Below are 57,671 nucleotides of genomic sequence, written 5' to 3'. Positions count from 1 at the left end.
TCTATGCCTTTGACGAATTATCGGGTTTTATTCACGCCGCCGCCCTTATTCGCCCCAACCGCTATGAAGGCATGGATGTGAAAAGCGTACTGAAAAAATTAAAAACCCCTTCCTTTGCAGCCCAGGTAAACCGCGATGATGTAACCGATGCTATCGCCCGCATCGATACTTCCCTCGAAGAAATCATTCAGTTCATTATCGATCATCAGAAAGACGTACAATAACCCTTGCCATAATCCAATATTCACTATTTTGCAAATACACACCGATCTATTTGCACTATGAAAAAATGGTTTCTGGTAACGGTGATAGTTATTGCTGCAGCGGTTGCCGGCATTTATATTTTCATTCCCGCCAGGTTGAACATTGTTCAAATAACACCGGTTACGGGTACCGTTCCCGGCGCCTACAGGGTGTTAACCAATGATCAAAAATGGCAGGTGTGGTGGCCGGGAACGAGGGCACATAATAACTCCTTTCTATTTAAGAACACGTCATTTACGGTCACAAAAAAGCTGCGGAATACACTTGAGATCGAAATCGACCTAAACGGTCAACCACTTCATAGCACTTTGCATATTTTCCCGGAAGCGGGCGATACCATCAACCTCAACTGGTTGTGCAGTTTTACCACGGGCATCAACCCAATTACACGTATTCAACGGTACCGGCAGGCACTGGCTTTAAAGAACAATATGGATTCCGTGCTCAGGCATTTTAAAGCCTTTGCCGAAAAAAAAGAAAACATTTACGATATTACTTTTCGGGAAACCATCTTCAGGGATTCATTTCTTCTAAGCTCCAAAACCTACCAGGCCCAATATCCCGGTGTGTCTGCAATTTATTCGCAGCTAAACACCCTAAAGCAATACAGCGCTGCCCACAAGGCCCGGCAAACCGGTAACCCGTTCATGAACATTACGCCGTTGAGCCCTTCCGGTTATCAATTGATGACGGCCATTCCGCTCGACAGGCAAATACCCGCAAATGCACAATTCTTCAACCAGCGTATACCCATGAACCGCTTTCTTGTTACAAGGGTGCAGGGAGGTAACGCTGCCGTGGACCATGCCATGCATCAGTTTCAATTATACATCCAGGATTATCAGCGAACGGTAATGGCGCTTCCTTTTCAACAGCTAGTTACCGACAGAAGTGCAGAACCGGATACTACGCGGTGGATCACAGACATTTATTACCCTTTATTTTGAGAACTGTACTACCATAACGCTGTCGTTATTGCGGGCGAGTATATACGCATTCCTGTTGCCTATATTAATTTGTTGAATTCGCCGCACCTGGCCTTCTGCCTTTATTCCATTGGTTTGTTCAACATCAAAGCGGCCCCGGCCCCTGTTCAATAAAATAGTACCCCAATCGGCATCATAGCGCCCCATTTCAACATTGTTATCGTAAAAATTTCCACCCAGCAACAGATCGGGCAAACTGTCATTATTCGCATTTACAACCATAGCATCGCGATAGCCCGTTAACTGCGCCTGCCAGGGCAATGGCTGTACCTCAAACTGCATGTGGCCATCGTTTATGAGAATGGCATTGTAAAAATAATTGGCCACAAACGCGTCATCCGGATCTACTTTGGCAGAAGCAAACAATTGATTCAGCCGCGCTTTGGCAAAGTCCCCCGCATACAAAAAATCCTTTTTCAACACCGGCATTTTCTTTTCCAGCTCGGCTTTATTGGCAAACGGAATTTCCCTGCCCTGCACATAGTACGTTACTACCTGTTCCTTTTTACCATTCTCGTCAAAATCATTATAATATAAACGCACCGGTTCCTTATCCGATGCTTTCAACCGGCTGTTCGCTCCAAGATTACCCGCTATGAGGTCAATATCGCCGTCATTGTCGACATCACAGGGCGTTACAAAATTCCACCAACCTTTTTTATCAGTAAGCGCCTTGCGGGTAAACCGGCCGTTGTTGTTGATCCACGCATCGATACCGCCCCACTCAAATGAACATACGAGGTCATTATCGCCGTCTTTATCTAGGTCGGTCCAAACCGCTCTTGTAACAAAACCGGCATTACTTAGCTCTTTTGCATGGGCAGCGGTAACATCTTTGAACTTACCGGTACCGTCATTTTGTAACAGGTACGACTTGGGGATTTCTCCATACGCCCAGGGCCTGGCCCTGCCGCCTACAAACAGATCAACATAACCGTCTTTGTTAAAATCAGCCGGCACAATGCACGACACTGTTTCATATATACCCGTGAACGCATTGGGCAAACGTGCAAACAGCCCTTTCCCATTATTCAGGTAAACCCGCGGCAGCAGATGCTCATCATGACCATAAAACTCATTGCCCCCGCTGGCGACTATAAGATCATTGAACCCGTCTTTATTTACATCGGCTATACAGGCGTCCACATCTTCAAACGTACTATCGGCCCCCAATGCAGGCTGGCTGGTTCTGTAAAATGTTCCGCCTGCTTTTTGTAAAAACAACCCGCTATGCTGCCATTTGGAAGAACCGATAAATACATCCTGTAACCCGTCGTTATTCATATCGCCTACTGCCAGGGCAGGCCCTTCGGTTGAAAGCATATGCGGCATCAACGGTTCACGGTCAAACTCGGGGAAGTGATTCTCTATATGCAGGTATTGTAACCGCACACTGTCTGTAATATTGGTGAGGTGTAAAGTGGAATTCTTTGTATAAGAAGTTATTTTATGATAATCAAAGGCCGGCAGTCCTTTTTGCCAGGTCATCTTTATTTGGGAAGAACCGGCCGGAATGTTTATTGGCTGCCAGGTATTATCGGGCCATACCAAAAAAGCGGAATCTATCTTTGTTTTATTCAACCCAATGTGCAGGGGTATTTCCATCGCCGACATAAACCCATGCACCCCTTGCTTTTCATACAGTTTTATGCGGCCATTTGCAAACAACACCGCTTTGGCGCCGATGCCATTGATATTGTTCGGTGGCCCTTTGAGCGTGAGATCGATGTAGGGTTTGTCGTGTTTGTCGTTGCTTTTATTTTCATACACCAGCGCCGGTTCATTGATATTGTTCACCACTACGTCAAGATCGCCATCGTTGTCAAGATCGGCATACACGGCGCCATTTGAGTAAGTTGACTTATTGTCGCCCACCTGTTTTTCTATATCGGCAAAAGCAAGATCACCGTTGTTCTTAAAGAATTTATTGGGAATTTTTATTTGCGGGAATTTGTCGATGAGGGCCATGTCCTTTTCGTTTATTTTATCGGCCCGCAGCTTGTTCTGTATCTCTTCGTTTGAAATGTAGTTGATGTAATCGATGTCGTTCATGCGTTTGGGAATGCCATTCGACACGAACAGGTCTTTCAATCCGTCATTATCAAAATCCATCCATAAGGCGGCCCACGACCAGTCGGTAGCATACACGCCGCTGTATAAACCAACTTCGCTGAAGGAGCCGTTGCGGCCGTTCAGTTGCAGGTTATTCCGCGTGTACTGGTAACTATAACCGTTCTTTAGTTTCAGGTTATAAATATCCCACGCGTCTTCACCCAGCGATCTTTTCAATATATACGGGTCGGCGGGAAGCATATCCATGGTAATGATCTCCGGGAAGCCGTCGTTATTTACATCGGCAATATCAACTCCCATGGTATACTGGCTGGTGTGCATCACGCAACGGCTAAGATCATCCCTGAATGTGCCGTTGCGCTGGTTCAGGTACAGATAATCGTTTTCATGGAAATCGTTACCAATGTAGATATCAGGATAACCATCAAGGTCTATATCACTTACCGCTATGCCCAGCCCGTACCCAATGGCCGAACTGTTTATCTGAGCATCTTTTGTAACATCGGTAAACCGTGGCGAAGCCGCATCTGTGCCCTCATTTCTGAACAACCTGTCTCCCGATAACGGATGGTAGGTTCCCATGAATTCATTGCGCGGTTGAAAGGTACCGTTTTCGTGAACCGAATGATTCAGCAGGTACATATCAAGATCGCCATCCAGGTCGTAATCGAGGAACGCCGCCTGGGTACTGAGGCCCGAAAAACCGAGGCCCAACTCTTTTGCCCTGTCTGTATAATGTGGTAAACCGTTCTTATCGATTCCCGTACAGATCAAAAACTGGTTATGGCCTTTCAACCGTCCGTAATTGCCAACCCGGCATACGTAAATATCCTGCAGCCCGTCATTATTGATATCAACGATAGAAACACCGGTGCTCCACCCATGGTCGTTGGGCAAACCGGCGGCGGCAGACACATCTTTAAAATGCAATTTGCCTTCGTTCAAATACAGTTTATTCCCGGCCTGACTGGAAGCGAAAAAAAGATCTGTCAATCCATCATTATTGAAATCAGCAGCACCCACACCCGCGCCGTTGTAAAAGTACATGTAGTGAAAAATATTGAACGAATCGGTAGGCGTTAAGGTATTGGCAAATTGTAACCCGGTACTGGAGCTGTCCAACACTTCAAACAACGGGGCTTGTTTTTCCTCATTGTTGCATGCAAAATTTATATGTAAGGCCAGCATCATCAAACATAAGCCCGCCCATTGCCTGCTTAAGATCATCATCTGCTATTCGTCTGTTTACTTTTTTAAACGGTATAATACCGGGTAATCGTTATTTCTTGCAAATAATACGTAATTCATGCCTGCTCCGGTAACCAGTGTAATATCCCGTACTTCACCATCCACCTGCACACCCGTTTGCCGTGATGGCAACCAGGTGAACCTGCCCTTTCCGTCATTGATCAATACTTCGCCATAGCTTGCATCGAGTTTGGCAAATTGCGGCGGAAAGCCCGATTTGTTTCCGCCCAATACCAGATCGGTAAACCCGTCTTTGTTAAGATCGGTACAAAGAATGGCATTCATCATTGACAATTGCACCTGGTATGGCAGGGCCTGAACGGTAAAGCTGCCGTTACCATTGTTGATAGCTACACATGATTTTGTATAGTTAAACAGCCTGACGCTGCTTTTATCGAGCAGTTCTTTTTTGAACAGTTCCTGTATCGATCGTTTTGCGTAATCTTTATTCTTCAGGTTCTCCTTTTTTATGGAAGGAATTTCCTCCTGCATCTCCCGCTTTAAAAAAACCGGCACATCGCGTTTTTCCACCGAGCGGGTAAGGATCTTATCTTCAGAGCCGTTGCCATTATAGTCGTTGATCCATAATTTAACCGGGTTTTCCATATCGGGCCGCAGGTAAAAATTATCGCCAACATTCCCCAGCACCAGGTCGGTGCGGCCGTCATTATTTATATCTGTAGCCACAACGGTTTGCCACCAGCCGTACATGTCGTTCAAATTGCTTTTAACTTCAGTGAACCTGTCGCCATTGTACGAAAAGATGCGTGGCGCCATCCATTGGCCGGTAATGACCAGTTCGCTGCCCGCATCCCCGGCCACATTGGCCCATACGGCCCCAGTAACCATTCCAATATGTGCAATATCGGGGTTTTTGGTTTTCGCCATATCGGTAAACTGACCATTGCCGTTATTGACATAAATATAACTGACTGGCGCAACTCCATAATTGCGGGGTGTGCTTCTGCTGCCCACAAACAGATCGAGATCGCCATCGTTATCGAAATCGTTAGCTGCCGCTATGCCCGTGTTCATACCATCGCTGTGAAATGCAGTGGCGTTGAGGGTGAAATTTCCTTTACCATCGTTTTTTAGCAGCCTGCATTGCATTTCGCGGCTGTATGGCGGACTGTTATTGCCTCCCGGGCCAACAAACAGATCGGCATCGCCGTCTTTGTCACAGTCGAAGAACAATACAGCCTCATCTTCAAAATCTTTGAACTGAAGAAATACCGGCACCTGTTTTTTTACAAAGCCGCCGCTTTTTTGTTGCAGGTAGAGTTGTCCCGGATGGCCTTTGGAGCCACCGATGTACATATCCTGTAACCCATCGCCATTTACATCGGCGGTTGCCACCTTTGGTCCTTCGCGGGAAAGTATTTCGGGTATATTCCGTTCGTAATAGAAATCTACATAGTCATCTTCTTCATGCTTTTCCAATGCCTGCTGCACTGCTGTAAACAGCAATGTGTTGTTCTGCAGGCTATCGAACTGCATGTTCTTTACGGCTGTCGATTTCGTAACCACCAGGGTGGTATCGATGGCCGGCTTATTAAATACGGTTACCGTACGATCGGGCCACATCACCACCAGGGAATCAACGCCTGTTGTCTTTCCCAAACCGATAACCTGTTTATAATCCATTGACGATTGAAAGCCCCGGCTGGGCACTACTTCGCGGGTAATGATGGCGCCACCTGCATGTACCATTATTTTGCTTCCTATGGCATACGTGTTCAGGTCATTGCCCTTCAGCAATACGCTGAGATAATGGTTTGTATTCTTTTCGCGGGAATGGTTTTTATAAATAAAGGCCGGCTGATTTATATTGTTCACGACGAGGTCGAGGTCGCCGTCATTGTCAAGATCGCCATAAGCTGCGCCATTTGAGAAAGATGCCTCGGTGAACCCCCATTCATTACAGGCATCGGTAAACTGCAGGTTACCGAGATTTCTGAATGCTTTGTTTACGACCGCCGTTTTGGGAATATGTTCCAGCACCTCATGCACCTTTTCTTTTTTACCCGTTAAAACCATCTTTTGAATAACATCATTGGCGAAGAATTCCATAAAGTCGAGATCGGTAACATCGCGATTGACACCGTTGCAAACATAAATATCGTTCAGTCCATCGTTATCGGCATCGAACAACAGGGCGCCCCAGCTCCAGTCGGTGGCATAAACGCCACTGTAATTGGCTACATCCGAAAAGGTGCCATTGCCATTGTTCACCTGCAAACAGTTTTTCATATACTGGTGATAGAAACCTATTTGCAATTTGTTGCGGTACTGATCGACGTTATCGAACGCCCCCAGGGTTTTTAAGCGGTAGTCGTTATCGGGCAGCATATCGGTGGTGAAAATATCGGCATACCCGTCGTTGTTGATATCGGCAATATCGGCGCCCATGGAGGAAAAGCTGTTCTGCTTCATACATTTCTCCATTTCATCTTTAAAGGTGCCGTTCTGCTGGTTTACGTATAAATAATCACGTTCGTATGAGTCGTTGGCAACATAAATATCAGGATAGCCATCGTTATTTACATCACCCACCGAAACACCCAGCCCAAAACTCATTAACGTTCCGTGGATACCCGCTTCTTTATTCACTTCGGTAAAACGGCCATTATCATTGCGGTACAGGTGATCGCCGCCATCCTTTACAAAATCGGCTACGGGCCATTCCTTTGCAGGCAACTCGCGCCTGTTGGTATACCCCAGCGTATTCACCGGCATGGGACTGTTATCGATCATAAAACAATCGAGGTCGCCGTCGAGATCATAATCAAAAAACGAAACCTGCGTTGTATATGCTGAAAGCGCCAGGCCGTATTGTGCTGCAGATTCGGTAAAAGTGAGGTTATGGTTATTGATATAAAGTTTGTTACGGCGGTTACCCGATTTCATATGGCCCGAATTGCAGATATACAGATCGAGCCAGCCATCGGAATTGATATCGGCCATTACCACACCGGTGCTCCACATGCTATCCTGCCGCATGCCGCTTTTTGCGGTAATATCCTCAAATTTAAAATTGCCCTTGTTCAGGTACAGCTTATTCTCTTCCATGTTGGAAGTCAGCAGCACATCGGCCAGGCCATCGTTGTTGATATCGCCAATGGCCACCCCGCCACCATTATAAAAATTACGGAACAAAAAACTGTTATCATACTCCTGGTCTGTGACGGGATTATTGAATTCGATACCGGTATTTTCAACCAGTTCAAACAAAGCGGAATGAGCATCTTTCCTGTCGCTGCATGAAAAACAAAAAAGACATCCAACAAGTAAACAGCCAGGTAATATTTTTAAATACATCCTGATAGGGATATTATTGATTCTAAAAACTGTACTTACCCTTGAGAAAGGGCAAAGGTCATTATTGTATAATGACCTTTGCTATGTACAATAAATTTAAGCATTAAAAATTATTCAGCGTATCCCGGATTCTGTTTCAAATTAGGATTGGCCAGTAATTCATCGGGCGCAATGGGGAACAACAGGTTCCGTACCGGATCGGGATCTGCTTCCTTCAATGCCCACGCTTTCAGGAACACCCCGAAACGGATAAGGTCCTGCCTTCTCCAGCTTTCCCAATACAACTCGCGGCCTCTTTCGGCCAGTAAGGTATTGGGGTCATACACGTTGCTCGGATTTACCAGGGTTATGGCGCCCAGCGGTGTGGCACCGCGTGAGCTCCTGAGCTGGTTCACCAGTAACAATGCCCCGGCCTCATCGGAAGGCGTTTGTCTTAGTTTGGCTTCAGCCATCATTAAGATCACATCGGCAAAGCGGAATATCTGCAACTGGTTTCTTTGATTACCACTGCTGTAGGCAGAATAATCGGGCGGATATTTTACTATCCGGATACCAGCCACCTCGAGGCGGCTCTTTTCTATTTCAACCAACCGTACATCGGGCGTAAACGACAAATTATTTCCCTGCCGGTCTTTTATGATTTCGCCATTCTGATTTACCTGTTGGCCAACTACCAGCCCTGGTTTTAAACCCGACTCATCGGTAACACCTGGATAAGGCACGCCGCCCAGCCTTTCATCGGTAGAGCCGAACGTATTGTAAAAATCAGCTACGGTTGTAAAGCCATTCCAGCCGGCACTGCCGAAGCTGTTATTTTTATTATAGGAATTGTAATGCAGGGTCATCATCCAGCGGGCGTTTATACCGCCGCTGTTGATACCATCGTTTGTTGCTGCGCCGGTATTGGGCCAGGCAAGGATCATTTCATTTTTATGCGATGCGTTGGTGGGACCGAAATTATCAAAGTAATTGGGGGTAAGGGAATAACCGCCGGACATTATAGCATTGCCTAACGTTACTACCTGCTGCATATCGGCATTTTCAAAAGCAGGTGCCTGCCTGTTCAGGAAGGCGCCCTTGTTCAGCAATACCTTCATCAGTAAAAACCGGGCGGCGTCGGGGCTGGCCTTGTAAGGTTTGTTTGAAGCAGGCAATTGAGGAATGATGGCCGTTAATGTATTCACCAATGTATCTATAGCCTGTTGCGGCGTCATTACGGGTGAAGGATCGAGGCTGTTGTAATCGGCTATGTTCCTGTAAGGCACCTGGCCGTAAAGGTCGAGGAAATAAAACTGGGCAAGCGAGCGTAAGAACAATGCTTCGGCGCGCTGGGTGGGGTTGGGATTGAACGCCAGCACGGTAATAGCCGCGCTTTCCAGAGAGCCGAGGGCATTGTAAACGTTTTTAAACTGAACGTGTATCGTGTTCCAGGTATGCGCATGCAATACCCGCCAAACACCGTTATCGTCCCAGTCGCCACCGCGGGTAGGCACAAGCGCTTCATCGGTAGTTGTTTCCTGCAGGGAGAACATCAGGTCCTGTGCATGCATTAAACCGTTCATGCTGTTGTAAGCCGAGTTCAGCAGGGCGGAAACGTTTGTATTTGACGTTCCGCTTGTAAGGCTATCCTGTAACTCCTGATCCAGTTTCGTACAACCCATCACCGTCACCAGCCCCAATATTGAAATATATTTTAGTTTCATATCGCTTAATTTAATGTAACAGTTATAATTGAAAACTTACACCTAACAAGTAGGTCCTTTGCGTAGGATATCCTATGTAGTCAACACCTAATGACGGTACGCCGTTCAGCGCTTTCTCAACGTTCACTTCCGGATCGAATCCTTTGTATTTTGAAATAACAAAGACATTGTTCACAGAAGCCGATACAGCCAGGTTCTTCAGGTATTTTCCTACACTTCCGAATGAATACCGTAATGAAGCATTGTGTAGTTTCACATAACTGCCTTTTTCGAGGAAGCGGGTAGAAGTTGCGATGTTATTGGCAATATTTTCAGGGGTACTTACCAAACCTGAAGCAATGTTGCGGCCGCCAACGATATTTGAAATGTTCAATACGCTCATGGCCGTATTGTTATACAGTTTGTTTCCGAACTGACCATGTGCGCCAAGGTTCAAATTCCATTTCTTGTAACCGATATCGGTATTGAAACCCATATACGCCTTAGGGTTGGGATCGGCAACATACTCAGGTGATCCGTTATTGGCATAAGTACCTATTCCGTCCTTATCAAAGCCTGTAAACACCGGCAGGTAAAAAACGTTCAGCGGCTGCCCATTGGCAATGGCTTCTGAAAAAGCGCCGCTGGTTCCCTGTCCGTGTAAAGCCCCTGTTAATATAAATGGTACCGTACCTGCTTCAGGATATACAAACCTGTTCTTTAAGAAGGTCACATTACCGTTCGCACTCCAGGTAAAATCTTTCCCTTCAATAATATCTGCGCCAAGGGTAAGTTCCACACCATTGTTTTTTACATGTGCCCCGTCAACGTTCTTATACTGGGTGGCAGAACCCGAAGGTTGCGCAATGGTGAGGAGGATGATAGGATCGGTTGTTTTTTTATTGAAATAATCAACCGAACCGTAAATGCGGCCGTTCAACAACTGAAAATCCACACCGGCATTTACCGATTTTACTGTTTCCCATTTCAGGTCGTCATTACCAAAATGCACGGTCGACAATGTAGCATTATTGGTATACCGGTATACTTCAAGTGCCGCATCTGCCGCAAACTCCTGGTTACCCGTTGAGCCATAACCAATACGAAGTTTCAGCAAATTGAACAGCTTGTTGTTCTTCAGGAAGTCTTCATTGGTGAGGGTCCAGGCAGCAGCTACCGAAGGGAAGTTGGCGTATTTGTTATTGGAACCGAACTTACTTGAACCGTCGCGGCGGAAAGTAGCGGTCAATGCGTATTTGTCGCGGAAGCTCATAATGGCGCGGGCAAAATAACTCTGTATTTCAACCAATGGATCGCGGAATGAAGTGGTATTTAAATTGCCCTGTTTACCGGCCGCCATGTTATCGTAATAGTGAATGTTTATACGATTATCCTGCTGCAGATTATAGGGGAACTCAAATACGGTTGAACCGCCGCCATAATAACTGGTTTTCCAGTATTCAAACCCTGCCAGTGCATTTAAAGAAAAATCATCTGACAGGTCTCTGTTAAAATTGAGGGTATGGGTAAGCGTTTGAGAGAACAAATACCTGTCGAAAACACCTGCAAGGCCCTTGCCGTCGGCGTTTCCACCGGTACCTTTTATCCAGCCCTGGATCTCTGCCTTACGGCTGCCACGCCCATAGTTTACGCCATACAACATCCTGTACTCGAGCCAATCGGTAAACTTATAAGCGGCATTGAAATTTCCCAGCAACGTAGTGATATCTACGATGTCGGTATAAGCGTCAGAAAAAGCTAACGGATTTATCTGTCCGCTGGGGTTTTCCTGGTTATACAACCCATTGCTTCGTCTCAACTGCAGCGTAGGGTTCCAGATCAATGCCAGCGAAATAAGGTTACCGCCGCTGCCTGCATCCTGCGAAATGGGCGAAATACTTTCACCAACATGTGAAGCAGAAACGCCGAAGTCGATGCTCAGTCTTTTATCGAGGAATTTGTATTGACCATTGAAGTTTCCGGTATACTTCTTCAGGTTTGTTTTTAAGATGATCCCGTCCTGGTCGCCCATAAAGAAAGAAGCGCGGTAACGGGCATTTTCAGAACCGCCGCTGAGGGCCACAGAATAGTTCTGCGTGAAGGAGGACCGAAGTATTTCATCAAACGGATCAACGTTGGCGCCCGAATCGGAAAGGGGCGCGCCATATTTCGCCAGCGCCGACCTGTACTCACCCGCATCCAGTACGTCTATCCTGCGCATAACATCACTGAAACCGGCAGAAACGTTCACATCGACACGGGCCGGGCCGGAAGACCCCTTCTTGGTGGTGATAAGCACAACCCCATTAGCGCCGCGTGAACCATAAATGGCCGAAGCGGAGGCGTCTTTCAGTACCTGTACGTCAGAAATTTCGTTGGGATTGATAAATGTTAAAGGATCACTGGCCGGTGTGGTGCCTAAACCGGAAGGTGCAAATTCAGGGCGGGCCGTTCTGCCATCGAGCGGTATTCCATCAACCACATACAGCGGTGTATTGCCCGTACGTATGGAGTTGTTACCCCTGATCTTTACAATGGTAAGCCCACCGGGTTGTCCGCTACTGTTGGTGATCTGTAAGCCAGGCACCTTACCCTGCAGCAATTGTTCGGGCGTATTGATCTGCCCGCGGTTGAAATCCTTTGCAGTGATCGAAGATACGGCGCCGGTAATATCACGCCGTCTTACAGTACCATAACCCACTACTACAACTTCATTCAAACTACTCTGGCTTTCAACCAAAACAATATCAACGGTAGTTGTTGAAGAGATATCTACGTCCTGCGAAGAAAAGCCTACCGCACTAACGGTTAGCGTTTTGGTTGCGTCAGGCACGGTTAGCCTGAAGAACCCATCGGTACCGGTAGTGGTACCACCCTGGGCGTCTTTGATAACAACAGATGCGCCAATAATGCCGGCACCCTTGCTGTCCTTAATGTTGCCGGTAATTTGTCTTGTCTGAGCGTAAACGTTGAGAGAATAGATGACAGTCAATAAAGGCAGTAGTGTTGCCTTTAGCAATCGTTTTGAGGGCATAATAGTAGTCGTTATTGGTTATATAATTGAGAATACCAATTGTGTGACCTGTACACAATTATACTTAATTTATAACACTCCAAAAAATAATTAAGTCGATCCAGCGGGCGTCTACCTGAACATTTTTACTTTATCATGCTAACTTAAACAAAGGAGTCACATGCCGTTATACTGCAGTTATATAGAAGTCATAACCCATGCAACAGCGTTGGTATGATTAGTGTTCCCCTATAAAAAAAGACAGCCTTTCCGGAGAAAAGCTGCTTCATATCATTTTTTTTAAAATTATAAGCTGATGTTACACCGGAATAGGGGTCTTGGTTTTACCGTTAGTAGCGTTGAAGCGGTACAACTTACCGGGTCGGTGAGGAACGTCCTGTTCCAGCTCATTCATATCCTCGAGCCAGTTCATTAGGAAGAATTTCTTTCTGAAGTTGCGGCGATCCATTTTTACGCCCAGTATGGCTTCATACAGGTTTTGTAACTCACGGAGGGAGAACTTCTCGGGCAACAGATTGAATACGATGGGGTGTTCTTCGATCTTTGACTGCAGCCGGCGCAAACAGGTTTCGAGAATGGTTTTGTGATCGAAGGCGAGCGCAGATATTTCATTTACAGGGTGCCAGTGCAGTTCATTATCGCTGTACACGGGCAGGTGGTCTTTGATATTTATCAAAGAATAATACGCCGTGCTGATCACCCGGCCGGCAGGGTGCCGGTTAACTTCGCCAAAAGTGTACACCTGTTCAAGGTATACGTCATCGAGGCCGGTACGGTCTTTCAATACGCGGTAAGAAGCGGTGTCGAGATTTTCATCGGGGCGAACCAGGTCGCCCAATAAAGACCATTGATTATTAAACTCTTCCAGGTCCGATTTGATAAGTAAGACCTTCAGTTCGTTTTTGTCGAATCCAAAAATTACACAATCGACTGAGATGGCGATCTGAAAAAACTCACGGTCTTCAGAACGCAATTGGTGAATGGTTCTCTGTAATGCTGTTCCCATGGCTATTAGCTAGATTGTCAGGGTTAAGAAATCTGATTTATAATTCCAACCTGTTGTTGTAATAACAGACTGGCTTAACTGGTTTCAAGCGTACGGGCCGGGAATCATCATCTCATGTAACCGTGTAATAACTAAGGTCTTAATTGAAGTGAGAGCAATTAAACAAACAAACTGGCGGGAGGGCCCAATGGCACGCGATCAAAAGAAAAACTGCACAATTGATCCGGTATGGGCCTGTTGCCGGTTGTGTTAATACGGTAAAGATATATTGAATACTTCACTCCTGAACGCCCCGTTGTTTTTTTACTACACATTTTGACAACGGACATATTTCAGATACCATACCCTTAGGTATGCACCCATGCAAGTATAACTTATTGCCTTTTAATTAGTTTTACAACAGTTATCCCTGTATGAAAGACGCATTTTTTGAATAAAACAACCTATTTTGCCTTTTTTCAGATTCTCAGTAATTGATATTCGTCAATATCTGCAGCATGCTAACCGTGACTTACATGCTGAGTTTTAAAACAGGGCATTGACCTAACTTTGATTAAACAGCAACAACCATATCATTTTATGTATTCACCCGACCAAACAAAAGATTTACAAAAGGTTACTACCGGTTTAATGGAAAAGAACTCCCAGGGGCATTTAACCGACTCGGATATCGAAACGCTTCGGGATGCGCTCCGTTTCCACGAACACCGGTATTATATTTTGAATGATCCGCTTATTGCCGATTTTGAATACGACCAACTATATAAAGCGCTTGAAAAACTCGAGAAAGAGCACCCGGCGCTACGCACACCCGATTCACCAACCCAGCGGGTGGCCAAAGAACTTACAAAAGACTTTCCAACGGTATCGCACCTGGTGCCCATGTTATCGCTCGATAATTCATACAATGCCGATGACCTGATCGACTTCGACCGCCGTGCCCGTGAACTGGCCAAAGCCGATTCGCTCGAGTACTGCGTTGAGCCCAAATTCGACGGGGCCAGCATTTCGCTCATATACGAAAACAACATGCTGGTACGCGGCGCCACCAGAGGCAACGGGGTACAGGGCGATGACATTACAACCAATATCAAACAGATCAGGAGCATTCCTTTATCGGCAGCTATTTCCAAATACGGGCTCGGGCAGATAGAGATCAGGGGAGAAGTGTTGATGAGCAAACAGAACTTCAAAAAGTATAACGATCAGCTGGCTGAACAGAACCTGCCGCCGTTAGCCAATCCGCGTAATGCGGCAGCCGGCACATTACGCATCAAAGACCCAAAGGAAGTGAGTAAGCGAAACCTGGAAGCTTTCCTTTACCAGGTAAGCCATTATACCCAGTTGCCGGGCACCGATCTTCATAAGGAACTGGATAGCCATAGCGGTTGTTTGACGATGTTATGGGAGCTCGGCTTTCGCAGTCCCATGAAGGAAAAGAAGGTGCTGAAGGGCATCGATGCCGTTATTGAATACTGCCATGAATTTGAAAAGCAGCGCGATGATCTGCCCTATGAGATCGACGGGATGGTAATAAAGATAAACGATATTCACCAGCAGGAACAACTGGGTATGACCACCCATCACCCCCGTTGGGCCATCGCTTATAAGTTCAAGGCCCGCCAGGCTACCAGCAAATTAAAAGCGGTAGAGTTTCAGGTTGGCCGTACCGGTTCGGTTACTCCTGTAGCCAAGATCGATCCCGTGCCTATCGGCGGCGTTACCGTAGGATCCGTTTCATTGTTCAACGAAGAAGTGATAAAGGAAAAAGACCTGATGATAGGAGATACGGTTCTGGTTGAACGGGCCGGCGATGTTATCCCTTACATCGTTAAAAGCCTGCCCGAACTTCGTAACGGAACAGAAAAGAAGATCGACTTTCCTACCAGTTGCCCTGTGTGTGGCGACAAGCTCGAAAAGCCGCAGGAAGAAGCGGTTTGGCGCTGCAGCAACATCAACTGCGAGGCCCAGGTGGTGGAACGCATCATCCATTTCACCAGTAAGGATGCCATGGATATCAGGGGACTTGGCGAAGCCAACATACGTAAGTTCTATACGTTGGGTTTTCTCAAAGATGTACCCGGCATATACCAGTTACCCTTCGACAACATTGGTACGCTGGAAGGGTTTGGTAAGAAAAGCATTACCAACCTGCAGGCAGCTATTGAAGCATCAAAAGCACAACCTATTCACCGGCTCATCTATGCCCTTGGCATCAGGTATGTTGGGGAAACCACTGCAAAAACACTTGCCCATGCGGTTAAGCATCTGTTGGAACTGAAGGACTATTCGCTGGAAGCCCTGCAAAACCTCGAAGATATAGGGCCCAAGGTGGCTGGCAGTGTACATCAGTTTTTCCATAATTGGGACAATATAGCAACCCTTGAAAAGCTTGAAGCGCTGGGCCTGAAGCTGAAAAACGACAAAAAGGACCTTGTAACCGGAGGCAACCTGAGCGGTCAAACGTTTTTATTTACCGGCACCTTGCCCACGCTCAAGAGAAGTGAGGCCGAAGCAATGGTTGAAACTAACGGAGGTAAGATACTCGGCAGTGTGAGCGCAAACTTAAACTATCTGGTAGCGGGAGAAGAGGCAGGAAGCAAGCTGGAAAAGGCTAAAAAGATAACCTCCATCAAGATCATAACCGAAGCCGAATTCCTGTCCCTTATACATCATTGATATGATTCTTATCAATTGTTTGAATTTCACATTTGTTTTTTTGTAACTTTAGCCAAAAGGAAAAGGCGATGATAAAAAAACTCCCCAACGAGGTGTGGAAACCCCTACAGTTTCCAGGCTGGAAACACCTCCGTAAAAAGTATGCGTTGTCCTCCATGGGACGCATAGCCAGCTACACAGATGACGTTGTTGAAGACGGCAAATTGTTACAAGGCTCTTTAACTACCGGTTACAGAACTTTGAACCTGCATCGTCCAGGCAACAACGGTACGCTGTACATTCACCGTGAGATTGCACGTTTATTTCTCAAAAAAGCATCCCTCAAGAACAAGTATGTGATCCACATTAATCACAACAAACTTGATAATGCTGTTAAAAACCTGAAATGGGCAACGCTCGAAGAAATGATCGAACATCAGCAACACAGCCCGGCCAAAATTGCGTACAAAAAAGTACAGGCAAACAGAACCGAAGGCTTGAAGCTGAATGCAAAACAGGTTCAAGGCATTAAGAAGATCCTCAACGACAAGAACCGGAAGATCACCATCAAAAAGTTAGCGGAAAAATTTGGCGTCTCCGAGATGACCATGTACCGTATAAAAAGTGGTGAGAACTGGGGCAGGATCAAATAATGCCCGGTAATTGATGCAAGCAAATAAGTGGTGTGAATGCATAAGGCTAGCTTTCACGCCACTTATTTTTTTGGTCAATGGTCAATGGTGAATTGCTCGCGGATTTTGAGATTAATATACGAACTTGCGCCGCCCGAAATTGATCGCCTTCCGCCTTCCGCCTTCCGCCTTCCGCCTTCCGCCTTCCGCCTTCCGCCTACCGCCTTCCGCCTTCCGCCTTCCGCCTTCCGCCTTCCGCCTTCCGCCTTCCGCCTTCCGCCTTCCGCCTTCCGCCTTCCGCCTTCCGCCTTCCGCCTTCCGCCTTCCGCCTTCCGCCTTCCGCCTTCCGCCTTCCGCCTTCCGCCTTCCGCCTTCCGCCTTCCGCCTTCCGCCTTCCGCCTTCCGCCTTCCGCCTTCCGCCTTCCGCCTTCCGCCTTCCGCCTTCCGCCTTCCGCCTTCCGCCTTCCGCCTTCCGCCTTCCGCCTTCCGCCTTCCGCCTTCCGCCTTCCGCCTTCCGCCTTCCGCCTTCCGCCTTCCGCCTTCCGCCTTCCGCCTTCCGCCTTCCGCCTTCCGCCTTCCGCCTTCCGCCTTCCGCCTTCCGCCTTCCGCCTTCCGCCTTCCGCCTTCCGCCTTCCGCCTTCCGCCTTCTGCTGCCTTTTCTTATCTTTGGCTATGCTGCAATCTTCCACTTTAAAATTCATCAAGGATCTTTCCAAAAACAATAACAAGCCCTGGTTCGATGCCCATCGTAAACAATATGATGCGGCAAAAACTGATTTTACGACCTTTATTCAGGCTGTAATCGACAAACACGGCCTAAAAGATGACTCTATACGCGAACAGGAAGCCAAAAAATGCCTTTTTCGTATCAACCGCGATGTTCGCTTCTCAAAAGACAAATCGCCTTATAAAACAAATATGGGCGCCAGCATTAACCGCGGCGGCCGTAAGTCGGTCTTTGCAGGGTATTATTTTCACCTCGAGCCCGGACAAAGCTTTGTAGGCGGAGGGATCTGGATGCCTATGCCGCCCGAAACAAAAAAAGTTAGACAGGAGATCGATTATTGCTTCGATGAGTTCAAAAAGATAGTACAGTCGAAAAAATTCACCAATATATACGGCGATCTGTACCGGGAAGAAGATATGACCCTTAGCCGCGTGCCGCAGGGGTTCGATAAAAACAATCCGGCCGGCGAATATCTGAAACTTAAAAGCTGGATCGCAATGCAGTCGTTAAAAGACGCCGATCTCACTTCAAAAGACCTCCTCAAAAAAACCGTAACGGCCTTTGAAGCACTGCAGCCCATGGTTATTTTCATTAACCGGGCGCTTGAAAATGTAGAATAACGAACGTAAAATGACGAATGCCGAAGCGTATTTCCTTCGACATTCGTCATTCATTATTCTATGTTCATTATTTCAACAATCCTTTCCCCATTAGGTACTCGGCGATCTGTACCGCGTTGGTAGCAGCGCCTTTACGCAGGTTGTCGCTTACGATCCACATGTTGAGCGTATTGGGTTGCGTTTCATCGCGACGCAATCTTCCTACAAATACCTCATCTTTCTCATGCGCATCCATAGGCATGGGGTATTGCTGGCTGGCAGGATCATCCACCACCACAATGCCGGGTGATTTTTCAAGCAGTTGCTTAACATCATTCAGCTCATAATCTTTTGTGAACTCAACGTTCACGCTTTCACTGTGACCACCCATAACCGGAATACGCACTGTAGTGGAAGTAACGCGGATAGAGTCGTCGCCCATGATCTTTCTGGTTTCATTCACCATTTTCATTTCCTCTTTCGTATACCCATTATCGAGGAATACGTCGATCTGGGGAATTACGTTCAGGTCGATGGGGTATTTATATGCCATCGGGTATTCGTCTTTGGCGTTCTTAACCGCTTTCTGACGCTCGCCCATCATTTGGTCAACCGCTTTTTTACCGGTACCGGTAACGCTTTGGTAGGTTGACACTACAATACGGGTAATGTTATATTTTTTATGCAAAGGCTGCAAAGCCACTACCATCTGAATGGTGGAGCAGTTGGGGTTGGCTATGATCTTATCTGCCGGTGTCAATACATCTGCATTCACTTCAGGGACTACTAACTTTTTTGTGGGGTCCATACGCCATGCAGAAGAGTTATCGATAACAGTTATGCCTGCTTCGGCAAATTTGGGCGCCCATTCCAGTGAAGTGCTGCCGCCGGCTGAAAACAAAGCCACAGCTGGTTTTGCGGCAATAGCGTCGGTCATGCTGACAACCTTGAACTTCTTTCCTTTGTACTCCACGTCTTTTCCAACTGATCGCTCAGAGGCTACGGGAATCAGTTCTGTAACCGGGAAATTCCTTTCGGCCAATACCTGTAACATTTTGGTACCCACTAAACCGGTGGCACCTACAACCGCAACTTTCATGTTTTGCTCCTTTTGTTTTGTTTTTTTGGTTGAACACTGTTTTCAGGCAGTGCATTAAAAATAAAAAGGCCTTCCCGTTCTGTGGGAAGGCCTCTGAATATGTTGGTATACAAAGTAGTCCTCAACCTCCCCCGTGTATGGAGCCTGTCTTGGTAGTCTTTGTATTTTTCTTTATGTTTTGCATTACGAGGGCCAAAATTAATTCGCAAATCCCTTATCCCCAAATTTAATTTTTCCCTGATCCTTTTCCAGCCCGGGCCAGGTATGGCTTTCACCCCACTTAACATTTATCAAGAAATTGATGATGAACAAGTACGGTTTACATTATAATATTAATATACAATACATTTGCCCGCTCTCTGGCATGGCTCTGCTTAGGTAGTATTAAATCTATGAATAATGATGCTACCTGTTTTTCGCCGTTTTATACCGGCCTGCTTTCTCCTGCTGCTGCTGCATTTGGGCGCCATGGCCCAGTTTGCCAGCCGCTTCGATGTGGTCATCGACGAACTGCTTCCCGACCCAACACCACCGGTACAGTTACCCAATGCCGAATTCATTGAACTTAAGAATGTTTCTACTACGGCATTTAATATACGCAACTGGAAACTGAGCGATGGCAGTACCACCGCCACCATAACCACCAACTTCATACTTCAGCCCGACAGCTTTGTAATTATTTGTGCCAACAACTCCGCTGCTTTATATGCTGCCTTTGGTAATGCTATCGGCGTAAGCAATTTCCCATCATTGAATAATGACGCCGATATTATTTCATTGTATTCTTCCGAAGGAAAACTAATTCATGCTGTTGCATATAATAACAGCTGGTATCAGAATGCAGTTAAAAGCGAAGGCGGCTGGTCGCTGGAGATGATTGATACCAAAAACTCCTGCACGGGCATGAACAACTGGAAGGCCAGCCCGAACGACAGCGGCGGTTCGCCCGGGAAGAAAAACGATGCCGACGCTACCAATGCCGATGACCAGCCACCGGCCCTTACAAGAACCGCTACAACCGACAGCATCACTATTTCAGCTTTTTTCGATGAACCGCTCGATAGCGCTTCCGCAGCCACGCCCGGTAATTATACCATAAACAACGGCATGGTGCAGCCTGCTTCAGCCAACATTGTAATGCCCTTTTGCACAGAAGTTGTTTTGAAACTGCCTGCTGCGTTGCAGCATAAAACTGTATACCAATTGAAAGCATCGCAGGTAACGGACTGCTCGGGAAATACGATCAACCAGTTAAACACCGCAAGGGCCGGTGTGCCGGCAATGGCCGACAGCCTTGCGGTAGTTATCAATGAAGTGTTGTTCAATCCCCGCCCCGATGGCTTTGATTATATAGAAATATACAACCGCAGCAACAATATCATTGACCTGAAACAGCTGTACGTTGCCAGCCGAAATGCTACCGGGCAGTTTACCGGCATCACAGCCGTCAGCTCCGTTCCCTGGCTTTTGTTTCCCGGCGATTACCGGGTGCTAACCGAAAACCGGTTGTGGTTACAGCAGCAGTACCTGGTTAAAGATCCTGCTCTTATTACAGAGCTGACGGCCTTACCCTCACTACCCGACGATAAAGGCACTATTGTGTTGCTAAATATGCAGGGCGCAGTTATCGATGAGCTGCGCTACGATCATAGCTGGCATTTCGCACTGGTAAGCGAAAAGGAAGGTGTAGCCCTGGAACGCCATAGTTATAACGAGCCTACCCAGCTGAAATCAAACTGGTCGTCGGCCGCATCTACGGTAAATTACGGCACCCCGGGGTATCCCAATTCCCAACTGATGGCCGATACCCGGTTGCAGGGACAGGTAGCTGTTACCCCGGCCGTTTTTTCACCCGATAATGACGGGTTCAATGACTTTGCCACTATCGGTTACCAGCTTGACGCGCCGGGGTATGTTGCCACCATTCGCATTTTCGATGCCAACGGCCGTATTGTGCGCCACCTGGTAAACAATGCCAGCCTTGCCGCCACCGGCCGCTTTCGATGGGATGGCCTCGATGACGGGTTGAAAAAATTACCAGTTGGTATTTATATAGTGCTTACCGAGGTCTTCAATCTGCAGGGCAAAACCAAAAAATTCAAACAGGTGGTTACGCTGGCGGGGAGGTATTAAAGCAGATGTGCCACACCTTGGAGGTGTGGCACATCTTATAACTTTATATCATTGCAACGTTTATTTTACTTTATTACCGCGACCTTCAAACCAGTTCAATATCAAAATTCACCAGCTCAACGAACTGTTGAATGCGGTTATCTATATCGGCCCGGCTGATCTCTTTCAGGCGTTGGGGACCAAACTTCTCAACACAGAAAGAAGCCATAGCAGAACCTACGATAATACCGGTTTTCATATTATCGAATGAAATGTCTTTTGTACGGGCAATATGTCCCATAAAGCCACCGGCAAAAGTATCTCCGGCGCCGGTTGGGTCAAACACTTCTTCCAGCGGCAATGCAGGCGCAAAGAACACCTGGTCGCCATGGAACAACAGGGCGCCATGTTCCCCTTTCTTAATGATCAGGTATTTGGGACCCATTTTCATGATCTCTTTAGCCGCTTTCACCAGTGAGAACTGGGCGCTCAGCTGACGGGCCTCGCTGTCGTTCAGCATCAGCACATCAACTTCTTTCAGCACTTCTTCGAGGCCGGGCATAGCTACTTCCATCCAGAAGTTCATGGTGTCCATTACGATCAGTTTGGGACGCACCTTCATTTGCTTTATCACGCTCAACTGGATCTTCGGATCGAGGTTGCCCAGCATCAGGAATTCGGCGGTCTGGTATGATTCAGGCACAACCGGATCAAAATCGAGCAATACGTTCAGATCGGTGATCAGCGTATCGCGGCTGTTCATATCCAGGTGGTACTTACCACTCCAGAAAAATGATTTTTTATCGGGCACTACTTTAACGCCATCCAGCTGAACGCCTCTTTCTTCCAGCTCTTTCATTTCCTCCCTGGGGAAATCGAAGCCAACGATCGAGATCTGCTGAATAGGCTGAACGAAATTGCTGGCTGCATAAGCTACATAAGTGGCAGATCCGCCTATTACGCGGTCGGTTTTGGCAAAAGGCGTTTCAATTGCATCAAAGGCCATAGTGCCCACAACGATCAAAGACATAAGCAAATTTTTAACCCATATAGTGCAGCCATAACAGGCGGCCCCGGGTACTATTTAATTTTAATGAAGAAATCGGATGAAAGCTTCGGAATACCCCTGTATCCCGGTGGGAACGGGGCTGAAGCGGCGTGCAAACCTACGCGAAATTTCTTATGTGCTGAAACTACAAAGCAGTTTTGCCATACTATTTATTAACTTGCCGCCATTCTGCACAAACTACATTGATTAACCTGCCCGCTGTTTATACAGCGGCCTGATTATGACCTGGTTTCAGTATTACTGCCCACTTAGTGTTATTGCCGTTTTATTGTTAGTATACTAATTTTATTTTTTTACCTGTATTCTAATATAACCCGCTAACAATTGTTAGCATTTTTATTATCTTTGACCCCCATTATTATGGCTAAAATTAAAAGAAACAGAAACGGTACAAGGAAAGACGTAATCATCGCCAAGGCAGCCAAGCTGTTCCGCGAAAAAGGCTTTAGCGCTACTTCCATGCGCGATCTGGCCGAACATGTAGGGGTGGAAGCAGCCAGCCTGTACAACCACATCAGTTCGAAAGCCGAGATCCTGCAGGAGATCTGTTTTAAAACGGCCAATAATTTCATGTCGCATATTGAGGAAGTGGATGCCACACCCAATAAAACAGCCATTGAAAAGATCCAGGCCATTCTCCGGTTTCACATCAGGCAAATGCTCGATAATTATGAAGAGGTATACGTTAGCGACCGCGAGTGGAAGCACCTTACCGATCCTTACTTATCGAATATGCAAACGCAGCGCAGGGCCTACCGCCAACGCATTGCCTCCGTTATCGAAGACGGTATTCGCAAAGGAGAAATTAAACCCATCGATGCGCCAACAGCCGTATTGATCATGTTGCACGCGGTTAGCGGTATTGAATCATGGCATCGCAGTAAAAAGAAGATCGCCGGCGAAGTACTGGAAGACAATATGGTACAGATACTGGTTGACGGCCTTCGTAAACAAGCATAGTTTCATTAAAAATTTGCCCTTTTGGCTACGCATTTTCATCAACTAACGATTGCTGATATCAGGAAAGAAACGCCCGAGTGCGTATCCATTGCATTCGAGGTGCCCGAAGAATTAAAAACCGCCTACCTGTTCAAACAAGGGCAAAACCTTACACTTCGTACGGTCATCAATAATGAAGAGGTCAGGCGTTCCTATTCCATTTGCAGCAGTCCCACCGATAATGAACTGCGGGTAGCTATCAAAAAAGCGCCATACGGGAGGTTCTCCGTTTGGGCCAATAATATGTTGAAAAAAGGCGATGTGGTGGAAGTAATGCCCCCAACCGGCACCTTCTTTACCGAGCTCGATCCGGTTCATAAAAAAAAGTACCTCGCTTTCGCTGCCGGAAGCGGCATCACACCCCTGATCTCTATTATTAAAACAACGCTTTTAACTGAACCCGACAGCACCTTCACCCTCGTATACGGCAACCAGAACCGGAACAGCATTATCTTCAAAGAACAACTGGAAGCATTAAAGAATAAATACATTAACCGGCTGGCCGTTCATTTTCTGTTAAGCCGCGAACAAACCGATGCAGCCATTTATTCGGGCAGGATCGATGACGAAAAGCTGAACCTGCTGAGCCAAAAGCTGATCGATGTTCATGGCATGGATGAGATCTTCATTTGCGGGCCCGAACAAATGATCTTTACGGTTATGAACTGGCTGCAGCAATATGGCATACCTAAAAAAAAGATCCACTTCGAGCTGTTCACCACCCCCGGGGAGAAGGCTGAAGTAAAAAGCAGAAAACACGAAGCGGGAAAAGAAGAAAGCACCGCCGAAAAAAGTAAGGTTACCGTAAAACTCGATGGCATCGCCTTTGACTTCGATCTGCCTTACGAAGGCCAAACCATTCTCGAAGCCGCCCTGCAGCAGGGAGCCGATCTGCCCTTTTCGTGCAAAGGCGGGGTTTGCAGCACCTGCAAGGCAAAACTGCTTGAAGGCCAGGTTTACATGGATATCAACTACGCCCTGGAGCAGGAAGAAGTGGATGCCGGGTTCATTCTTACCTGCCAAAGCCACCCCCGCACCGAAAAAGTAGTGGTTGATTTTGATGTTAAATAGTGGGGGGATTTCCCTTTCTTCAATTTATCTTCGCGGCCTCAAAAAAAGGTTATGACCGGCATTGACAGCGTACAGTTGCAACAGGTTATCGTGCATAAAGTAGGTAATCCATCCCGCGGTGAAGACTTAAAACTTTCCGTTAATCCGCTTACCCTCAACGATGATATGGTAAAGGCATTACTTACCAAATACTTTCTGGGGCCCTTTAACGAGAATGAATTATACCGTTTTACCCATCTCAGCGATATAGAAATGAACGAGGTATATACCTTCGTTCGCAGCATTTTTGAAGACCGCGAGCGCTTTACCCAACAATCGGCCCTGCTGGCGCAATTCCTTTACAGTAAATCGACCCACGTAAAAGTAAAAGAAGGAGAGTTTTATGTGGTACTGTTCGATGATATTCCCTTTGAAGGCGAATTCATCAGGGCTGTTGGTTTGTTTAAATCAGAAACCAAAGAAACCTTTCTGAAAGTATTTCAGCATGGCCCCAGCTGGGAAGTGATCCAGGAAGAAGGAGTGAACATCAATAAACTCGATAAAGGCTGCCTCATCTTTCACACCAATACAAACGAAGGATATAAAGTTTGTGTGGTTGACGCTACCAACAAACAAAACGATGCCCAGTACTGGGTAACCGATTTTTTACAGGTAGAACCGTATGCCGACAGCTATCACCATACTGATAAATACCTGAGCCTGTGCAAAAGTTTTATCACCAATGAATATGCCGAAAAGTTCGAAGTATCGAAAAGCGATCAGATAGATATGCTGAACCGCTCCATGGAATACTTCAAAACCAAAGAGAACTTCAGCATAGAAGAGTTCACCAATGAGGTTATTCACCACCAGGAAGTGGTTGATACTTTCATGGATTATAAAAAGAACTTCGAAACGGCGCGCAACTTCGAAATACAGGACGAATTCGCCATACACGTATCGGCGGTTAAGCAACAACAGCGCGCATTCAAAACCGTATTAAAGCTCGACAAGAACTTCCACGTATATATTCACGGCCGCCGCGATCTTATTGAAAAAGGCGTTGATGAAATGAGCGGGAAAAAATATTATAAGCTGTACTTCGACGAAGAAAGCTAGAAAACTGTTTGTTGTTTATGGTTTGTAGTTTGTAGTTTGTAGTTGCTGCCGCGCCTTGAGTCTGCCTTCTCAATTTAGGATTGCAGAGAATTCGGGAAGATGAAATGCAAACAGCCTGACCGAATAAAATAACCACAAACCATAAACAACAAACCACAAACTACTTCAATACTTTCGTAAACCGTTCCACCTCCAACACTTCCGCCGGTGTCAGCGTTTCGTTATTGTCGTATTTCGATTTGAGGAAAAGCACCCGCTTGTGCTGGGGATATTTGGCCAGAATGGCCTCCATCATTTGCCCAATACGTTCATCCTTCTCATACATCGGTTTGGGCGGCGGCGGCGTCGATTTATAACGGGTAGGCCGTTTCAGGATCACCGCTTCCAGTGTTGCCAGTTTACCGGTGGGAATTGTTTTTACCTTCAGCGATTTATTATATAATCCTTCCAGCTGTTTCTTACTTAAACCGCCGCGTTCCTGGTACTGCATATACAGGCTTTGCACAAACGTAGAATGTGGCTGCGCCTCGAGCAACGCTTCCAGTATATCTTTAATAACGTCTACATCTACTTTTTTCCGCTGCATAATTATCTGTTTCCTTTTTTCTTTTCACTTATTCATTGCCGCTTTACCGGCGCAACGCAAACGATTGCCTGCCCGGCAAAAATAACACACCGTATGAATTAATTATTAAATGCCTTGTATTGCAGCTTTTTGCGGCTATAAAGTCCCGAAATATCGCAGGCTTTTGCAACAGAGGCTGTAAATTCGGCGATACCTGCAAAATTAACCTACCATGTTAAAAAATCTACTAACTGTTTATGCGACTTGCATGCTATGTGTTGTTGGGTTTGCACAAAATGCGCCCAAACGCGAATTCCGGGGCGCCTGGATTGCCACTTACTCAAATATCGACTGGCCCAACCGCACCCAAACACCAGCACAGCAACGCGCCGCATTACTCACCATTCTCGACCATCACAAAGCTACCGGGCTTACATCACTGTTCATACAGGTTCGCAGCCAGTGCGATGCTATGTACAACAGCAGCATCGAGCCCTGGTCGGCCGACCTTACCGGTACACAGGGTAAAGTGCCCGATCCGTACTGGGACCCTATGCAGTTCGCCATTGAAGAATGCCATAAGCGCGGCATTGAATTTCATGCCTGGCTCAATCCATACCGGGCTGCCGGCAACTCGAACAACATTCCTTCCTTTGCCGCCAGCCACGTTACCAAAACGCATCCCGAGTGGTTGTTAAGTCAGGGTACCCTGCGCATCCTTGACCCCGGTTTGCCTGCGGTTCGTGATTATGTTACGAGTGTTATCACAGATATTGTGCACCGTTATAATGTCGACGGTATTCACTTCGACGATTATTTCTACCCCTCACCGCCGGGCGCCGGGGTAACACCTATCAATGACAGCGCCAGCTATGCCAATGATCCCCGTGGTTTTACCGTAAAGGCCGACTGGCGCCGCGACAATGTGAACCTTTTGATCTCCCGTGTATATGACAGCATCAAAACCATAAAACCCTGGGTAAAGTTCGGGGTATCGCCCTCAGGCATCTATCGCAATAGCACCAATCCCGCCATCGGGTCTGCCACAAGCGGCCTCGAGCATTACACTTCGCTGTATGCCGATACCCGCAAGTGGATCCAGATGGGCTGGGTCGACTACCTATGCCCGCAGGTATACTGGTACATTGGCCAACCGGGCGCCAATTATGCGGTTGTTGTTCCCTGGTGGAATAACAATGCCTTTGGCCGCCATATTTATATTGGCCTGGCAGGTTATAAAGTAAATGATCCCGCACAGGGCGCCAACTGGGCCAACCCATCCATGATCCCGAATGAGGTACGGCTGAACCGCTCACTCAGTAATGTGTATGGCGCCGCCGTATACAATACCAACAGCCTGCGCAGCACTACCAAACTGGGCTTCAGGGATTCGCTCCGGCTGTTCTTTTATAACAAACCCGCCCTGGTGCCCAATATGCCCTGGCGCGATAGCATTGCCCCCGACAAACCATCCAGTTTAACCGCCGTGAAATACGCCCATGACTCTGTAGTATTAAAATGGATCAACCCGGTTACAACCGATGAAATGAACAAGGCCTGGCAATTTGTGATCTATCGTTCAACCAACCCGGTTATTGATACCAGCCTTGCCGAAAACATCCTCCACATTACCGTTAACGATACTACCGGTTATACCGACCGGTCAGGTTCACCCGACAGCACCTATTATTATACCGTTACCACTACCGACCGTTTTCACAATGAGAGCGTGGCCGCCAACATGGTTTCAACCCTGGCGCCTGATATCGTTTGCCAGCCCGATACCCTGCTGGTGTTGAACACTTCCTGCTCGGCTATACTGCCCGACTTTACGCAACTTGCAGCAGTGCAGGCCTCATCGCCGGTTACTATAACACAATTACCCGCTGCCGGCACTATTATAAACGGTCAGCAGGGAATTCCAGTGACCCTGATAGCTACCGATGCGGGCGGCAATGCAGACACCTGCAGCTTCCTGGTAACGACAGTTGACCACGAAACACCTGTTCTCAACGCACCGGTACTTACAGTTGCCAACGGCGGTACTATTATATTGTCAACAGATTCAGCTTCCTGTTCGTTTACAGCCGGCAATCAACTGGATATCACCGCTTCTGATAATTGCGACGACAGCCTGCTGATCAGTTATACACTTACAACCAATGGTGTTATTTCCGCACCTGTTTCATCAAACACATTAAGTGGTGTGATCTTCTCAAAAGGCGCAACGCTGGTTTCATGGACGGTTGCCGATCATGCCGGCAATACTGCAACGTATAGTTATACGGTTGTAGTGAACGATACAGAAAGTCCGCTGATCACCAATGTAACCGCCACGCCGGCGCAATTGTGGCCACCCAATCATAAACTACGCGATGTTACCATCGATTATACCTTAACTGATAATTGCGGCGGTGTTACCAGCTCACTGGCGGTTACCAGCAACGATCCCGATAGCTATCGGAACAATGAACCCGACTGGGTAATCATTGACGCACATCACGTTAAACTCCGCGCAGAACGCACCGCCATTAACAAAGAGCGTGTATACACCATTGCCATTACCGCTACCGATAGTGCAGGAAATAACAGTACCGCTTCAACTAAGATCAATGTTCCGCTATTCCCTGGCGAAAATGAAGGTATCCTCACCGTGAAGGCATTCCCGAACCCTTCACCCGGTCAGTTCATCATCATGACCCTGAGTACATCGCCTAAGCCACTCAGCATAGCTGTTATAAACAACGCGGGCAAACTGATTGAAACCAGGAATGGCCTGCCTTCAACCGGCTTGTTCTTCCTTGGCAACAATTATGTGCCCGGCATTTATTATCTCGAAGTAAAACAGGGCAATAGTAAGGAAACCATCAGGCTCATAAAGCTCAAACATTAGAAATATTTGTAAACAAGGGGAGCCGTGCGCCAGATGGCAGGCGACCCACCCCCCAAAAAAAAGAAGCGTCCCGCCGGTGGCGGGACGCTTCTTTTTTTAGTTGGTTTAGTTATCGCTGGTTACACCACATTCCACCAGGGTTTATCATCCTCTTTTTTCGGGTCAGCGCTATTATTGGCCGGTGGAGTTGGATCCTTCTTTTTTGGTGCGCCGGTCACTGTTGACGCATACTGCAGGCGGTTTGTTTGCAGCAATGCGGCGATCCGGTTCTGCAAAGCAGCGCCCTGCGCCGGTTTTACCATCTTTACAAAATTGGCATAACCCGTTACCGCACTGGCGAGGTTATCATTGCCCCATTTCAGTTCTGCAGCGTCTTTTGTTTTCAACTGGTGAAGCACGGCCCTGAACCGGCGAAGTTGCTTACGGTTCAAACCCAGCTTTTCATTTACCACCACACCGGTCACTTCCTGATGCGTTCCTTTTCGCATGATGCGGATCTTCTCAGGATGCACAGTAAACCCCTCATCGGCCAGCACCTTCTTTATGCGCCATACCAGTTGTTGGGCATTGGTGCCGGGATCGTTAAAGGAGAAAGTTATATCATCGGCATAACGGGTAAAACTACACTGGCCCTTGTTTGCCAAACCCTGCAGCCGCTTATCGAGCTGGTAGCATAAAATATTGGTAATGGCCGGACTGGTTGGCGCGCCCTGTGGCAATACCCGGTTGCCTTTTTGAACAAAATAGTTCCTGCCATCGATCGCTACTTCTTCAGTAACCGCTTCAGTACACAGCAATGCAAGGATCACCGCTATCTTTTCGGAATAGCCCAAATGCTGTAACAGCCCTTTTACTCTTTTATAATGTATAGAGGGAAAGAAATCTTTTACATCTACATTCAGCACAACCTCTTTGCCAACATGCGGCTGCGCATTGCTGATGATAGAACGTTGCAATGCAAATCCGTGAACTGCAGCATGAACAGCCACTTTGTTCAGGATATTTTCCAGGATCCAGTATTGAACCTGTTTCAGCCGGGGCATGGGCGCGGAGATCAGTCTTTTGCCACCCGATTTTTTAGGAATATAAAACTTACGGTAATGCGATACGGTAGATACGCTTCTGTTGTAAGACAAAAAACGCAGTTCTTTTAAGGGAATGCCTATTGCGTTGGCGAGGTCATTTTCATTATTGAAAACCGGCAGGTTGTGCTTTTGTAAAGCGGCCAGGTTGTTATCGATATTATTCAGCCCAACGGATACGCCTTCACCAAGATAAATGATCTCTTTTTTCTTTTGTTCTTTCCAGGCTTCGGCTTTATTGAAACGTTCCTGTTCTTTTTTCTTTTTATTTTCCTCGCGTTTCAACCGCGCTTCGGCCATCCGTTTTTGGCGCATTTCTTTCAATACGGCTTCCCTGTTCTGGTACCGGCGCTTTTCTTCATACAGTTTGTTGAGCTCTTTGTTCAGCTCGCTTTCTTTTTTTATCAAAAGCTCAGGAACGGCTGGCCCGCCTTCATTTTTTGACCAAAAGCCCATACGCTTCATTTCTTCCAGAACCACTTCATCTTTTGAACTTTCGCGGATGCGGTCGTATAACTCCTGACGAATGTTTTTGTGTGCCATGTTGGTGAAGAAAAGAGATCATGTATTGACAGAGGAGAAACATGCTGCCTTCGTGCACACCGGTGACCAGATTAATCAACGCAAGGCATATGGGTACCAGTGTACTATTTAGGCACATAGTGCCGGTACTGAAAATAGTACACTGGTACCTATATGCCATAGTAAAGATTACATTTGGTGATGCATGAAATATTCATGTTGCATGAGCGACGAAACATCGCTCTTTCCTTTCGGAAGCAAGGTGCATGTAATTATTTCCCCTCTGTCAAAGAACACGAAATGCGGTTAACAAATATAGATTCCTATTTTTTAATTTCTAAATAATTCAGGGTTCTTTTTTTATTACTTATTCACGGAAAACGCAGAACGCCTAAGGCTCCTGCCCGCATCTCAAAATCTATGGCAGCTTTGCAGGAGGTTCCGGTTTCGAAGAGCAGCGTTAAGTCCTGAAATTTCCATTTCATTTAAACCCTTCCGTTATCCTTGTTTTGTTAAACGACTGGCGAATGGCCAGCATGTGCTCACAAGGCCCCTTGTATAATTTATTTTCAATATAATAACTGCAATCGCAGTTGGCCGATCTTATCTTTTCATCGGCATCTACCAGCAATTGCGTATTGTAGGTTTTGCGTGTAGCTTTCACCGTACCGGTCAACCGGGTACTTCCATCGGCCAGCACCTCTGAATTGAATGTTATCTCGTTTGCTTTTAACAATTCAGCCGCCATTTCCTCACGCGGGTTATCGAAGCGAAGTTTATCGAACGGTAATGGTTCACGGCTTAGTTCACGTAAGCGGTAAACGTTCCGGTTCAAGTCATAAATAACACGACCGGCCTGCGTATACGCGCTCAATGCGCCTGATACCTGTGCAGGCTCGAGATGCAGCTTCTGCGCAAATTGCTGCGACGTTCCAAACCAGTCCTGCTGAATGGCGGTAAATACTTTTGCCTTAATGTTATCATCAACCGCAAGCCTTGGCGCCAGCAGATCAAAGTTGCCTGCGTGGCTCCAGTCGTTGGCGGTCCAGCCGCTCAACCCCAGCGTAAAATTCATATCACCGAGGTCGGCTATATAAAACGAAGGCAAACCGGTGCCCAGCAAATGAACCGTAAACTTTTTAGCAACAGGGATCAGCCTTTCCAGTATCAGCAACCTTCTTCTTCCCCATGTTCTTACTTCCTGTTTGGCCGGGCCCTGATAAATACTGCGCGCACAGATAATTTCCTTACCCCAGGGTTCCAGTATCACCTTTACCGGTTGACCGGGCTCCAGCACATATCGCAATGAGCGCGGACCTCTTTTTTCTTTGAATCGGCGCAGCATTAAACAGATGTTGTAAATATCCATCGGGTGCAGGTCGAACTGAATGGTGGGCAGAGTCATAGCGCTGCTTACCTGTAAAAATCCACGTACCCAGCTATCGGGCAGATCGATCTTTACTTCCTTATACTGCTCCTCATGGGTAGTTTGAACCGTAAACCCGCTGGGATCGACTTTCAATTCCGTTTCCTTATAATCACGGATCTTCTGAAACTCTTCATACAGTGCAGAAGAATAATCTACATTGGTTGTACCGCATTTATAGTCATCGAGCTGTTTGAATACGTTGTAATTGCAACCCAGTTTACCATAGGTTGATTCATCCTGGCTGAAACATTCAAAGAACAATTCATCGGGGTGAATGGTAATAACGGGGTCAAGCACAATCCAGGCTTCCCTGTTCTTCTCGTATAGATAATTGAAATATTTCTGGCGGGCCGTATAAAAAGGAGCCATTAATTTTTCCTTTTGCGTGCGTACGTCGGTTAACTCCGCTTTTATCTGCTCTATGCGGTTGTTCGCAGCATTGGCATCATAGCCGGCCATATATTCAGCCAGGAACAGGGCTTCATTCTGCGCCACCCATTCTTTATACGCGGTTTTATCTTTTGGTTTGAACCGCAGATCACTAACTACAACATCGTGCAGCGCCGAAATGGCTTCGCGGAATGACAGCTTCTTGTGCAGCCTGCCTACAAACCAGGCGCTTTCACGCAGGGTATCGGGCGCAAACGACAATCCCGTCTTTTGCGAAGTACTGGTTACCGTACTGTTTCCCGCGAATTTATATTTAAATAACATGAATGACTTTTTATAAAGGATCAGATTCGTTTTTCGTGAAAAGGTCGTTCATTCCCCGGCACTCGCGTAAACCGGCAATCGGCAGTCGTGAGTCGGTAATAAACTCCGAACCTTCGGGTATCGCTATTGTTAAAATGCGAAATAAATACATCTGTGTGCCCTGCGGCGAACCACCTGCTAAGAAGTAAAAACCAGGCACTGTATTACCTCTGTCAACCTTATAACCTTTTCAACCCCTTGTTAACCCGTTAACCAGTTAACCTGTCAACTCCTTACTTCAATTTCTTTAATCACCAGCGGCGACTCTACTTCATACAACGACTTCAACTGCAACAACACTTCAATACATTTCGCTTTGTCGCCAATGGCCGCAATGGCAGAAACATCGGTGAGTATTGCCCCAACCGTTTTGGCAGCGGCTTCCGATTTGCGGCCTTCAACCAACAGGAAATGATAGATCCTGTTTTTGGCGATGCGGCTTTTATTAACCCTGGTTAAAACAGAACGGAAATAAAACTCAAGCGATTGAATTTTCTCCACATCATCCGAAGCGTAACGTTCGAGGTAATTGGTGGCGAACAACTGCATATTCTCGCTGGGATGCTGGCTTAATTTTAACAGGTAGTTATGGCCCTGGTCGCCGGTGAAGAATTTAGTGATCAGTTCGCGGCCATACGCTTCAATATCGGGTTTAACCGAATCGGCCAGTGCTATCAGCGCTTCCGGTGTCCAGTCTTCAGCGGTGAATTCTTCCCTGAAATATTGCATGGCAAACTGCCGTGTATCGATCCATTTGCTGTCGAGCAGTTTTACCGCAGCGTCTTTTTCGAATTTGATCCTGGGCACCTGCTCTTTATAGAATTTCCGGCACCACAACCGAACATTCAGGTTTTCGTGGGCTCCCAATGCAATTACCTGCGGTATGGTCAACTGCGCGGGATCGGTATATTTTTCAAGTATTACAATACCAACCTTCTGTGCAGCGGCGTAATTGCCATACAGCAGATTCAGGGCAAGCTCTTTATTGGCATTGTGTAAGTAGTTGCTCAACTCATTACATAAAAGCGCGCTGATGTCGTCGTGTAAGCCTTCGCTGGTTTCTTTTCTTAAGAGATAAGGCATTAACAGGTCGGCAGCTTTTTCACCAAAGCGCCCGTCTTTCTTCGCCATGCGGGCAATGGCCGACGCCAGTCCGCGTCTTACATTCTCATATGGTGAGGTAATGCTGGCGATGATCTCCCCGCCATACTGCAACAAAATTTCTTCCGGCATGTCGTTCAACAATATCACTCCCATATCGCGAACCGGCGCATAAGTGTGTTGCAATAAACCAAACAGCAAAGACCTGTTCAATTCCTGCAGGTTGGCATTTCGTTTTCTTTTTCTTAACAGGTTCAATCCGAATATAAGAACGGGCGGAACTTCATGCTGCAGCAGATCGGCTATGATGGCAAGCGGCACCTGCTGCACTTCCTCATCAAACAACTCAAGCAGGGTGTCTGATGCGCGTTTGATGATGGGCTCATTTTCTACCGTAAAATCAATGATGGCCATCAATTGTGCAATAGACTTACCAACCACTACATTCCTGACATCATTGCTAAGGCTGGCCTTCTTTATAAGGCCTTTTGCCCAAATAGCTATATCGGCGTCGGCGGCAAAGATCAGGTTGTTAATGAAATCGCTTTGCTGCAGGTAATCATCCTGGTATTGTGCCGTCCACTCCTTTCCTTTATTACGGGCATCGGCATTCTGTGAATTGAGGAGGGCGATCACCAGGTCGGGGTCGGCCTTGTTGCCGGCATATTTCTCTATAGTCAGCTGCAAACCAAAAGCAGCCGGAATACCAAAGGGAGAAAGCAATAATCTTATGCAGGCATGTTTGTCCAGCTTCAATTTGATCTCGTTCCATTGCGGATGCGTGGTAAGGCCGCCCTGTGCGAATTCATGGATCTCATCGAGCTGCGCATCCATCAGCAATTGCACATATGATTGTGGCAGTTTGTTCCATAAATGCAGGAAGGGTGTGCCATTTTCATTTACGGTTGAAGCCTGCGGTGTTTCATTATTTTGGGGAACCGCCTGCTCATTTTCCTTCTTCCTGCCAAAAATGCCGGAGATCTTTTTTAACAATCCGCCATGCTCTTTTTTGTTTCCGGCCGGCGACTGCAGTGCAGGCCTGGCGGCCAGCAATTCCTGTTCTGTTTTTATGCGCCAGATCCCGCTATTGAGCAGGAGCAGTTCAGGATGCTCTCCGCTTAATATTTTATGCAGGAAAAAAGCATGCGCATTTTGCGGGAACCGGATTTCGGTACGCGCATAGTTGCGGCCATTCCATTTATAATCGTACGTAGTATAAGCTTCCTTAAAGTCGGTCGATCTGTTATAGGAGAGCAGAATACCGGTTGCCAGCTTTACATAATCTACGCTTTCGAGGTGGCCATACATCTGCAATCTGCGGTTAACCCGGTAGCGTAAATAACGGCGGGTACGTTGTGAATAAGCCAGGCGGCTGTTCTGCTTTCTCAGTTCCCTGTTTGGATTAACGTAGCCGTTGGTATGAACAAAATAATTTTCACCGCGTTCGTTGTTGAGTGTAAAATGATGAACGAACATTTCGCGCTCCCGTTCAAAGCGTAATACAAGCAATGCCGATATTTCAAAATCATCAAGCAGTTCGGCCTGTTTATAAACGGCCCGCACATGTTTGAAATAATTTGGCTTCAACGGTACCTGTTGCAATATGCTTTTTACTACGGGGCGTACCCATCTTTTCTCAGTTGAAATAAGATACAGGTGTTCGAGCCAGTTGTATTGCGGTTGTTGCTGACCGATCCTTTCCTGAACGAGGGCCGCCAGTTCTTTTTCCTGGTTGTTTTCAATGGCGGCCTTTATTGGTTCGGGTAAAGAATTAAGATAGTGACGGAGATGCTCTTCCTTTGCCTGTGCTTTTAAAAGCAGTAACAGACCGGCACCGGCTATTTTACCGATCACCGGTGATGAATGTTCTTTAAAGATTTGTTGCAATGCCGGGATGGCTATTTCATTTCCGCAACGCGCCAGCGCCCAGGTAGCGCAGTATTGATGTACGGCATCGCCGTTGTTGAACAACTTTAGAATATATTGTGCCGCTTCGGGTATTTTATATTCACCGGCCTTCCAGATAACACGGGAAAGTTTCCATTTTGTCTTATAGGAGGTGGTGGAGCCCTGAACGGCATTATATAATCGCTGCAGAATTCCTTTCGTTCGGCCGGGCGGTAACGACATAAAACTGGCGCCAATGGTTGTTTCAGTTGCCAGCGCGAATGGAGCGGCCTTTGGAACGGAGGAAACACCGTCTTCTGAAGCTGTATATCCCTTAGAGATCTTTTCGTTTTCCAGTTCACCAAAGATCTCCTCTGCACCGGCCAGGGTAACCGGCACCGGGGTTTTACTGCCCTCTTTTAATTTCGCACCTCTTCGACCATAACGAAAATTCACCACATATTTATCATTACCTACATCGCAAAGGTCGATCTCATAAACTTTATCGGAATTACCCTCTTTAAAATATAGAATACTTTGTTTTATAAGGCGCATGGGATAAGCTACAAATTAGAGGTTGGTAAGATAGAGAAAAACGGTTGATAAAACCAACCCCCTGTTTATATTTTATATATGCAGTTTGTCACCTGCGGTGACCAACCGATCATGTAACTGGGTATAACCAGCCATCGCTAACGTACCCGGTTAACTGTTTCAGAAAAGTAGTGCGCGCACTGATATTATTGCCATAAAAATCATCGATGTGGTAGTAGGGGATTTCTTCGCCATTTGCATGCGTAGGCATAAGCAGCGCAGGTTGGCACTTCCCATAGTGTTTACGGAAAACAGCTTTCTGGAAATTAACAAAATACAACAATATTATTAAAAATTATAAGGAGAAGAATTTATACACAGAACGGGGAGATATAAATTAGGGAATTTGTCAAATTGGCCTATTTTAGACCCTCTGTATTAATTCTGAACCAGTACAGGAATTGTGAATATGAAACAGGAAGATTTACTGTATTTGTTGACCGCCAGTCCCGCCGTACAAATGCTTCGCTCCCGGAGCGCCCGTTGGTATTTACCCTTTCTATACCAGGTATATAAAGAAGATAACAGGTTTGTAATACAGGAGGATACGTTAATACAACTATTGTCCGAAACGCTTTCGCACCAGGAAGACGGTACCGAAGATTTTGAGGAAGCCAAGATCGTCTTTGGGGAAGATGAAGAAACCCGCAGCCGTAAATACATTCTAAACTGGGTGCAAAAAAGAATTTTGCAGGATCTGCAGGATGCCGAAGGCAATGTACAATACCAGTTGAGCGCCCATACCGAAAAAGTATTTCAATGGCTGCTTTCCCTGCAGGCGCGCAACCACGTAGGCACAGAAAGCCGGTTCAAATTGCTGTTCAATTCGTTACAGGATATAGTTGAGAAAACTGAAGACGACCGCCCGAAACGATTGCAGATGTTGAAAGACCGCCGGGCCGAAATCGATAAGGAAATAAAAGCCATCGAACTGGGCGTGGCGCCGGCCAACTATAGCAATTCGCAGGTACAGGAGCGGCTTGAACTGTTTACCCGGCTCTGTTATGACCTTATCAGCGATTTCAGGGAAGTGGAAGACAACTTCAAGCAAATTCACCGCGCCATCGTTGAGCAACATACAAAAGCGGAACAGAACAAAGGCGCCATCGTAGGTTTTGCCTTCGCAGCTTATGACGCCCTGCGCAACAGCAACCAGGGCAAAAGCTTTTATGCGTTCTGGGACTTTCTTATTTCCCGGGCCGGTCAGCAGGACTGGAAGGAATTGACAACCCAGTTGCTCGACCTGTTGAAAGACCGCGGCATAGAGGCCGATGAACAGTTCCTTCAAAACATAAAGTCATTACTGCTCGAGCAGGGTAAAAGCGTATACGACGCCAATGATAAAATGGCCGAAAAGCTCAGCCGCATTATTTCTGAAAAAGAAATCGCGCGGCATAAGCGGTTACGCCACCAGATAGGCAATATCAAAGAACTGATCTTCGAATTGATGGATGATGAGGAGGTGAAGGCGGGCATTTCCATAGACGAAGGGGTTGAAATAAGAATGCTGATGGAACGCAGGCTGCAGTTTGAACAAAAGAAAGCGACGGTAACCGTAAAACAACCGGTAGCAGCCAGCGAAAAGATCGCAGATCCCGAACGGTTCAGCCGCATGGTAAACACTACGTTCATAGATAAAAAAAGATTGTGGCAAAAAGTAGAGTATGCACTGAAAGAAAAACAAACCGCCACCCTGAAAGAAGTGCTGGAACAACAACCGCTGGAGAACGGCATTGCTGAAATTGTGAGCTATTTCAGTTTCCTGCGCGATAAGGCAAGCCGGGTGCAGGTGATCCAAAATACCAGCGAGCATATACCGATAAATGAAGCCGCCACAAAATTTGTAGAAGTACCTTATTTATTATTTAGCAAATAACCGATATGAGCAGCCAGCAAAGAATATTACCATATACATCTGTTTTTATAAAACTGCTGAAGGGGCCGGTTGAATACGTGGAGAAAAGCACCTGGGAAAAGCTGATACAATACAAGGTTGAGCTAACCAGCTTCCTGTTACAAATGGGATTGTCCCTTGTACTCGACGAACAGGATGGTTATGCCTATATTAAACATTACCCGTTTGAAGAAGACGAGAACCCGGTTAGCTGGATCCAGCGAAGATCGCTTACTTACGAAGAAAGCGTGATGCTTGTTCTGCTGCGCGAAATGATGGCCGAGTTTGAAGTAGGCGAGGCCACCAACCGCGAGCTGATAAAAAAACGGCGCGAAATAAAAGAGTACGCCGAACTGTTTTTTAAAGAAAATGCCAGCCGGGTAAAGTTCCTGAAAGAAATAGACCGGCTGATTGATAAAGCCGAAGAAAACGGCTTTATCGATAAAACAGAAACGAGCGACCTCGCCGATGAACAAAAATTCCGCATTAAAAAGATCATAAAAGCAAAAGTAAGCAGCGAGGACCTGGACCATTTCTATCAGCAGCTGGTACGATATAAAGAAGAAAAAGAAACAAACCAGCCGGTTCAGCAGGAGCAACAGTAGTACAAAACCCAGGAGTAAACAATTATGCAGTTAAACGTTTTCAGCACTGATAGTCAAAAAAGCGGTTTTCGGTTACAATACATGGAGATCTTCAACTGGGGCACATTCGATGATGTGGTTCACAGCATCAGGCCAATGGGCGAAACCAGTTTGCTTACCGGCGCCAACGGCAGCGGCAAAACCACTTTTGTGGATGCGCTGCTTACCCTGATAGTTCCGGAAAAGAAATACCGCTTTTATAACCAGAGCAGCGGCAGTGAAAAAAAGGGCGACCGTACCGAAGAAACATATGTAATGGGTGGTTACGGCTCCATGAACAGCGAAAGCACCGGTTCATTAAAAACCCTTTACCTGCGCGAGAACAAAGAAGAAGCCTATAGCATTCTGCTGGCGCATTTTGCCAATGAAGCAGAGCAAACAGTGACGCTTTTCCAGGTACGGTATTTTACAGGCGGCGATATGAAAAGGCTTTTTGGCATTGCCCATAAACCGCTGCGCATAGATGAAGATTTCAAACCTTTTGACCTGAACGGACAATGGAAAAAATCGCTCGATCAACGCTATAACAAAGGCACCCGTAAACAAATAGAATGGTTCGATGCCGCCAGCAAATATGCCCAGCAACTGGTGCATGTGCTCGGCATGCAAAGCGTTCAGGCTTTACAACTGTTCAACCAAACCGTTGGGATAAAAGTACTGGGCAACCTCGATGAGTTTATTCGCATGCACATGCTGGAGCCGCGCAATATGGAGGAATCGTTCCAGGACCTGAAAAAACACCTGGCCACCCTGCTCGATGCCCAGCGCAATATTGAAAAAGCAGAAGAACAGATCCGGTTGTTGACCCCGGTTGAACAGCACTACAAAGCGTACAACTCGTTAAAAAGCGAAATAGAACAATCGGAACAATTGCTGCAAACAGCACGCATCTGGAACAGTTACACCCGCAATGAATTATTGCAACAGGCCATTGAAGAAAGCAATGCCACCATTAAAGATATTCAGCAAAAACAGCAGGTACAAAAATTAACTTACGACCAACTGCAGGAAGAAGAGCGGGTGATCAGGAACCAGATAGATCAGAACAAGGCCGGGCAACGTATGCAGAACCTGGAAAAGGAAGTACAGGAACTGGAGTTGAAAAAACTGGAAACTACCGAAAACCTGGCGCAGTTCACGAACTGGTGCGAGGAATTGCATATTGAGGAAAAATCGCCTGGCGATGAAGCCGCTTACAACCGCATAATAAAAGAGGTAAACAGAAAAAGGCTTGAGCTGGAAACCAAACAACGCCTCAATGAAGAAGATGAATACACGGCCAAACGTAATAAAGACAAATGGGATGCCGATAAGAAGAAGATTGAAGATGAATTGAACAATCTGATCCAAAGCAAAAACAATATTCCCTCCAACCTCATCAGCGTTCGCAAACAGATCTGCGATGCGCTGAACCTCGACCAGAACGATCTTCCTTTTTGCGGCGAACTGATGCAGGTGCGCGCCGATTCAATGGAATGGCAGCCTGCACTTGAAAAACTACTGCGCCCATTTGCCCTGCGGCTGCTGGTACCGGATAAACACTATAAAAAGGTAAACAGGTACGTAAACAACACCCACCTTGGTATACGGTTGGTATATGATCATGTTACCGATAACCCCATTATGCAGAATGCAGAAAAGGACTCCGTTGCCGATAAGCTGGAGTTTTATTCTGAAAACAAACTAAGCGCCTGGGTTGAGCAGCAGATCATTATGTTTTACGATCACGTTTGTATCAACGATGAAAAAGCGCTCGACCGGTACGACAAGGCCATTACCCTGAACGGCCTCATCAAAAACAAAAGCCGCCATGAAAAAGACGACCGTTCGGGTAAGAACGACCCCGGTAAGTACGTGATGGGCTGGAACAATGAAAAGAAAAAAGAATTCCTGATAAAGAAACGCAACCAGCTGGCCGACCAGGTGGTGAAAGCCAGGGAAACGCTTGATAAATGCAAAAGCAAGGATGAACGGCTGCAAAAGCAATTCTATGCCATTACCCGTATTCGCGATCATAAAGGATTTGCCGAACTGAACATTGCCGGCGTTCAACGCGATATTCACAAGCTGCAGGAACAGATAAACGGTTTGCGCAAGGCCAATAAAGAGCTGGATAATTTAAAAGCGCAGTTGCTGGATATTCAACAGAAAAAAGAAGAAGCGGAAAAACAACGCGCCCAACTGCTGATAGATGAGACCCGGTTGAAAGACCGTGCTGAGCAATACCAGCAGCAACAGGATGCCATACTACCGCTATTACAGCACATCAATGAAACCGATAAAGACGGATTGCTACAGTTTCAGCAACAACAGGCGAACCTGCTGTCGAACATTACCCTCGATAACATCGATGAAATTTATGAAGGGCTGAAGCAGGAGAAATTAAAACTGCACGAAAAGCAAAAAGACGAATTGCACCGCGAAGAAACACAGCTGAACAAATGTATCAACCGCATCAAGAACCCTTCTTCAGAATTAAAAAGCAAGTTCTCGCCCGAATGGGATGGCGATGTGCAACACCTGCCCGAAGATGCGGCTTATGCCAATGAATACATCGACTGGCTGGCAAAACTGGTGCACGAGAACCTGCCCAAATACAAACGTGATTTTGAAAGTTATATCAACGACACCATTACGTATAAGATCGGCGGACTGAACGAGGAAATGGAAAAATGGGAACGCGATATCAATAACAGTGTAACCCGCCTGAACCAATCGTTAAGCGGCATTAACTTCAACCGCCTGCCCGATACCTATATTCAGTTAGGTAAGAGACCGGTGGGAGCCGGAACGGATATCAAAGAGTTTCGCGCCCGCCTGCTCGATGCATTGCCGCAGGCTGCCAACTGGCAGCAAAGCAGCTTCGAGGAAAAATCGAAACACTTTACCCAGAAAGTTCAACCGCTGATAGACGAACTTGATAAAAACGAAAGCTACCGTAATAAGGTAATGGATGTACGTAACTGGTTCGAGTTCTGGGCAGATGAAAAATTCCGCAATACCGACGAACTGAAGAAAACCTACCGGCAAATGGGACAGTTGTCGGGTGGTGAAAAAGCACAGCTCACCTATACCATTTTATGTAGCGCTATCGCTTACCAGTTTGGTATTACCCGCGAAGGAAAGAACAGCCGGAGCCTTCGCTTTATTGCGGTGGATGAAAGCTTCAGTAACCAGGACGAAGAAAAAGCGACCTACCTCATGGAGCTTTGTAAACAGCTTCACCTGCAACTACTGGTGGTAACACCAAGCGACAAGATTGCGATCGTTCAAAACTTTATAGCCCACGTGCACCTGGTGCAACGGGTACAAAACCGCCACAGTGTGTTGTACAATATGACTATTAAACAATTGAAAGAACAGGTTGAAGAAGGCGCCGCGGTGCTTCAATAAATCGTGAACGGCAATCGTGAATCGTGAATGGCCTCGCGACGTGAAACGGCAAACGGCTCGCGAAATTTTGGATTTATTTACGCTCTTGCGCCGCCCGAAATCCGAGCCGATTGCCGGCGTACGCCGCGCTGAGGTTTGCCGTTTCACGATTGCCGATTGCCTAAAATCTCATCTTCAGTCCGCCTGCCACAATATATTTTCCATATCCCGCTTCAACAAAGAACCCGCCGTGTTTGGTAGCGTTGAACTGAACACCCAACCCAACCTGGTATGCCAGGGAAGAACCCTCATCGGTATCGGCAGCCTTTGACCCATCAGCCGCCAAATATTTACTTTCACCGGTATTGATGCCAATTGCCGTACGGGTATATGGCATTATCTTTTGCGACATGCCCATATAACGCGTAAAGTTCAATAATACCGCGGCGTTGGTTATACTGCCGGTAAAATCCTGTTCGCCCGTGTAATAATTATAATACGGCCTGCTCACCTTCCCATAGTTCACCATTACGCCAATGGCCATACGGGGTGTAAAGCGGTAATCGATGCTTGCTATTACCGGCCCCGACCGGGTGGTGCTGCCCTGATAATAATTGTAGAAGTCGGCAAGTAAGTATTTGTCGAGATTGGGAAAGCCATACCCAATGGAAACATCGAGCGACGGTTTGAAGTTTTGAAACTCGCGGATCTGCCTGCGGCGGTATTCGCGATCCCGGCCGTAACTACGGCCATACTGGGCATTGCTTTCGTAAAAGCAGGCCATTAGTATAAATCCTAAAAGTATTCCCTTGCGCATATTTCTTTTTGCATGGGAAGCCTGTTACTGTCAAAAGTTTAATGGCGGCGTTCTTTCAAACGGCCTTTTACATTCCTGTAACAGGGCAGCAGAGCCGGCTCACCCCCTGTTTTGGATAGATGAATGGTAGAATAAGACGGCTCAGCGCCTTATTTGGAACATTCAAAAATTATTGCACCATACAGCATTTTCTTCTATTGCCAATTGCCTATTGCTTATTGACCTACCGGTTCTTCAATGGCGGCGGGTTATCTTTCCAGCGCCAGAGGTACATGCAGGCATAAGTACGGTAGGGGCTCCACTTGTTGGCTACATGCAACATATCTTCCCTGAATTGTTTTTTATCGGTGCGGTCGAGCTTATACAGGGCTATCATGGCATTCTGGATGCCAAGGTCGTCAAGGGCAAATACATTTTCACGGCCGAGGGCAAACATCAGCAACATTTCAACCGTCCAGCGGCCAACACCTTTAATCTGCGACAGGTAGGTTATCACTTCCTCATCATCCATTTTACCCAGCTTGCGCTGGTCCATACCCTGTTCCAAAGCAAAACGCGCTACATTCTGTACGTAACCTGTTTTGGCATTCGATAACCCAATGGCGCGCAACGTTTCGGGTGCGGTATCGATGATCTGTTCAGGCTTTGGCTCTTTGCCGCCGTACAGGTTCAAAAACCGTTGATAAATAACGTCTGCCACCCTGGTTGAAAGTTGCTGGCTCATAATGGAGGCGCAGAGATAGATGCAAACGTTTTTTCGTTTGGTAAGGGTGAAGGCACCATGGTGCTCAATGAGCTTTTTAATTTTTTTATCTTTCGAAAGGTGTAAGGTATATTCCTGACTCATTTTATTTTGTAGGTTTACAGCAAGGCCATTAGCGGTATTGCAATTTAGCCGTTAATTTTGTTTTCTTATGCAACGAAATCTGATCGTTACAAAAGATGGTTCACATTCTGTAGCTATTCCCGAGTGGGAAGTTTCTTACCACTCGGTTTATGGGGCTGTTCAGGAATCGTTGCACGTTTTTATTGAATCGGGTTTGAAGTACTGGCTTGACAAGCACACATCTGCCAGCCGTTGTGTAATTTTTGAAATGGGGTTTGGCACCGGGCTCAATGCCCTGCTTTCGATCCTGGAGTCCAAAAGGCGGCAACGGAAAATAATGTATGAAACGATAGAAGCATTTCCCCTTGAACAGTCAATTACGCGGGAACTGAACTATTGCACAGCCCTGGAACAGGGTTTCTGGCAACCGGTATTCGACTCTTTACATTCCGGTGAATGGAACAGTACCCAGCACATTACCAATTTCTTTTCCTTTAAAAAGATAAGATCGTTACTTGCCGATTATACACCGGGTGAGCCGGTAAACATCATCTACTACGATGCATTTGCACCCAGTGCGCAACCTGAATTGTGGACAAAGGAGGTGTTTGAGCGCATGCTGAACATCCTGGCGCCTGATGGTATTCTTGTCACTTACAGCAGCAAGGGAGATGTTCGGCGCGCGCTGCTGGCAGCAGGGTTCAGCGTTGAAAAAATTGCCGGGCCGGCGGGTAAACGGGAGATGATAAGAGCAAGCCGAAAGTAATTTGCTAATGTGCTAATTAAATACAGCTACAGGCAGCGGGTTGAAAACCCAAGGCTGAGAGCTGAAGGCAAAATTGCTTCAGGCTGCCGCTGCAGGCCATACGCAATACAATTACTTCATACCGTTGCATGGGAGAACCGGAGGCAAACGGCTAAATAAAAAAGGTGCGCCCTGCCCGATCATCGGGTTGACGCACCTGATAAATTTCCTGAAGCCTGAAGTTGTATTCTTACGAATACGAATAACTCATTCCGCCATCTTTCTCATCTTTCAATAAAATGCCCAGTTGCTGCAACTGCTGACGGATCTTGTCGGAGGTGGCGTAGTCTTTTCTGGCCTTGGCCTCTTTTCTTATTTCTATCAACAACCCGATCACCCCTTCCAGTTTACCATCTTCTTTTTCCACGTCGCCATTTAACGCCAGGATATCTTCAATGTATGTTTTAAAATATTTCTGCAGTAACTCCATAGTGCCAGCGCTCAGCGCATTGGGAGCAATATGTTTATCCTTTATTGAATTGATAACAGGTACCAGTTCAAACATATTGGCCAGCACTTTGGCAGTATTGAAGTCATCGTTCATGAATTCATCCAGCTCAAGTAGCAGCTTTGTTATTTTTTCATCCAGCGCTGCATCGCCAGCTTCGGCCTTCAGCCCGCTCACATCGAGCTTACCCAATACTTCATATGCTTCCCACAGGCGTTTCAATCCTTTTTCCGATGCCTGCAGGGCTTCATTGCTGAAATCGAGCGTGCTGCGGTAATGGGTTTGCAAAATGAAAAAGCGAATGGTTGGCCCGGTATAAGCTTTTTCAAGCAACGGATGGTCGCCGCTGAACAGCTCCGTCAGCTTGATCACATTGTTATAGCTCTTACCCATTTTGCGGCCATTGATAGTGATCATGTTGTTATGCAACCAATATCGCGCCGGCACATGTTTATTGCAGATAGTACTTTGGGCGATCTCGCTTTCATGATGTGGGAACTGGAGGTCCATACCACCGCCATGGATATCGAATTCACTGCCGAGGTATTTGGTGCTCATGGCCGAGCATTCGATATGCCAGCCGGGGAACCCTTCGCCCCATGGGCTTACCCAACGCATAATATGTTCTTCGGGCGCCGCTTTCCATAAGGCAAAATCCTGTTTATTCCGTTTTTCATCCTGGCCTTCCAGCTCACGGGTAGTTTCGAGCAGGTCATCCATCACCCGGCCGCTCAGTTTGCCATATGGGTAACCCTCTGCATACTTTTTTACATCGAAATACACCGAGCCGTTTATTTCATACGCGTACCCTTCTTCTATGATCTTTTTGATCATTTCTATCTGTTCAACAATATGGCCGGTGGCGGTAGGCTCTATGCTGGGATCGAGGTTATTGAGCTGTTTCATGCCCCAGTGAAAAAGGTTGGTATACTTCTGCACCAGCTCCATGGGTTCCAGTTTTTCGAGCACCGCTTTTTTGGCGATCTTATCTTCCGCTTCCCGCCCTTCTTCTTCAAAGTGGCCGGCATCGGTGATATTTCGTACATAACGCACCTTATAACCGAGATGCATCAGGTACCGGTAAATGACGTCGAAGGTTACATACGGCCGCGCATGGCCGAGGTGGCTTTCACCGCTCACGGTTGGTCCGCACACGTACAATCCCACATGGCCGGGTGTGATAGGTTTAAACACTTCTTTCTGCCTTGTATATGAATTCAGGACTTTGAGTTCACTCATAAAAAATCATTAAATCAGTCTGATGATAGTTAAAATAAAAGCCGGTAGATGCAAAAATAAATGTATCCCGCCAGAACGGCGAATTGAATCAGCAACAACAGGAATGTGTGAAGAAATGGATCATATTTCAAATATAGGGGTATTTGCGATAAAACCAAGGTCGTGAAACGTCGAACCTTCACTTCATCGGGGCAGGCTGTGAAGGGTGAAAGGGAGAAGCGCAAGTGGCAATAACTTTCGGGCTGTGCGGGGTTGTAAATGAATTACAAAATTCGCGCATTTCACGTTTTGCCGTTTCACGTTTCACGCCTTAACACCGAACTGACACCATTCAACCGGTAGTCGGTCCATTTATTCCTCAGCCAGCTTCAGATCGGCCACCACCGGGTAATGATCCGACCAGGGCACCAGGAACCGGTTATACTGCAGCACATCGAAGGCTCTGTCGGCCAAAATATAATCGATGCGCAGGGTAGGCGATACGGCGGCGAAACTGCGGCCGATGCCGTAGCCTTTTCTCACAAAAACATCCTGGCGGTTTCCTTTTATTTTGAAGTAGGCATAGCTATTGGGCACGTCGTTAAAATCGCCGCAAATGATCTCGGGGTAAGGACAGCTATCGAGCTTACCACGCACCAGGTCGGCCTGGTCGCCGCGAAAGGAATAACCCTGCCGCAGTTTTTTGACAATTGAGCGCGAGGCAGCCACCATGCTGTCGTTGGCCGATTTTATGATCTCGATATTGCGGTAGTCGTTCTTCTGGAACAGAACAGATTGCAGGTGGGTGGTATAGATCCTTACTTTTTTGCCGTTTACCAGCACATCGGCCGAGATCAAACTTTCGGCCGCCCGTAAATTGGCCGGGTCGGGATACCGCACCCGCTGGGTATCAGTAATGGGAAAACGCGAAAAAATGGCCACCCCGGCCTGAAAGCGGCCGCCGCTTGCCTGGCCATAATCGATAACGCGGTAATAGTATGGATAATTAAGTTGTACAATGGCATTGGTATTACTGGAAGTGAACGATTTTCCCAACTCGAGGAACTCCTGAAAACACAGCACATCGGCATTCTGTTCCTTTATGAAATCGATCATCTTTTTCCGGTAATCCTTGCGCTCTTTGATCTTTTTGTTATGCTCATCGAACCAATGCACATTCCAGGTCAGGATCCGCAGCGCGCCTTTTTCTTTTTCAGGTTTATAGGATGTGGCGAAATGAAGGCCTAAAAAAACACGGATGTTCCCTAAACCGATGAGCAGAACAAGGGCAGAAAGCATGGCCCATTTTGAGCGGAAGATCAGCCAGAATACGAGGAAAGCAAATAAAAAGAGGAGCAATACCGGGAACCCGAGTCCCAGCAATGAAAAAAACCACCATTTTGAAGGATGCAGCCAGGCATTGGCGCAGGCTATCAGGAAAAGACCCGCGATAACCACGTTCAATATAATGCATAACCGCTTTGAGAATGTTCTAACAAACCGGGCCATATTTAAAATTACAATTCTTCATCTTCCGCCGCCCGTTTCAGAATGTCTTTTTCTTCATCGGTGAGAAAACGATAGCCTTGTTGATTGATTTTATCTAAAATTTCATCAATCCTTTTCTGGGTTATATTGGGTATCTTTTTGTATGGTTGGGTTCCCCTGGCGTTATAGTGAAGATCGGTTTTAGCTGTTTTCTTCCAGCTTTGCCTGTCGGGGTTGAACAGGTTACTCACCCAATCAAAGAAGTTATTCATCCAATTGCTCCAGTCGTTGCCGCGGCGCATTTGATAAACAAACAAAAAGCCAACACCGGCGCCAGCCAGGTGCGCGAAATGACCTGGTTGCTTTTTCTGTGCAGCTATCAATCCAATATCTATCACAAGGTATAATACGGTCAAAATCCACAACGGGATGCCTCCATTGATCATGGGGAAGATCCGGTAGTCGGGCGCCAGTGAAGTAGCCGCCACGGCAATGGCCATAATGCCGGCGGTAGCGCCCACCAGGGTTACCCCTGTGCGCATGGGCGCCAATTGCGGAAAAAGATTGTAACTCAACAAAAAAAGTATTCCGGCGCCTACGCTGCCATAGATGAAAACCGGGAAAAGCTTTTTATTACCGGTAATGTCCTGAAAAATATACCCGAATGCCCATAACCACAACAGGTTTCCCAGCACATCCCACACATCGCTGTGCATGAACATAAAGGAAAGCAGCGTCCACGGCCGGGACAGCATTGTTTCTATATTGCCGGGTACCACCAGCCAGTTGAAGATATTCTTATCGTATGCGGACAGGTCCCTTTCGGCTATGTTATAAACAAGCCATATGAATTTGAAAATACAGAAGATGATGGCAATTGCACCAACTAGCAGCACCAGTGAATTCCCATCCTGGCCCAGACCGATCCTTTTCCTATACCTATCTTCTCGTAGCACTGAACAAGTTTTAATGAATTTACAAAATCCTTCAACTTCCAGCCTTTACGCTATGTGAGCCCTTTGGTTAAGGCTCAGGCGCATCGGCGAGGTGTATTTAAGAGGCAAACCGGGTTCCACCTCCTTATTTTAACAGCTAAAGCGTTGTTAAAGTTGCAGGCTGTCAATAAAACGTTCGCCGGTTCGATTTATTCATTGTTATTACTAAAATTAAACCAACGATAGCGCCGCCAACGTGGGCAAAATGGGCTACATTGTCGCCTTGCGTTGGGTTAATACCGCCAAACAGATCGAGCAGAAAATAACCGATCACCAGGTACTTTACCTTTATCGGAAAAACAAAATATAAATATACCGGTGAATTGGGAAACAGGTAAGCAAAGGCCACCATTACGCCATTAATGGCCCCCGAAGCCCCAACGGCCGTGCTATGCAGAATACGGGCCGCTCTTGCATAATATTCACCCTCAGTGATCGACCGCTCGTTAACCCGGTTCATAAGCAGGTTGATCTCTACGGTATAAGCACCTAAAAGCACTACGGCTGCGCCCAAACCGCACAACAGGTAAAAGATCAGGAAACGTTTGCCGCCCCAGATATCTTCAAGTGTTGAACCGAACATCCACAGGATAAGCATATTTATGGCAATATGCCAGAATGAACTGTGCAGGAACATATGGGTCAGAAACTGCCATACGCCAAATTCAGGTGATTGATAATAATGAAGCGCCAGCGTATTAATAAACGGGTTGCCAAAAGTTAACTCCGCAACAAAGAACAATGCATTTGCAATAACAAGGTTTTTTATCACCGGTGGTATCGACTGAAACCCTCGCATTCGTAAATCTGCCATTCTGAAAAATTTATTACATGAATTTCGGTATGTTTTGTTACAAATAAGGCGGTAGAATTGTTATTTATCTCAATTTCAATTGAACAACATTTTCAATATGATGCGTGTGCGGAAACATATCTACCGGCTGCACATGCGTCACTTCGTATTTTTCATTGAGCAGGTTCAGGTCCCTGGCCTGCGTAGCCGGGTTGCAGCTTACATATACCACCAGCGGCGCGGCGGTTTCCAGTATTTTTCGAACCAGCTTTTCGTGCATACCGGCCCGCGGCGGATCGGTGATCACCACATCTGGTTTACCGTGCTGCTCAAAAAATTCACTGGTACAAACGTCTATTACGTCGCCTGCAAAAAATTTCGCATGTTCAATATTGTTGAGGGCTGCATTTTCCCTGGCATCTTCAATGGCTTCCGCCACAGTTTCTACCCCTATTATCTGCTTCGCCTTGTCGCTTACGAACAACCCTATGCTGCCCGTACCGCAATACAGGTCGTACACCGTTTCTGTTCCCGTTAAACAGGCCAGCTCGCGGGTAACCTGGTACAGCCGCTCGCCCTGGCGGGTATTGGTTTGGAAGAACGACTTGGGACCGATCTTGAATTTCAGGGCCGGCGCCCCGGTGCCGGTTGACAATGTTTCAATGATATAGCCTTTTCCAAAATAGGCTTTTGGTTCCAGGTCGTAAATGGTATCGTTCTTTTTAGGATTGATGGTATACAACAAAGTGGTGATCCCCGGCACGTTTTTGAGTAAATGATCGAACAGGCGTGTTCTTTCCTGTTCATCGTCATAAGCCAAACACACATTCACCATTACTTCGCCTGTTGTGGCCACCCGAACAATTAGGGTGCGTAACCAGCCCTGGTGAAACCTGATATCATAAAAAGCCAGGTTGTGCTCTTTGGCATAATCGCGAATGGTGTTTTTGATAGCGTTTACCGGCTCGGCCATCAGGTGGCAGGTGGTAATGTCGATCACTTTATCAAAAAGACGGGGAACGTGAAAACCGAGTGCGTTCTCCTGGTCAATGACCATATCGCTGGCCGCCGCTATTTCCGAAGGAAGTAAATACCGGCGGTTACTGAAGGTGAATTCGAGTTTGTTGCGATACCGCGCGGTTTCGCTACAACCTATTATGGGTTGAATGGGCGGCAATTCTACCTTGCCTATACGGCGCAGGTTCTGCACCACCTCATTCTGTTTATATTGTAATTGTTTTTCATAGGGCAGCATTTGCCATTTACAGCCGCCGCAAACACCAAAATGCTGGCAAAACGGCGTTACCCTGTCGGGGCTCAGCGAATGAAAATGAATGGCTTTTCCTTCGCCCCATTCTTTTTTACTTTTCGATAACTGCACATCTACCACATCGCCGGGCACGGCCCCTTCAATAAAGATCACCTTGCCATCCAGCTTGGTTAGCGCCTTTCCTTCCGCAGCATAATCTTCAACAGTTACCTGTTGTAACACCGTCTTCTTTTTTTTCATGCCGCAAAGATAGTTCAGAGTGGGGAGTTAGTAGTGCTGGCTGGTCAGGGATTAAGGCATTATCTGCCGTAGGGGGTCTAAAATCGAAGCATAGTGCAGGATGCAGGTAACCAACTTTCTACATTTTCTGCCTTACAGGCTACCGTAACAGTTTCATTTCGGCCCTTGTTGGTGCTTACACAAAAAAAGGCAGCCCCGTGATTAAACAGGGCTGCCACCTTCACGCTATTATTACAAGCAAAAATAGACCAGTGGTTAAATAACCACAGTCGCTATTTTAATAACAATATCCGGCTGCAGAAGGTTGCTGTATTTTTAGGTTTTGCCTATTATTTTACGATTAATAAACATTTCCCTTAGTGGGTACGGCAGCGCCCGCTAAAAAGCACCGGTTTGCCCAGAAATTTGGGTAAAATGGGCATTTAAACTGGTGAACATGTGTGCACCGGCGCCTGAAAGCAAAAAAGCAGGCCGGTCCCGTACGGGACGCTGACCTGCCTCTTGAATTTCCTGTGTATTCTTGACAACCAGTTATTTATTCACCTTTCTTAGCGTCTTTGTTCTGCTGGTCGCCCTCGTTGTATTTTTTCTCAGCGGCCCGGGCCTTTTCAAAATCGAGCACAACCCCGTTTATGCAATACCGCAAACCGGTGGGTGGCGGGCCATCTTCAAAAACATGCCCGAGGTGGGCCTTGCAGCGGCCACACATTACCTCGGTACGGCTCATACCGTGTGTATTGTCGGGCGCATAAATAATGCTTCCTTTTGTTATGGGTTCATAAAAGCTTGGCCAGCCGCAGCCACTTTCAAACTTGGTATCGCTTTTAAACAGCGCATTGCCACAAGCGGCACAGTAGTAGGTGCCCACTTCCTTCGATTCTTCAAACTTGCTGGTCCAGGGACGCTCGGTTCCCTTTTGCCGGGCAATGGCGTACACGTCGGCCGGTAAGATCTTTCGCCACTCTTCTTCACTGATATTCACCTTCGACGAGTCGGTACGGGAATAAACAGGGTTCTTTTTTGATGTGTCCATATTTTCCTTTTTCGATGTATTAGATTGAGAATAAGTACATTGCTGCAATGTTACAGCCAATATCACTAACGTCAGGCACTGGAGAACGCGCTTCATAAAAATTTGATTGTATTTCCCAAATCTACGTTGCCAATATAGGGTTTGGATGTCTGCAGGGCGACATCCCCTATGACCTTAACATTTTGTTGGGGCAGATGGTTGCCCGCCTGCGGCGCCATTCTAATGTTATATTAATAAAAAAGCGGCGAAGCCCCTGCAAAGCAGCACCAATGGCAAAAAAACGCCATTCTGATTAAATAATTTTTAATCAGAAAGCCCATATTCTAAAGGGTATATTTCTGTGGTTGGTTTATATTTGCCGACTCCTAAAAGGACTTGACAAACATGTTTAATCTTATATTATTCGGACCTCCCGGAAGCGGAAAAGGAACCCAGTCAGAAAAGCTGATCGAAAAATTCGGTTGGATCCATCTTTCAACCGGCGATCTGCTGCGTAAAGAAATTGCCAATGAAACCCGGTTGGGTCTTGAGGCAAAATCATTTATGGATAAAGGCCAGCTGGTGCCTGATGAAGTGGTTATTGGCATGATCGGTTCTGCGCTTGACGCCAACCCGGCCGCCAAAGGTTTTCTGTTCGATGGTTTTCCCAGAACAGTTGCCCAGGCTGAAGCGCTGGATAACCTGCTCGCCGGAAAAGGCAGTGAAATAACCCTCGTACTGGCGCTCGAAGTTGGTCAGGAAGAATTGGTTGCCCGCCTGCTGAACAGGGGCAAAACTTCTTCCCGCAGCGACGATCGCGATGAGAACGTGATTCGCAAACGCCTGGTTGAATATGATAACAAAACTGCCCAGGTTGCCGATTACTATGCCAGGTTTGGTAAAGTGGCCAAAATAAAAGGCGAAGGCAATATTGAAGAGATCTTCGGTTCGCTTGTTGCTAAAATAGAAGCTAAACAACCTGCATAACCGGTGTGTGGTTTGTAGTTTATGGTTTGTGGTTAATCTCCCGATCATCCACCACTTTTTATTACAAGCTTAAACCGTTCATATTTTTTAAAATAAGGCGAGCCTCGTTTACCGTCGAAGGCCGCCTTGTTTATTTTATTGGCGTTCCTTTCTCATATCCCGGCTGTTTCATTTCTCATTTCCCCGGATATTCTCCCGGTATAACGGTTATAGTTGTCTTATGACCGCCCCGCAATACCTGCACCTGTATACGCTGCCCGATCGTTTTTTCATTCAGCTGTTTATGCAGGTCGTCTATCGTTGCAATGGGATGATCGTTAAACCCAACAATGATATCGCCGCTGCGCAGTTCATTGTTATAAACCGGTATATCGGCCTCTATTTCCGAAATATAAACCCCGGTTTGGCGTTGTAACCGGTTAGCGGCAATCATGCGTTCGGTTAAATTAACTAACTGCCCCGCCAGCCCGAGGTAACCCCGTTTCACCCGCCCCTGCATAATGAGTTTACCACTTACGTAGGCTGCGATGTTCGACGATACGGCGAAACAAATGCCATGCGCCGTAGGTATCATGGCGGTATTTACCCCAATTACCTGGCCCAATGAGTTTACGAGCGGACCGCCAGAATTACCGGGATTCAGCGAGGCATCTGTTTGAATGACATCATCTATCAGCCTGCCGTCACCGGCGCGAAGGGTTCTGCCCAGCGCACTTACAACGCCAGCCGTTACGGTATGCTGCAAACCCAGCGGATTGCCAACGGCAATGGCTATTTGCCCAACCTGCAGTTGATCGCTGTTGGCGAATGACAGGGCTTTCAGCCTGTTCTCGTAAATTTTAAGTACTGCTATATCGGTACTGCGGTCGCTGCCCTTTAGCTCGGCATTTACATTCCGCCCATCGGCCAGACTCACTTTTATTGAGCCGGCATTTTCTATAACGTGGTGATTGGTAACAATAAACCCATCGGAAGAAATAATAAAGCCCGAGCCGCTGCCCCGGGTCATTTTTTCCTGACGGGTGCGGCGGTCGACAACACTTTTAGCAACCTCTATGTGTACCACAGATTCTGCAATGCTGCCTACAACGCCGGTGATCGTTTTTGAATAAGCATCCAACAATTCATGGTCGGTATGCTGTATAAGTTGTACTGTAGATGCTAACGTTTCCATGGCCTAATGCCGGCAAATTGTTTACCAGTAAGTGTTTTATGACAGAACGGCGGAATTCACCAGGCAGCAGGCAATCATCAATGCGGAATCACTATCAACAGTTTTGGTTCATAATTAATTGCTGCAGAAATTTCCGCTAAGTTTTCATCCTTACCTATGCAGCTAAGGACCTGCGCTTTGCCCGTTGTCTATTGCCTATTGCCAATTGGTTTCAGCACCGAATCGGCCTGGTTAAGGGCAGAAAAGATCAGTTCTTTTACGACAGTGACTTTTGCCTTTTCTTCTTCCAGGTATTTAATACGCAACTCTTTGTTATCCGATAAAGTATCCACTTTAAAGCCTTCCATCCACGCGTTCATTTCCGTATTGGCTTTATTAAGTGCTGTTTGCAAATCGACAAGTGATTGTTTATAGGCCGCATTCACCCTGCTGGCCGGCAGTTTGCCAATACTGTCGAGTTGACGCTGGGTTTCCTTTATATTTCCCCGCAGTTTACCCGTTTTGGCCATACCGGCATCGTGGCCTTCCATTACCTCGCGAAACAGGGAATCTTCCCGGTTTTTAGGCGCCGGCGGACCGCTTTTATGTTCGGTTGATTCACCGGAATTAGCACCGTTATTACAGGCAGAGGCAAACAGGCTGAGGCTTATAAGGGCTATCGTTAACCGCGTCATAAATATGCTTGTTTTTACTATGTAAAAAATAGGGTCAAAGTTAACTTCTTTTATACGCTGCCGGTTTTAAATCCGTTTAATAATCGGGTTTACCTATTTTCGCACCATTAATCCTGCAGTGCAATGGCAAATCGTTTCCGGCTTACCGTGTTGGCGTGCATCGTGTTCATTCAAACCGGTACTGCTCAAATAAAACCGGGTCCCACTTACAGACTGGGCGCTACAGTTTCCTTCGGATTATCAAATCTTACCTCCAATCATGTTGGCGTGGGCGGTATCGCCGGCGCCGAAAAAATGTTCTCCAAACACTTCGCAGCGGAAATAGAAACCTCTTATAACTACTTCACGGGCGATAAAGCCATTTATGTAGATGCAAAAAATAAATCCTACGCCATTCCCCTGCTGGCAGGCGTAAAAATGTATCCGCTCTCCAATGTATATGCCTCCCTCCGCACAGGCGCCGTGTATTTTCTTTTAAATAATATGTCATCGGCACGCGTCAGTTTTGGTTATGGCGCAGCAGGCGGAATTAACCTGCCTGAGAAAACCAACCGCCTCAATGTACAGGTAGGTTATACCGGTTTTCAGTATGATGGTATTAGCCGCGGATATGCTACATTAGCAGTTGCGATAATTATCAAATAAGTTGAATGGTCAATGGTGAATAGCTCGCGATGGTTCAGGTAAAAACAAACCTGTGTTACCTGAAAATATTGCTATCCGCATATTACTGAAGCTGACGGCAATCTGAACAGTCAGATTGACCATTCACCATGATACAAACTAACGATTCGCCCCGGCACAGCCGGGACCATTGAAAACAAAAACTACATTTTGCATGAAAAAACTTGGTAATTATGTAACCGGCCGGTGGATCAACGGCGACGGGGAAGGACAGGCATTATACAATGCCGTAAATGGCGAAACGATCGGCTACGCTTCTACCCGCGGGCTCGATTTCAACGCCATTCTCGAGTACGGAAGAAAAACAGGGAACCCGGCCTTACGAAAACTCACCTTTCACGAACGCGGCCTCATGTTAAAGGCCCTCGCATTACACCTGCGCAACCATCTCGAAAAATTCTATTCCATCAGTTATAAAACCGGCGCCACCAAAGCCGATAGCTGGGTTGATATAGAAGGCGGTATCGGGAACCTGTTTTCCTACGCTTCACTGCGCCGCAAATTTCCAAATGAGCCCTATTGTACAGATGGCGACTCTATTCCCCTTGGCAAAGGCGGCACTTTTATGGGCCAGCACATCCTGGTTCCCAAAGAAGGCGTAGTCGTGCATATCAACGCCTTTAATTTCCCGGTATGGGGTATGCTCGAAAAAATTGCGGTGAACCTGCTGGCGGGTGTTCCGGCCGTTGTAAAACCGGCCACTATAACGTCGTACCTTACCGAAGCGGTGGTACAGGAGATCATTGCCTCCGGCATTTTACCCGAAGGATCATTACAGCTCCTTTGTGGTTCGGCCGGCAACCTGCTCGATCATGTAACCGCACAGGATGTGGTTACCTTTACCGGTTCCGCCTCCACCGGTTTACAATTGAAATCGCACCCCCGCATAATGACCGAAAACGTTCCCTTTACCATGGAAGCCGATTCGCTCAACTGCATTGTGCTGGGCGATGATGTTACCCCCTCCATGCCCGAATGGGATATCTTCATAAAGGAAGTACGCAGGGAAATGACCACAAAGGCCGGACAAAAATGTACAGCCATCAGGCGCATCTTTGTTCCGCAAAATAAAATGGAAGACGTATGGCTGGCGCTCGGCAAAGCGCTTAGTCAAACCACCATCGGTAATCCTGAAAATGAAAAAGTACGCATGGGTTCGCTGGCCGGACAAAGCCAGCGCGAAGAAGTGCTGGCCCAGGTACAAAAACTGCTAGCTTCTTCACAGATCGTGTATGGTTCGCTCGATAGTGTGCAGGTAGTTGATGCCGACGCAAAAAAAGGCGCTTTTATGAGCCCTTTATTATTGAAGAACGAAAATCCGTTCGGGAGCGATGCCGTTCATAGCGTTGAAGCATTTGGCCCCGTTAGCACCATTATGCCTTACAACAGCATGGAAGAATCCATTGCGCTCGCTAAGAAAGGCAAAGGTTCACTGGTTTGTTCTATCGTAACCGCCAGCAATGCCAATGCCCGCGAATTTGTATTGGGTGCAGCCACGCACCACGGCCGTATACTGGTATTGAATAATGAATGCGCCAAAGAAAGTACCGGCCATGGCTCCCCGTTACCCCTGCTGGTACATGGCGGCCCCGGCCGGGCAGGCGGTGGCGAAGAAATGGGCGGCGTTCGTGGTGTTCATCACTATATGCAACGCGTAGCCCTGCAGGGTTCGCCTACAGCCATCACCGCCATAACCAACGTATACCAGCCGGGCGCACAAACAAGGGAAGAAGAAAAACATCCGTTCAGAAAATATTTTGAAGAACTGCAAATTGGCGATACCGTTATTACGCATAAACGTACCGTTACCGAAGCCGATATTGTGAACT

Annotated in this window: 39 protein-coding genes (2 of these 39 running past the window's edge); 17 read left to right on the top strand and 22 right to left on the bottom strand. The window is 46.8% G+C overall.

Translation table 11 applies throughout. From position 1 onward, the window contains the following. Both A4R26_RS33955 and A4R26_RS33950 read left to right on the top strand, forming a co-directional pair. Nucleotides 1–224 carry the end of a hydrolase gene (locus A4R26_RS33955; protein WP_081171589.1) on the top strand. The gene continues 379 nt to the left of window position 1, outside the view, so the window shows 224 of its 603 coding nt (coding positions 380–603); the start codon falls outside the window, past its left edge; the stop codon is at nt 222–224. Between the two features lie 57 nt (nt 225–281). Next, a complete protein-coding gene (locus A4R26_RS33950) occupies nt 282–1,211 on the top strand; it encodes a GyrI-like domain-containing protein (RefSeq protein WP_081171587.1) in 930 nt (309 codons plus the stop codon). Here A4R26_RS33950 and A4R26_RS33945 read toward each other — a convergent pair. The 5 genes from A4R26_RS33945 to A4R26_RS33925 form a co-directional block, all read right to left on the bottom strand. Then, on the bottom strand, nt 1,203–4,448 hold the full coding sequence (locus tag A4R26_RS33945; RefSeq protein WP_242675096.1) for a VCBS repeat-containing protein: 3,246 nt from the start codon (nt 4,446–4,448) through the stop codon (nt 1,203–1,205). The two genes, A4R26_RS33950 and A4R26_RS33945, sit on opposite strands and share 9 nt — an antisense overlap. Before the next feature lie 120 nt (nt 4,449–4,568). Further along, nucleotides 4,569–7,889, bottom strand: a complete 3,321-nt coding sequence (locus A4R26_RS33940) for a VCBS repeat-containing protein (RefSeq protein WP_081171585.1) — start codon at nt 7,887–7,889, stop codon at nt 4,569–4,571. Nucleotides 7,890–7,999: 110 nt separating this feature from the next. Continuing rightward, nucleotides 8,000–9,592: a RagB/SusD family nutrient uptake outer membrane protein gene (locus A4R26_RS33935; RefSeq protein WP_081171583.1), complete on the bottom strand. Its 1,593-nt coding sequence runs from the start codon at nt 9,590–9,592 to the stop codon at nt 8,000–8,002. Nucleotides 9,593–9,614: 22 nt separating this feature from the next. Further along, a complete protein-coding gene (locus A4R26_RS33930; protein ID WP_081171581.1) occupies nt 9,615–12,605 on the bottom strand; it encodes a SusC/RagA family TonB-linked outer membrane protein in 2,991 nt (996 codons plus the stop codon). A 298-nt stretch (nt 12,606–12,903) separates the two neighbouring features. Further along, nucleotides 12,904–13,611 carry an NUDIX hydrolase gene (locus A4R26_RS33925; protein ID WP_081171579.1) on the bottom strand — a complete coding sequence of 236 codons (708 nt, stop codon included), beginning with the start codon at nt 13,609–13,611 and terminating at the stop codon, nt 12,904–12,906. A 579-nt stretch (nt 13,612–14,190) separates the two neighbouring features. Between A4R26_RS33925 and ligA the strand changes: the two genes are divergently transcribed. From ligA to A4R26_RS35775, 3 genes are all read left to right on the top strand, one after another. After that, nucleotides 14,191–16,290 (top strand): NAD-dependent DNA ligase LigA, encoded by a 2,100-nt coding sequence (gene ligA, locus A4R26_RS33920; RefSeq protein WP_081171577.1) that lies wholly within the window; start codon nt 14,191–14,193, stop codon nt 16,288–16,290. A 68-nt stretch (nt 16,291–16,358) separates the two neighbouring features. Next, nucleotides 16,359–16,922: an NUMOD4 domain-containing protein gene (locus tag A4R26_RS33915; RefSeq protein WP_081171575.1), complete on the top strand. Its 564-nt coding sequence runs from the start codon at nt 16,359–16,361 to the stop codon at nt 16,920–16,922. 105 nt (nt 16,923–17,027) lie between these two features. After that, the gene (locus A4R26_RS35775; protein ID WP_242675092.1) at nt 17,028–18,248 is read left to right on the top strand and encodes a TIGR02453 family protein; all 1,221 of its coding nucleotides are present in this window, start codon (nt 17,028–17,030) and stop codon (nt 18,246–18,248) included. A gap of 67 nt (nt 18,249–18,315) precedes the next feature. On the opposite strand, the gene A4R26_RS33900 is transcribed toward A4R26_RS35775, so the two are convergent. Further along, entirely contained in the window at nt 18,316–19,326 is a 1,011-nt protein-coding gene (locus tag A4R26_RS33900) for an aspartate-semialdehyde dehydrogenase (RefSeq protein WP_081171573.1), read from the bottom strand. A 399-nt stretch (nt 19,327–19,725) separates the two neighbouring features. Here A4R26_RS33900 and A4R26_RS33890 point away from each other — a divergent pair, with 399 nt between their 5' ends. Further along, the gene (locus A4R26_RS33890; RefSeq protein WP_081171569.1) at nt 19,726–21,459 is read left to right on the top strand and encodes a lamin tail domain-containing protein; all 1,734 of its coding nucleotides are present in this window, start codon (nt 19,726–19,728) and stop codon (nt 21,457–21,459) included. An 85-nt stretch (nt 21,460–21,544) separates the two neighbouring features. Here A4R26_RS33890 and A4R26_RS33885 read toward each other — a convergent pair whose 3' ends face one another. Beyond that, a complete protein-coding gene (locus A4R26_RS33885) occupies nt 21,545–22,468 on the bottom strand; it encodes a PfkB family carbohydrate kinase (protein ID WP_081171567.1) in 924 nt (307 codons plus the stop codon). A gap of 399 nt (nt 22,469–22,867) precedes the next feature. Here A4R26_RS33885 and A4R26_RS33880 point away from each other — a divergent pair, with 399 nt between their 5' ends. Genes A4R26_RS33880 through A4R26_RS33870 form a run of 3 tightly spaced genes read left to right on the top strand, consistent with a single transcriptional unit; the run spans nt 22,868 to nt 25,675 of the window. Next, on the top strand, nt 22,868–23,467 hold the full coding sequence (locus A4R26_RS33880) for a TetR/AcrR family transcriptional regulator (RefSeq protein ID WP_081171565.1): 600 nt from the start codon (nt 22,868–22,870) through the stop codon (nt 23,465–23,467). A gap of 21 nt (nt 23,468–23,488) precedes the next feature. Further along, complete coding sequence (paaE, locus tag A4R26_RS33875; RefSeq protein ID WP_081171563.1) at nt 23,489–24,577, top strand: 1,2-phenylacetyl-CoA epoxidase subunit PaaE; 1,089 nt, start codon at nt 23,489–23,491, stop codon at nt 24,575–24,577. A 51-nt stretch (nt 24,578–24,628) separates the two neighbouring features. After that, entirely contained in the window at nt 24,629–25,675 is a 1,047-nt protein-coding gene (locus tag A4R26_RS33870) for a nucleoid-associated protein (RefSeq protein ID WP_081171561.1), read from the top strand. Nucleotides 25,676–25,835: 160 nt separating this feature from the next. On the opposite strand, the gene A4R26_RS33865 is transcribed toward A4R26_RS33870, so the two are convergent. After that, nucleotides 25,836–26,261, bottom strand: a complete 426-nt coding sequence (locus A4R26_RS33865) for a hypothetical protein (protein ID WP_081171559.1) — start codon at nt 26,259–26,261, stop codon at nt 25,836–25,838. Between the two features lie 247 nt (nt 26,262–26,508). On the opposite strand from A4R26_RS33865, the gene A4R26_RS33860 reads away from it, so the two are divergent. After that, nucleotides 26,509–29,133: a family 10 glycosylhydrolase gene (locus A4R26_RS33860; RefSeq protein ID WP_165760511.1), complete on the top strand. Its 2,625-nt coding sequence runs from the start codon at nt 26,509–26,511 to the stop codon at nt 29,131–29,133. Between the two features lie 119 nt (nt 29,134–29,252). Here A4R26_RS33860 and A4R26_RS33855 read toward each other — a convergent pair whose 3' ends face one another. The 4 genes from A4R26_RS33855 to A4R26_RS35305 form a co-directional block, all read right to left on the bottom strand. Then, nucleotides 29,253–30,758 (bottom strand): reverse transcriptase family protein, encoded by a 1,506-nt coding sequence (locus tag A4R26_RS33855; protein ID WP_081171555.1) that lies wholly within the window; start codon nt 30,756–30,758, stop codon nt 29,253–29,255. 460 nt (nt 30,759–31,218) lie between these two features. Beyond that, complete coding sequence (locus A4R26_RS33850) at nt 31,219–32,880, bottom strand: SWIM zinc finger family protein (RefSeq protein ID WP_081171553.1); 1,662 nt, start codon at nt 32,878–32,880, stop codon at nt 31,219–31,221. 264 nt (nt 32,881–33,144) lie between these two features. Further along, nucleotides 33,145–36,462, bottom strand: a complete 3,318-nt coding sequence (locus A4R26_RS33840) for a hypothetical protein (protein ID WP_081171549.1) — start codon at nt 36,460–36,462, stop codon at nt 33,145–33,147. Nucleotides 36,463–36,571: 109 nt separating this feature from the next. Next, nucleotides 36,572–36,712 (bottom strand): hypothetical protein, encoded by a 141-nt coding sequence (locus A4R26_RS35305; protein ID WP_165760510.1) that lies wholly within the window; start codon nt 36,710–36,712, stop codon nt 36,572–36,574. A gap of 198 nt (nt 36,713–36,910) precedes the next feature. On the opposite strand from A4R26_RS35305, the gene A4R26_RS33835 reads away from it, so the two are divergent. Genes A4R26_RS33835 through A4R26_RS33825 form a run of 3 tightly spaced genes read left to right on the top strand, consistent with a single transcriptional unit; the run spans nt 36,911 to nt 42,432 of the window. Then, complete coding sequence (locus A4R26_RS33835) at nt 36,911–38,377, top strand: DUF3375 domain-containing protein (RefSeq protein WP_081171547.1); 1,467 nt, start codon at nt 36,911–36,913, stop codon at nt 38,375–38,377. A gap of 5 nt (nt 38,378–38,382) precedes the next feature. Beyond that, nucleotides 38,383–39,000, top strand: coding sequence for a DUF4194 domain-containing protein (locus tag A4R26_RS33830; protein ID WP_081171545.1), 618 nt, complete (start codon nt 38,383–38,385; stop codon nt 38,998–39,000). Between the two features lie 24 nt (nt 39,001–39,024). Beyond that, entirely contained in the window at nt 39,025–42,432 is a 3,408-nt protein-coding gene (locus tag A4R26_RS33825; RefSeq protein ID WP_081171543.1) for an ATP-binding protein, read from the top strand. Between the two features lie 160 nt (nt 42,433–42,592). Here the strand turns inward: A4R26_RS33825 and A4R26_RS33820 are convergent, their stop codons facing one another. Both A4R26_RS33820 and A4R26_RS33815 read right to left on the bottom strand, forming a co-directional pair. Next, complete coding sequence (locus A4R26_RS33820) at nt 42,593–43,228, bottom strand: hypothetical protein (RefSeq protein WP_133054864.1); 636 nt, start codon at nt 43,226–43,228, stop codon at nt 42,593–42,595. A 223-nt stretch (nt 43,229–43,451) separates the two neighbouring features. Further along, complete coding sequence (locus A4R26_RS33815) at nt 43,452–44,075, bottom strand: DNA-3-methyladenine glycosylase family protein (RefSeq protein ID WP_081171539.1); 624 nt, start codon at nt 44,073–44,075, stop codon at nt 43,452–43,454. A gap of 67 nt (nt 44,076–44,142) precedes the next feature. On the opposite strand from A4R26_RS33815, the gene mnmC2 reads away from it, so the two are divergent. After that, entirely contained in the window at nt 44,143–44,820 is a 678-nt protein-coding gene (mnmC2, locus tag A4R26_RS33810) for a tRNA (5-methylaminomethyl-2-thiouridine)(34)-methyltransferase MnmC2 (protein WP_081171537.1), read from the top strand. 229 nt (nt 44,821–45,049) lie between these two features. Here the strand turns inward: mnmC2 and cysS are convergent, their stop codons facing one another. From cysS to msrB, 6 genes are all read right to left on the bottom strand, one after another. Then, nucleotides 45,050–46,546: a cysteine--tRNA ligase gene (gene cysS / locus A4R26_RS33805; RefSeq protein WP_081171535.1), complete on the bottom strand. Its 1,497-nt coding sequence runs from the start codon at nt 46,544–46,546 to the stop codon at nt 45,050–45,052. Nucleotides 46,547–46,897: 351 nt separating this feature from the next. Further along, nucleotides 46,898–48,034, bottom strand: coding sequence for an endonuclease/exonuclease/phosphatase family protein (locus A4R26_RS33800; RefSeq protein ID WP_081171533.1), 1,137 nt, complete (start codon nt 48,032–48,034; stop codon nt 46,898–46,900). 8 nt (nt 48,035–48,042) lie between these two features. Further along, nucleotides 48,043–48,969, bottom strand: coding sequence for a rhomboid family intramembrane serine protease (locus A4R26_RS33795; protein ID WP_081171531.1), 927 nt, complete (start codon nt 48,967–48,969; stop codon nt 48,043–48,045). Between the two features lie 163 nt (nt 48,970–49,132). Further along, nucleotides 49,133–49,822: a rhomboid family intramembrane serine protease gene (locus A4R26_RS33790; RefSeq protein ID WP_081171529.1), complete on the bottom strand. Its 690-nt coding sequence runs from the start codon at nt 49,820–49,822 to the stop codon at nt 49,133–49,135. A gap of 64 nt (nt 49,823–49,886) precedes the next feature. Then, on the bottom strand, nt 49,887–51,311 hold the full coding sequence (rlmD, locus tag A4R26_RS33785; RefSeq protein ID WP_081171527.1) for a 23S rRNA (uracil(1939)-C(5))-methyltransferase RlmD: 1,425 nt from the start codon (nt 51,309–51,311) through the stop codon (nt 49,887–49,889). Between the two features lie 535 nt (nt 51,312–51,846). Next, entirely contained in the window at nt 51,847–52,344 is a 498-nt protein-coding gene (gene msrB, locus A4R26_RS33780; RefSeq protein ID WP_278248472.1) for a peptide-methionine (R)-S-oxide reductase MsrB, read from the bottom strand. 384 nt (nt 52,345–52,728) lie between these two features. On the opposite strand from msrB, the gene A4R26_RS33775 reads away from it, so the two are divergent. Further along, entirely contained in the window at nt 52,729–53,310 is a 582-nt protein-coding gene (locus A4R26_RS33775) for an adenylate kinase (RefSeq protein WP_081171523.1), read from the top strand. 175 nt (nt 53,311–53,485) lie between these two features. Here the strand turns inward: A4R26_RS33775 and A4R26_RS33770 are convergent, their stop codons facing one another. Together A4R26_RS33770 and A4R26_RS33765 are read right to left on the bottom strand one after the other, a co-directional pair. After that, the gene (locus tag A4R26_RS33770) at nt 53,486–54,484 is read right to left on the bottom strand and encodes a S1C family serine protease (RefSeq protein WP_081171522.1); all 999 of its coding nucleotides are present in this window, start codon (nt 54,482–54,484) and stop codon (nt 53,486–53,488) included. Between the two features lie 188 nt (nt 54,485–54,672). Continuing rightward, nucleotides 54,673–55,158, bottom strand: coding sequence for a hypothetical protein (locus A4R26_RS33765; RefSeq protein WP_081171520.1), 486 nt, complete (start codon nt 55,156–55,158; stop codon nt 54,673–54,675). A gap of 123 nt (nt 55,159–55,281) precedes the next feature. Between A4R26_RS33765 and A4R26_RS33760 the strand changes: the two genes are divergently transcribed. Together A4R26_RS33760 and paaZ are read left to right on the top strand one after the other, a co-directional pair. Beyond that, on the top strand, nt 55,282–55,803 hold the full coding sequence (locus A4R26_RS33760) for a hypothetical protein (RefSeq protein ID WP_081171518.1): 522 nt from the start codon (nt 55,282–55,284) through the stop codon (nt 55,801–55,803). Nucleotides 55,804–55,996: 193 nt separating this feature from the next. Further along, nucleotides 55,997–57,671, top strand: the 5' portion of a protein-coding gene (paaZ, locus tag A4R26_RS33755; protein WP_081171516.1) for a phenylacetic acid degradation bifunctional protein PaaZ. 371 nt of this gene lie beyond the right edge of the window; only the first 1,675 of its 2,046 coding nucleotides appear in the window; the start codon lies at nt 55,997–55,999; the stop codon falls past the right edge of the window.

The organism is Niastella populi, from assembly GCF_002078015.1.
GTDB lineage: Bacteria > Bacteroidota > Bacteroidia > Chitinophagales > Chitinophagaceae > Niastella > Niastella populi.
This window is presented reverse-complemented; position numbering and strand designations above follow the sequence as displayed.

What these genes read in the sequence shown, in the direction of transcription:
- A4R26_RS33925 (WP_081171579.1), bottom strand. Translation starts at nt 13,611, where the DNA reads ATGGGAACAGCATTACAGAGAACCATTCACCAATTGCGTTCTGAAGAC.
- msrB (WP_278248472.1), bottom strand. Translation starts at nt 52,344, where the DNA reads ATGGACACATCAAAAAAGAACCCTGTTTATTCCCGTACCGACTCGTCG.
- A4R26_RS33930 (WP_081171581.1), bottom strand. Translation starts at nt 12,605, where the DNA reads ATGCCCTCAAAACGATTGCTAAAGGCAACACTACTGCCTTTATTGACT.
- A4R26_RS33815 (WP_081171539.1), bottom strand. Translation starts at nt 44,075, where the DNA reads ATGAGTCAGGAATATACCTTACACCTTTCGAAAGATAAAAAAATTAAA.
- A4R26_RS33890 (WP_081171569.1), top strand. Translation starts at nt 19,726, where the DNA reads ATGATGCTACCTGTTTTTCGCCGTTTTATACCGGCCTGCTTTCTCCTG.
- A4R26_RS33850 (WP_081171553.1), bottom strand. Translation starts at nt 32,880, where the DNA reads ATGTTATTTAAATATAAATTCGCGGGAAACAGTACGGTAACCAGTACT.
- A4R26_RS33880 (WP_081171565.1), top strand. Translation starts at nt 22,868, where the DNA reads ATGGCTAAAATTAAAAGAAACAGAAACGGTACAAGGAAAGACGTAATC.
- A4R26_RS33940 (WP_081171585.1), bottom strand. Translation starts at nt 7,889, where the DNA reads ATGTATTTAAAAATATTACCTGGCTGTTTACTTGTTGGATGTCTTTTT.
- A4R26_RS33835 (WP_081171547.1), top strand. Translation starts at nt 36,911, where the DNA reads ATGAAACAGGAAGATTTACTGTATTTGTTGACCGCCAGTCCCGCCGTA.
- A4R26_RS33865 (WP_081171559.1), bottom strand. Translation starts at nt 26,261, where the DNA reads ATGCAGCGGAAAAAAGTAGATGTAGACGTTATTAAAGATATACTGGAA.
- A4R26_RS33770 (WP_081171522.1), bottom strand. Translation starts at nt 54,484, where the DNA reads ATGGAAACGTTAGCATCTACAGTACAACTTATACAGCATACCGACCAT.
- A4R26_RS33820 (WP_133054864.1), bottom strand. Translation starts at nt 43,228, where the DNA reads ATGCGCAAGGGAATACTTTTAGGATTTATACTAATGGCCTGCTTTTAC.
- rlmD (WP_081171527.1), bottom strand. Translation starts at nt 51,311, where the DNA reads ATGAAAAAAAAGAAGACGGTGTTACAACAGGTAACTGTTGAAGATTAT.
- A4R26_RS33800 (WP_081171533.1), bottom strand. Translation starts at nt 48,034, where the DNA reads ATGGCCCGGTTTGTTAGAACATTCTCAAAGCGGTTATGCATTATATTG.
- A4R26_RS33760 (WP_081171518.1), top strand. Translation starts at nt 55,282, where the DNA reads ATGGCAAATCGTTTCCGGCTTACCGTGTTGGCGTGCATCGTGTTCATT.
- mnmC2 (WP_081171537.1), top strand. Translation starts at nt 44,143, where the DNA reads ATGCAACGAAATCTGATCGTTACAAAAGATGGTTCACATTCTGTAGCT.
- A4R26_RS33790 (WP_081171529.1), bottom strand. Translation starts at nt 49,822, where the DNA reads ATGGCAGATTTACGAATGCGAGGGTTTCAGTCGATACCACCGGTGATA.
- A4R26_RS33900 (WP_081171573.1), bottom strand. Translation starts at nt 19,326, where the DNA reads ATGAAAGTTGCGGTTGTAGGTGCCACCGGTTTAGTGGGTACCAAAATG.
- A4R26_RS33840 (WP_081171549.1), bottom strand. Translation starts at nt 36,462, where the DNA reads ATGCGCCTTATAAAACAAAGTATTCTATATTTTAAAGAGGGTAATTCC.
- A4R26_RS33950 (WP_081171587.1), top strand. Translation starts at nt 282, where the DNA reads ATGAAAAAATGGTTTCTGGTAACGGTGATAGTTATTGCTGCAGCGGTT.
- A4R26_RS33870 (WP_081171561.1), top strand. Translation starts at nt 24,629, where the DNA reads ATGACCGGCATTGACAGCGTACAGTTGCAACAGGTTATCGTGCATAAA.
- A4R26_RS33855 (WP_081171555.1), bottom strand. Translation starts at nt 30,758, where the DNA reads ATGGCACACAAAAACATTCGTCAGGAGTTATACGACCGCATCCGCGAA.
- A4R26_RS33825 (WP_081171543.1), top strand. Translation starts at nt 39,025, where the DNA reads ATGCAGTTAAACGTTTTCAGCACTGATAGTCAAAAAAGCGGTTTTCGG.
- A4R26_RS33765 (WP_081171520.1), bottom strand. Translation starts at nt 55,158, where the DNA reads ATGACGCGGTTAACGATAGCCCTTATAAGCCTCAGCCTGTTTGCCTCT.
- cysS (WP_081171535.1), bottom strand. Translation starts at nt 46,546, where the DNA reads ATGAGTGAACTCAAAGTCCTGAATTCATATACAAGGCAGAAAGAAGTG.
- A4R26_RS33830 (WP_081171545.1), top strand. Translation starts at nt 38,383, where the DNA reads ATGAGCAGCCAGCAAAGAATATTACCATATACATCTGTTTTTATAAAA.
- ligA (WP_081171577.1), top strand. Translation starts at nt 14,191, where the DNA reads ATGTATTCACCCGACCAAACAAAAGATTTACAAAAGGTTACTACCGGT.
- A4R26_RS33775 (WP_081171523.1), top strand. Translation starts at nt 52,729, where the DNA reads ATGTTTAATCTTATATTATTCGGACCTCCCGGAAGCGGAAAAGGAACC.
- A4R26_RS33935 (WP_081171583.1), bottom strand. Translation starts at nt 9,592, where the DNA reads ATGAAACTAAAATATATTTCAATATTGGGGCTGGTGACGGTGATGGGT.
- A4R26_RS35305 (WP_165760510.1), bottom strand. Translation starts at nt 36,712, where the DNA reads ATGCCTACGCATGCAAATGGCGAAGAAATCCCCTACTACCACATCGAT.
- A4R26_RS33915 (WP_081171575.1), top strand. Translation starts at nt 16,359, where the DNA reads ATGATAAAAAAACTCCCCAACGAGGTGTGGAAACCCCTACAGTTTCCA.
- A4R26_RS33885 (WP_081171567.1), bottom strand. Translation starts at nt 22,468, where the DNA reads ATGTCTTTGATCGTTGTGGGCACTATGGCCTTTGATGCAATTGAAACG.
- A4R26_RS33860 (WP_165760511.1), top strand. Translation starts at nt 26,509, where the DNA reads ATGCTATGTGTTGTTGGGTTTGCACAAAATGCGCCCAAACGCGAATTC.